A 57,671-nucleotide genomic window follows, 5' to 3' on the forward strand; every position below is an offset into this window, starting at 1 on the left:
CGTGTCAATCAAGCCATTACAGATGGAGACAAAGCAACTTTGGCTTCTGCAAATAAAACTACAGCAGATACAGCAGCGGTATTACGTCAAGAAGCCTCAGCAGAAACAGCACGTGTCAATCAAGCCATTACAGATGGAGACAAAGCAACTTTAGCCTCTGCAAATAAAACTACAGCAGATACGGCTACAGCCTTGCGTCAAGAAGCTTCTGTGGAAACAGCTCGCGTTAATCAAGCAATTTCTGATGGTGATAAGGCAACTTTGGCTTCTGCAAATAAAACCACAGCGGATACGGCAACTGCTTTACGTCAAGAGGTATCAGCTCAAGTTATTCAGGTAAATAAAACCATCACCGATGGAGACAAGGCAACTTTAGCTTCTGCCAATAAAACGACTGCGGATACAGCTATAGTATTGCGTCAAGAAGCTTCAATAGAATCAGCACGTGTAAATCAAGTAATCACCGATGGTGATAAAGCAACTTTGGCCTCAGCAAACAAAAATACAGCAGATACGGTAGCAATTTTACGTAAAGAGACATTAGCTGAAACTGGTAGGTTGAATACGGTAATTTCAGAAGCAGATGCTAATACCCTTGCGCAAGCGAAAGCATATACTGATGCAAATTTGAATGGTTCCCCAAATGTTGCGGTGAGCTCATCACAAGGTTTACAGCAAGCTACTGCATCTGGACAAGATTCAATAGCAATTGGGCAGAATGCAAGTACGGGTACTGGTGGTGCTTCTGCTTTGGCTATGGGACATAGTGCAACAGCTAACGGAGCTTCATCAATAGCGTTAGGATCTGGTGCACAGGCTTTGGGTGTACAAACTGTTAGTATTGGTACAGGAAATATTGTTAGCGGAGATCGTTCTGGCGCGTTGGGTGATCCAAATATAGTTTCAGGTAGTGCCAGTTATGCTTTTGGTAATGATAACACCATTTCAGGTGATAACACTTTTGTATTGGGTAACAACGTAAACACCTCAGCACAAAATACAGTTGTTCTTGGAAATAACTCAAGCTCAACAAGGAATAATACTGTATCCGTTGGTTCAACAGGGAGTGAGCGTCAAATAACTAATGTTAAGGCAGGGACTATAGATACTGATGCAGTAAATTTAAAGCAAATGAAAGATGCTGATCAAACAATTTTAGCATCAGCCAATGCATTTACAAATGAGACTGCAAAAACGATTAGAAGTGAGGCAACAGCAGAATCTGCACGAATTAATTCTGTAATTGCTAAAACAGGTGTTGATACATTAGCGTCAGCAAAGTCTTATACAGATACGCAAGTAAGCGTATTGGATTCACGTGTTAGTCAATTAAATAGTCGAGTGGGTGATGTAGAGCAAACATCGTATCGGGGGGTTGCAATTGCACTTGCTGCTCAACAGCAAATTCCAAACATTGGTGCAGGTCAAGTTGCAGTATTTGGTGGTGTTGGTCACTATGAAGGCGAATCTGCTGCTGCTTTAGGTCTTGCAAGCGTGCTAAATGATGGCCGTACTGCATTCAGTGCTGCACTAGGTTTTGCTGGTGGTAATGAAGTGGGTGGTCGTGTAGGCGTATCTTATGTGTTTGGCGGTAAATAATTACCCGTAAATACATTTGGATTTAACAAAGAATCCCCGAAAATGCGGGGATTTTTTATATCTCGATTTAAAGCTTAATTAATTGATAAATATGATATTTTTGACAGAATACTAAAAAAATGAATATTTAGGAAAAGTAAACAATAAAAAGGCAACCTTATGGATATTGAAATTGAAAATCATATCATTGGGGAAATATACGATGCCGCGGTCAATCTTTCTTTATGGCCTGAAATACTCAAAAAAATTGTGGATTATACAGCCAGTAAAACCGCAATATTGACAGTATTAGATTTATTAAACCCTAAATATAATATTGTTTTTACATATAATATTCCTCAAGCAAGCATAGACGCTTACCAAGATGAAAATGTGAAAGCAATCGATATGAAGCTTCATGTTCCACTATGGGATAGCATTGGTGTTGGTGGTGTCATGCATTTTGATTTAAGTCACTATGCAAGCAGTACAAATGCAGACAAACAAGAATTTTATGAGAAATGCTTAAAAATTACTGGCATTAGTTATATTGCTGCCGTATTACTCGATAAAGGGGAATATCGCTGGTCAGTTTTAGGTATTCACCGTGAAGCAGTCAATCAAGAGTTTAGTCACGACGAAATGATGTTCTTTCAGCGACTGGGTGTGCATATCCGTCGTAGTTTACAAATCTATAAGCAATTAAGCTTTGCGCAGACAATGGGGCAAAATTTATTTCAAATATTAGACTTAATCAAAATTGGCATTATTTTAATTGATGAAGATAAAGTTTTAAAATACAGCAATAAAGCCGCACAGGCCTTATTAGAGCAATCTAAATTATTCGAATTTGATCAAAAAAATCGTTTGCTGGTCAGGCGGGATCAACAAGCTAAATTTGAAAAAACTGTACAGAGTGCGCTCTATAAGCGCCAAGACACACATCATGATATAGGTGGTGTACTTGAGTTGAAAGCCAAAAATGGACAAGACTATATGCTAAGTATTACACCTTTAAGTAGTATTCAGCATTTAATCCAGATTGAGCAAGGTGCATTTGCTGTGTTGTTCTTATCTGAAAAGCAACAACAATATTCACTTTCGAATGATTACTTAAAGGAAACTTTTGCATTAACTACACGTGAATGTGAAATGTGTGTGCGCTTCGTCAATGGCGCGAATATGGAAGATATTGCGACGCAATGTAGCTTAACAATTAGTTCGGTACGAACGTATTTTAAAAATATTTTTGCCAAAACCCAAAGTACCACTCAGGTTGAATTGATGCGTAAGCTGATGAGTTTGTCGATGGGTTTTGAGCATATTGTGTAATGGAACATGAGCTTCATTCATTAGATCATGTTCCATTCAGTTTATAAGCGACTCAGTGTGCTTACAGGTTCATCTTCATATTGGATATTGATGGTTTTATCGTTGAGGCTATATTTAAAGGTATCTAAGTCATATTTATGCTGACTTAAATCTCCCCATGTGTCGACTAGACCTAGGCAACCTGTGGTGTCGTATTGAACAGATTCGGCTTTTAAAATGCCATTGCTTGCAGAATAAGTTCCATACTCAATACCTGGGCCACCACAGTCTTCATTACTTAGTCCTACGTACAAATATGTTTTGTCGTTATACATGGCGACGAGTGCATCAGCATTTTTCCAAGCACCGACGATGCTGTTGCTTTCACTCGGGAGTTTGGTTAATACAACAGGTGTAGGGTCTTCAGTGAGTAACTGTAACGTTCCTTCTGTTTTGCCATACAGTAAGCTAAATGGTTGACTCGAATCAGAAAGTCCCCAGCCACCATTGGTGTCTTGAGTTAATGGGCTAACCACTGTTAATTTGCCTGTGAGTGGATCCCATTTAAATTTGCCTTGTTCAAATCCAGATTGTCCATCATTGTCGGCAGGTCCTACTTGTGCAAAGATAAAGTGTAGGTATTTATCTTTGTTAACAGTTTCAACTGCACCTTTAATATAGAGCAAAACTCTGGTGCCGTTATTGCTATAACTCCAAACACCTTCATTGTCTTTGGCAAAGCTATCAATGAAGTTTGCTAAGGCCGTTTCTGAAGGGACCACAGCAGTTCCAGATGCTTTTACAGCTTGAAGGAAAGTGGCATCGGCTATAAATGACGCGGTAGGTGTATTCAATACAATTGTTTTGTCTTTTAAAGCCTCTACGGTCTTGGTGGAAATTTCAATACCATTGCTATGATTTTGGTCGGCATCTAAAGATTGAAGCAAAATGATTAAATTGTTGCGGATAACTGGATCTGTAGCGAGTTCAAGTGGAGAGATTTTTGCTTGCGCTGTGACCGAGCCAAGCACTATATCACCGATAGAAAAGGTCACTTTGTCGCCTTCATTATACTTAAATGAACCTTTACCATTTGTTGATGATGCATCACCGGTTGTACCCTCATAGCTGACAACACCTTGGCTATTTTTAGATACATAGTGCACACCACTGATTACAGCATCAGTCAAAATACCAATTTTATTCGTCGTGCTTGGTGTTGTGGGGGTATTTGGATTGCCATTATTATTTGTGGATTGACCATCAGATGAACTGCCACCACCACAGGCTGTGAGGAGTGTAACTATAGCAAGGCTAAGTAGGGTATGTTTCATGGATTGATCCTTTTTGATGCTTCTTGTTATGTTTCGATCTTAAAAATCTTTATTACAATCGACTATCTTCAAATAGGGATGATTTGAAGCTTTTTTTAAGATAAATTTAAGTTTTTGATTTGTTGCATCCACTAAATAAAAATAAAAAATGGCTGTTTGAGTTTTTTGTAGGTTATTATTTTATAAGGTTAATTTTGTTATAATCTAAAAATCCTGCATTGGGGTGTAAATGGATTGATTTATACAATGCACATATTTTTATAAATTTTATTTCATATTCAAATGTTTATTTTTTTCTAAAAATAATGCTGAATTAATAGCCATATTTTATAAGTTTAAATGATTATAATTCGCATTAATTTTTTTGGATTGGTTTTTCGAAGTGCAATATCCACGTTCGACCTTGTCATTTTCAATTCTGGTGGCTTTAAGTTCTATAACTCATGCAGAAGTCTCTCCAGAACCACTCAATACAGAGGCACAACAGCTACAAACAATTACCGTGAAGGCACCCAAGCAAGAAGCCAAATATGTGGCAACTAAAGCACAAGCTGTGCTTCGAACGGATGCTCCATTGTTTGAAACTGCACAAGCCATAAGTGTGTTAACTCAGCAACAACTAGAACAAAAGCAAGTGCAAACAGTTGCGGAAGCATTGGATGGTGTAGCTGGCGTGACTTCCGGCCAATATGGTCGTAGAGGGTGGGATGACTTTGTTATCCGTGGGCAAATTTCAAGCTCGCAAACATATATAGATGGCTTGCGTATTCAAACCTCAGACAATGTTTTACGTTCGGAGGATATTTCTGGGCTTGAATCGATTGAGGTTGTGAAAGGGCCGACTTCAGTTGGATTTGGTTTAAGCTTACCTGGTGGTATGGTCAATCTTACCACCAAACGCCCACATGCAAGCACAGAGGCTAAAGGAACGCTCAGTGTGGGGAGCTATGGATTAAAAGAGGGGACATTCGATCTCAATTATGCACCGAATGACACAGAAAAAGGTGCATTTCGACTGGTTGGTCGGGTATCAGATCAAGATGATCCAACCGATCAAGTTTTTTTCAAAAATTATTATATTGCACCATCTTATAATTTTGATTTAGGTGAAAAAGATGAGCTTTCGGTTATCGCCAGTTATCAGCATAGAAATTATTTACGCCAGCAAGGTATACCTTTTAGTAATGGAGAATATATAAATTATTCGCATAACTTATTTTTTGGTGATCCAGATTATGGTTATGACGTGGATGTGTACCGCTTAGGGGCGAACTATGCACATTATTTTGATAATGATTGGATTTTTAAACAAAATTTTGCTGTGACACAAACCAATACTGTTGGTAATTCTATCTTAGCGTCAGGGCGTAGTAGCTTGCCCATTATTAAGCGTGCAATTAATAATCAAGATAAACAAGATGTCAATTATGCATTGGACACCAATGTGCAGCGTAAGTTTGACTTTGGCGCAGTGCAATATGATTTGATGGCGGGTTTAGATTTAATGCACGAGCGCAGTGATTATTATCGCCGTACAGATACCATTAATGACTTTAATTTGAATGCACCCAATTATGGTGATGTTGTCATTAAAAAGCCGGGTACACCTAGCCATGAAATGACGTATAGCCAGTATGCTGGAGCATATATACGTAATACGCTAAGCATTGATGATACCTGGATCATTGGTTTATCTGGGCGTCATGATTGGACACAGGTAGAAATTAATAATTTACTCAATGGCTCAAATCAGAAAAACTCCGATAATGCATTTACGGGTAGTGCTTCTGTCATGTATCGCATTAATGACATGTTTGCGCCCTATATGAGTTATTCGACCTCCTTTATGCCTGTAACAGATTCAGGCGAAGATGGTCGCTTATTAAATCCAGAAAAAGGTCAGCAGACTGAAATTGGGGTCAAGCTCCAAGCCTTGGATCAACGCTTACAAGGCTACGTGGCTTATTATGATTTGACCCGTAAAAATGTAACAGAAACAGATAGCTCTGGAAATTTTTCAATCCAAACAGGTGAGCAAAAAACCAAAGGTTATGAAGCAGAGCTGGCGGCAACGTTGAATCCACAGTGGAAAGTATTGGCTAGCTATAGTTATATTCCGACAGCAGAAGTCACTGAGAGCTTGACTGCAAGCGAGATTGGCAAGCGTACGAATCATGTGGCGAAAAACGCAGCATCATTGTCAACGCAGTATTATTTTAGTCCAGATCAATTGGGTTGGCGTGTAGGGGCTGGTATGCGTTATCAAGGAGCACGTACTGCACAGCGTGGCACAGATTATGTAGACCTTCCAACTTATGTGCTTTTTGATGTAAATGCAGGTTATGAAGCCAAAGACTGGAGTGTAGGGTTAAGCCTGAAAAATCTATTTGACCGTGAGTATTTGGCAGGCACAACGCCGAATGCACAGTTGGTGAATTGGGGAGACCCGCGTATGCTACGTTTTAACCTAAGTTTTAAATATTAATTCATTATTTAATGATTGTAGAACTGATAAAAAATCCCTGCTCAAGAGCAGGGATTTTTGTTTGCGAATACCAAATGGGAGAAACTAAGCGCTGAGCAAAAACTTAGGATTTAGTGCTGTTCTTTAATTAGTTTGTAATTCAATTTTGTATCAAGTGCTTGACCTGTTTCCTTATCGCGAGCTTCAGCAAAATTTTCACCAATAAAGAATTTACGTTGATCGGCATTCTGATCGAGGGTAATCACTGAAGGTTGATTGGCATCAAAACTAAATGTTCCTTTGACTTTAGACTCGTGTTCTTTGCCTTTACCTTGATATTCCTCTGTCAATTCATAGGTTTTATCTGATTTTAACTCAAGCTCAGTTTTAATGCCTTCGCAGTCTGCGCAAGGGAATACCCCTTTATATTCGCCTGCCCAATCTAAGGCATTTTCAGCGCTATCACTGGTAGATACAGAGGGAGTTGTGGTGTTAGTAGATGTTGCTTGTTCAGTTTTTTCAGGTGTTTGTGGTGCTGTCGTTGTATCATTTTTACTACAAGCACTTAATGCAACTAGAGATAGTAAGCTAATGAAGATAATCTTTTTCACGTGATTTGACTACCGTATGAGGATGAATAAAAAATAATCTATTTTAAAATAAGCTTGTACAGTGATCTTGTAAACGTATAAAAGTCTAGATGAAATTTTGACGCTAGCGCCTGAACAGATGTATTTTATTTGGTTGTTTATTAAGCGAATCTGTGTGTTAATTTGCAATAACATCAGTACAATCAGGGCACTTTAAATGGGGTGTGAGTGGTTGCTGTGTTAGAAAAATTGGCAGAAAAAAGTCTCAATGCAATGGGTTGGGAAATTGATAATCATTGGCCACTTGATTTGGATCAATGCGTAATGATTGCTGCACCACATACCAGCAATTGGGATGCACTTTATGCACGCTTAGCATTAAAGGCAATGGGTGTAAATGTCCGCATTACGATTAAAGACAGCTATATGAAATTTCCATTTGGACCTTTTGTTCGCGCAATGGGTGGCATAGGAATTGACCGTCGACCAAAAGTTGAGGGTGAGCAACGTTTAAGTATGGTTGAAGTCATGAGCAACTTATTTAAAGATCATCCCAAGTTGGTCATGTTAGTTACACCTGAAGGTACTCGCGCGAAACAAGAACAGTGGAAAACTGGCTTTTACCATGTTGCAACCAATGCAGGTGTGCCAATTGCATTGGCTTATATGGACTATGCCAAGAAAAAAACGGGTGTAGGCAAGATTGTTTATCCGACTGGGGATTATGAAAAAGATATGGCGGAAATTATGGATTTTTATGCACAAATCCATGCCAAATTCCCAGAAAGCTTTAGTGTAGATCAGCGCTATTATGTTGAATAAAAAATAGGGCATAAGCCCTATTTTTTATGGTGGTTGCAGGTTTATGGCAACGCTTTACAAGGTATATTTTATTTAAGGCTGTATGCCACCTAAATTTTGACAGGCTGCTTTATAAATAAAGAATTGTTGCTCAATCACTTGATCTAAAGGTAAATCAAACAAGTGTTCTCCTTGTTTGTAGCTTTGAATATAGTATTGCGCTTTTTGTTTGCTCGATGCCAATTTGTGCTCATGAAAACTGGTAATCGAGCTGCTCCCCATTTGGGATGTTTCAATGTTATTGCAATGAAACTGAGCATATAATTTTTCGGCTTTACGGATTTCGCTAGATGTGCCAAACATACAACCTGTAAGCAACAGCAGTAGTACAGGCATGAAAATATATTTCATGAGAGATCAATAGGAGGTGTGGGCGTATAAATGACTATTGTATAAATATCTAAAATTAAAACTGTATAGATTTTTTGAACAATTGATCAAAAAATAAAAAAATAGATCTGACATATACATGGGTAAATTGATTTTAGCTGAAAATAACTAAATTCAACCGAGATTAAAATATTCGTCAGAGGAAAAAGTTTTGAATTTAACCCAGCAAAAAATGCATTTTGATGACTTAAATATACGGACGTTTACATCTTCTTCAAGGTCTCTTCAGAATATATCTGAATAATCAGCTTCATGTATGGTGGGATGTCAAAGGTTGCACTGATGTTATTAACACGTTGTAAAAAGTCTTTCGCAATTTTATGTTTAGTTTTGGCCAGTTCAAGTTATGCTGCTGATGTTCCAACAGATATACATGCGATGACAACACCACAAACCATAGCTGTGACACATCTCATTCCAATGACCAGTGCAGTATTGAGCTCAGTTGGTCATTCTGATGATCCAGATATTAAAGAGGCAAGGGAAGAAGAGTCTCCCGTACGTGATTCGAGACCTTTACGTACAACACGGCCCAAGTAGCGAAGTCTTTTGCTTTAAGTCGCTTGTACGATACTACTGAAAACAAGAAAGCAACCTGAAGAGAATAACAAGGTCAAAACACTGTGTTTAAATTGACGCTCTGAAATTTTATAAAATAGTTTTGCACCCAGCATTGCGGGAACACTTACTGCAATGAGTAATAGCAAGGCATAGGGTAATAGTTTGGTCTGTAACGTACCTTGGGCTAAATAAGCTACGAGGGTAAACAGTTGAATGGCAAAATTAAAATGGCGCAATATATAGCGCTGTTCTTGCTTTGGGCGTTGTTTGAGCATGAGCCATGCGGAAGGCAGTGAGCCACAGAACCCGCCCAAGCCACCTAAAATACCGCCCAAAAAACCTATACTGGCATCTGCATAATGACCAGACTGTTGAATCTTTTTAATTTGTGGATTAAACAGCATGATGGGGCACCACAGAATTAAAAATACACCAAGCAATAGCTTGAAAGTATCTGCCTGAATTAAATCTAAAAAATAGCTACCCAAGGGCACGCCAATTAAGCCTGCAATAATATAGGGAAGAACTAATTGTCGCGACGAAGTATGTTGTCCGCGTTCTTGTCTGAGGGAAATCACATGACTCCACACGGAAGCAAGTACCACTAAAGGTGCGGCTAATTGTGGTGGAAGTACCCAAACCCAAAAAGACATGGCCACGAGTGCAAAGGCAAAACCTGTTAAGCCTTGTACAAAGCCTGCAAGCATTGCACCAATGATAAAAATCAGCCAAGTCATGACAATCATATACGTTAATTGAGGCGCTTATCTTAGCGAATTAAAAGTACTTTATTTAAATGCAATTGGCCTAAGCTTAGCTGAAATTACGATATGTCTTGGATATATAAATACAAAAAGGATCTTTTGTGATTACGACTAAAAAAGACGCATATTGCGTCTTTTTGGGGAGAAAGCTATTGAACGGGCAAATGCACAAAGTTCTAAAGTAGCGCTAAAGCTAAAATTTAAGCGGGTACAGTTTTTTGAAATAAGCCTGCACGTACGGTTCCTGCTTTGGTTTCTTTAACTTTATGCCACGTATGAGGGAGTGTCAGTTGGCTTAAATCACGATCGGCTTCAACATAAATAAAGCCTTGGTCTTTAATGAGTGGGTCCGCTAAAGTAGCTAATTCTTGCCATAAATCTAAGCCATACGGCGGATCTAAAAACACCAAATCAAATTGTTGTTTTAAGCTGGGTAAGGCTTGTTGTGCAGTGCTCACTTTGAGTTGAGCTTGTGCCTTGGTCACACGTAGTAACTCAAGGTTTTGGGTTAAAAATTGAGCCTGATTGCGGTCAGGTTCAATCATCACAACTTGGCTTGCACCCCGAGACAGCGCTTCAAAAGCCAAAGCCCCTGAGCCTGCGCAAATATCTAAAACTTGTGCATTTTGCACATCCCACATCAGCCAGTTAAATAGTGTTTCACGTACTCGGTCAGGCGTTGGTCGAAGACCATCAATCGATGCGAATGGGAGTTGGCGACGTTTCCACTCTCCGCCAATAATACGTAATTGATTTTTCATAATTCAACTCATTCTACATCGTTTGATGGTGTAACTGGTGCAGTAATAGGTGCAGATGCTACTGGGCTTGATGCAGGTGCTGCATTGTGGCTATTTGCGTTACTATTGCTTTGAGTCGTTGCATTCGGGTCCGCAGATAATATAGTGCTACCACTAGGCAGTTCACCTGGTTTAATACCAGCAGTCATTAGGCCACCGCTAATTTGATGGTTAGCAGGACGAATAGGGTTTTTCTTACGTTGCAATAACCAATAATCAAAAATTGGACGCGCTAACTGGGCCGCCGAGCCACCATGACGACCATTTTCCCATACTACGGCAATCGCAATTTCAGGATTTTCTGCAGGTGCAAAGCCCACAAACAAACCGTGGTCCAGCTGACGTTCTGTTAATAGTGCTTCGTTGTAACGTTTACCCTGCGCAATACTTTTAACCTGAGCTGTCCCTGTTTTACCTGCAATATGATACATCGGTGTACGAATACCACGGCCTGTACCGCTTTCCACTACATCAACCATCGCATCACGCATTTTGATCCAATCTTCAGGCTTACCATTAAATTCGATATGGCCATCAGGTGCATTGTGTGCTTTATAGGCTTTAAAGCCTTTACTGTCACGGAGTACATGGGGAGTCACATGCGCGCCCTGATTGGCTGTGATTGCGGTTGCCATGGCTAGTTGTAGTGGTGTAGCTGTAAAAGCACCTTGGCCAATACTGACTGAAATGGTTTCACCTTTGAGCCATTTTGACTTACGGGTACGCATTTTCCATTCAGGGCTTGGGTATAGACCTTCACTTTCACTTGGTAAATCTACGCCAGTTTTCGAACCAAAACCAAATTGGCGCATCCAAGTGTTCATTTTTTCAATACCCATACGATACGACAGGATATAGAAATAAGTATCACAGGAAACGTTTTGAGCTTTATGCATATTCACAGAACCGTGACCTGTTTTTTTATGGTCACGGAAGCGGTGGCTATCACCTGGTAAAGTGAAATAACCCGGATCGGCAATCGCCGTATTCCAATCCACTAAATTATAGTGCAACCCACCCATACCAAACATTGGTTTAATGGTCGAACCTGGTGGGTACGCGCCTTGTACAGCACGGTTATATAGTGGCTGATCTAAATTATCACGTAGTGCGCTATAGTCCTTGCTGCTAATCCCTGTCACAAAAAGGTTGGGGTTAAAGCTTGGGCTAGACACGAGCGCTAAAATTTCACCTGTACGTGGGTCCATGGCAATAATTGCACCACGGCGCCCCGCCAGTTGTTCTGAGGCAATGGTTTGCAAGCCATAATCTAAAGATAAAAACAGATCATTACCGCGAACAGGATCTTTACGGCCTAAATGACGTAACACATTTCCGTGCGCATCTGCTTCAACAGATTCATTGCCAGGTAAACCATGTAATAACTCTTCATAAGACTTTTCTACCCCAATTTTACCAATCAGGTTTGTCCCCGCGTAGAGGTCTTTATCAATACTTTTTAGTTCTTTGTCATTAATACGCCCGACATAACCAATCACATGGGCAAACAGTTCGCCATGTGGATAATAGCGCGTCATTTGGGTCTCTATATTGACCCCAGGGAACTGATATTTAACTTCACTAAATTTGGCAATCTCAATTTCATTTAAATTGAGTTTAAGTGCAACACGTTCGGTTTTTTTAGAGGTTTTAATACGACTTTTGAAGCGATCAATATCCTCTTCAGTCAAATTTAAAATTGGAATTAAACGTGCAACAGTGTCATCAATATCAGGAATATCTGCACGGCTCATTGTGGCAGAAAATACTGGATAATTATCTGCCAGCAATACGCCATTGCGGTCATAAATATAACCACGAGCAGGCGCTAAAGGCTGTAGGCGAATACGGTTTTGATCTGATGCCGTTGAAAACTCTTGATAACTGCTGATTTGGAGATAGGCATAACGCACGACCAACAACAGCATAAAGAAAATAACAATACCCGCTGAAATCAGTACCCGATTGCGATAAATGCGCTTTTCTTGCTGTACATTTTTTAAAGGAAAGTGCTGCTTCATACGCGATCGGCTTGACTCAGAAACTAGAGGGAAATTTGAAGATCATTATTCTAACGCAAATGCAGTTTTTTTGATAAATAAAAAAAGTCCGTTTCGTATGTTCTGTTTAAACTTTGACTTTGTAGACATGAAAAAGGTAAATTCCAGTATATAAGGATGCGAATAATTCTGATAAAGTCAAATCGCATAAAAATAGGAAATCTATTACAAATATAATTAAGGAAGATGGTGGAAATAATGAACAAAGTTTATTCTTTGTTAGCTTTCATATTGGTGACCAATGCTGCCTATGCCCAAGACAATAGCTTTCTGCCAGAAGCAAAGCTAAAGCAAGGTGATGCGCAGACATTAAACCTCGGGGTCGGTTTTACGCAAAAAATGATCCATTTAAATACCGAATGGGTGAATCCATACGGCATTGCTTATGTGAAAGGCGGTGTATATTTAAATGATGATCATACCGCAGGTGGGCAAGTTGGCTTTCGCTACCCAGTGCAATTTACAGGTAAAGATAAAAACGGTTATTACCTAGGTGTATACGCAGGCCATATTGACAGTAAAAAAGTCGATAATAGCTATGAAAGTCGCTTAGGCGGTGGTGTGGATTTAGCCTATGTCATGATGAGCCGTGAACGAATCAGCACATTTAGTGTGGGTATTGGTGCGGGTGAAAAACTCACGAATCAGGATGGCACTGTTGCTGCAGAAACAAAACCACAGCTACAATTCTCCTATACTATAAGTATCGGATTATAGTAACAATATTGCCTGTGAACTCTTTAGAATTGACTTAATAAAATTAAATATGGAAATGATACATGCTTGAGTACGTCAGTGAATTATGGCAAACCTTTACGCAACGTCCAGATTTTTGGGCCGTGCTCAGCATTATCCCTGTTACTGCATTTGTTACATGGGCACATGTATGGATGGCGCTAAAAATGGTGTTTTACCCAATTAATTTTTGGGGTTTCCATATAGGTCCATTGCCTGTGGGTTGGCAGGGGATTGTGCCACGTAAAGCGGGTCGTATCTCTGGGATTATTACCGATAATACGCTATCAAAATTAGGCTCTTTACAAGAGTTTTTAAATGCGATGGACCCTGAAGACATGGCGCGTATTATTGGTGAGCAAGTGGGCTTTGAGCTCGAACATCTCATTGATGAAGTCATGATCGATCGTAATGCCGTGCTTTGGGAAAACCTTCCATATTCGATCAAACGTCGAATTTATGCGCAAGCGCAAAAACAATTGCCAGGTACCTTAAAAGAACTTGTGACCGAACTGACCATGAACGTCGAGTCATTGGTCAACATGCGTGACATGGTAGTTAGTCAAATGGAAGGCGACCGTAAGCTTATGGTACGCATGTTCTTAAAAGTGGGTCAAAAAGAGATCAACTTTATTTGGCATATTAGTGCACTTATTGGGATGTTCTTTGGTATTTTCCAAATGATCGTTTGGTTTGTGGTGCCTTGGCATTGGACAGTTCCATTTTGGGCAGCTATCTGGGGCTTCTTGACCAACTGGATTGCCATTTGGATGGTGTTTAACCCTGTAGAGCCACACTATGTACGCTATCCACAGTTTTTTGAGTTGACCAAGGGACGCAAATTTCCATGGATTAAACCTGTAATTCCACGTATGGGAACTTACAATATTCAAGGTGCGTTTATGAAGCGCCAGGAAGAAGTGTCCGATGTCTTTGCCAGTGTAGTCACTGAAGAATTAATCACCTTAAAGTCAATTATGACGGAAATGATGTATGGTTCTAAAAAAGACAAAACACGCCGTATTGTGAAGCGCCATATTAATGAAATTATGGAAACACCATTGGTGAGAACGTCTTTACAGCTGTCTTTAGGACCAAAAGAATACGCAAAACTCAAGACAGACTTGATTGACCGCTCAATAGAAATTACGATGGTGCCTGTATGCGACCCTGCGTTTAATGCGAGCCGTGCACAGAAAATCTTTCAAATGTTTAAAGACCGTATCCGCGAGTTAACGCCAAAAGAATTTCAAAACCTATTACGACCTGCTTTTCAGGAAGATGAATGGATTTTGATTGTACTTGGGGGTGTAACTGGTTTTATCGCTGGTACAATACATTTGTTCGTGGCTTTCTTATAATTAGATGCTGGCCAGCAAGATCGAATTTGATTGATCATCGCTGAGCAGTGTCATACATATTGTTTTAAATGAGGATGTTTATTTATGCGCATTATTTTACTCGGACCACCTGGAGCAGGTAAAGGTACACAAGCTCAGCTGATCTGTAAGCGCTACAATGTCCCACAAATTTCAACCGGTGATATGCTCCGTGCTGCAATTCGTGAAGGAACTGAACTAGGCCTTAAAGCTAAAAGCGTGATGGACAACGGTGGCTTGGTTTCAGATGAGCTGATTATTGGTCTTGTAAAAGAACGTATTGCTCAACCTGACTGTGTAAACGGCTGCATCTTCGACGGTTTCCCTCGTACAATTCCACAAGCGGAAGCGTTGGAAAATGAAGGCATCAATATCGATCACGTGATTGAAATTGATGTACCAGACGAAGAAATCGTTCAACGTCTTTCTGGTCGTCGTCAGCACCCTGCATCTGGTCGTGTTTACCATATCGTCTACAACCCACCAAAAGTGGAAGGTAAAGATGACGAAACTGGTGAAGATCTTGTACAACGTCCAGATGACCAAGAAGAAACGATCCGTAAGCGTTTAGCTTCATATCACACTGAAACAGAACAATTGGTTGGTTTCTACCAAGGCCGTGCGGCTTCTGGTGAAAATGCACCTACGTATGACAAATTGAATGGTCTTCGTCCAATCGAGAACGTTCAAACTGATTTGTTTGCGATTTTAGATCAGTCAAAATAATTCGATTTTTCGAATTTTGACTTTCAAAGAGCCCTAAGTCATATTAGGGCTCTTTTTGTTGGTTTTGATAAATAGGTTAAATCATGGAAATAGGTGTTGTTTTAATGATGCTGGTGACGGTTGCTGTCGTCATTGGTGTTTCTGTGATGAGTTATAAAATGCTGGTAAATGTACGTAAGCAAGAAGCTTTAGAACGAAAACAAGCAGGTGCTCCTGAGCGCCAATTGCATCCTAAAATTAAACAACAACAAGATCAAAATAATAAATAAGCTATTGATTTTGGATCATTCATAAAAAAGCTGAACTTAAAGTTCAGCTTTGCTGTTTTTGATTTGTATGGGGCGGGTTGCGCCAAATTCAAAGCGGTCTGGCCAGTTGCAAACATCGGACACAATGCATTCATTACATTTGGGTTTACGTGCAATACAGCAATAACGACCATGTAAAATGAGCCAATGATGAGAGTCTACAATAAATTCTTTGGGGATGACTTTTACTAAGCGGTGTTCGACTTCGAGCACATTTTTGCCTACCGCTAATCCAGTACGATTACCTAAACGAAAAATATGTGTATCTACCGCCATTGTAGGTTGGCCAAATGCAGTATTCAGCACCACATTGGCCGTTTTACGTCCTACACCGGGTAAGGCTTCAAGGTCGGCACGGTTATTTGGCACAATACTGTTATGCTTTTCAATGAGCATTTTGCAGGCTTTAATCACATTTTCGGCTTTTGAATTATATAAACCAATGGTCTTGATATATTCTTTGAGTCCTTCTACACCTAGGGCATAAATGGCTTCAGGCGTATTGGCAACGGGGAATAATTTATCTGTGGCTTTATTTACGCTTACATCGGTCGCTTGTGCGGACAGCGTAACGGCAACCAATAATTCAAAAGGATTAGAATAATTGAGTTCTGTTTCTGGGTGCGGACGCTGCGCTCTTAAGCGTTCAAAAAAAGTCTGAATTTGCTTTTTAGTCATGTTTTTTACAGTCATGCAGATGCTCCTTGCAATGCATTGAGTTGTGCAGTCAGTTGCTCAAGCATTTGGCGTTTATTGGCATCCTCACGCACACTAAGCTGTTTTTCTAACTTCTTAATTTGTGTGCGAATTTTAGCTAATTCAATTGTGGTTTTTGCATCCAGTTTAACCGCAACTGGTTCAGGTTTTTCAGCCACTTGTATGTCAGGCATAGCGGTAGATTGCGCAGAAAATTGAGCAAAAAGAGCAGTATCAATTTCAGCACGAACAACAGGCCCTTTACGATCTACACGACGCTTTTCTTCACGTTGAATGTGTGAGTAATAACGATCACGTAAATCATTTTGCTCAGCAATACGAATAATGTCTGTCGGAACACTTTGTAAATCTTCGACCAAATCAATGCAGTCTACAGGGCAGGGTGGAATACATAGTTCACAACCTGTGCATAAATCGGTCAAAATGGTATGCATCAGTTTGCCAGAGCCAATGATGGCATCTACTGGGCAGGCACTAATACATTTGGTGCAACCAATACATTCATCTTCACGAATAACGGCTTTCATTCGTTGTGGGCGACCATCGCTCTGTGTTGGCCAAACACTTTCTTCAGCGGTCAGTTTGTCACGACCTAACAAACTGGCGAGTGCATCAGCAACAGGCTGACCACCTGGAACACATTTGTTGGCATCTTCACCTTCCGCAATCGATTTGGCATAAGGTAAGCAACCATCGCGGTGACCACATAAGCCACACTGGGTTTGCGGTAACAAGGCATCGATACTTTGGATAAGGGAAAATTGAGTGTTCATGTGAAACCAAAACTGCGGGGCAGACAAAATGTTAAAAAATGGCTGAAAAGCAATACTAGCATGTTTTTGAACATAATTCTTCTGCACGAAAATAGCACTATAAATGCATTAAAATCGCGCAAAAAAGTAATCTAATATATGCATAAAAGTTATTAAATGTATAACTAAAAGTGTTGTTAGTTTTAATTAAATTGCTGTTGTTAAACAAAAAATAAAGTTTTTTTAAAAAACTGTTGCTGAATGTAAACAAAAGATATTTAATGTTTTGCGCCAAAATAAATCATTGATTGAAATTTTGACCAATTTTGATCCATTTCTGCTGAGGATTAAGCGTTGAAATACAACAGCCTTAACGACTTCCTAGATTACGTAAAATCACGTGATGCTCATCAACCAGAATTTCTTCAAGCTGTTGAAGAAGTAATGACCAGTCTTTGGCCATTCATTGAAAAGAATCCACAATATGCTGATTATGGTCTACTTGAACGCCTAGTAGAACCTGAACGTGCGATTCAATTCCGTGTATCTTGGGTTGATGACAAAGGTCAAACGCATGTAAACCGTGCTTTCCGTGTTCAATATAACTCGGCAATTGGTCCATTCAAGGGTGGTATGCGTTTCCACCCATCTGTAAACCTTTCAATTCTTAAATTCTTAGGTTTCGAACAAACATTTAAAAACGCATTGACTACTTTGCCTATGGGCGGTGGTAAAGGTGGTTCAGATTTTGACCCTAAAGGTAAATCTGAAGGCGAAATTATGCGTTTCTGCCAAGCGCTTATGATCGAACTTTACCGTCACCTTGGTTCTAACACGGACATCCCTGCGGGCGATATCGGTGTTGGTGGCCGTGAAGTTGGCTACATGGCGGGTATGATGAAGAAGCTCAGCAATGACACTTCAAGCGTATTCACTGGTAAAGGTTTGACTTTCGGTGGCTCATTGGCTCGTCCAGAAGCAACAGGTTACGGTACTGTGTATTTCGCTGAGGAAATGCTCAAGACTCGTGGCGATAGCTTTAAAGACAAAGTGGTAACGATTTCAGGTTCTGGTAACGTTGCTCAATTCGCTGCTGATAAAGCAATGTACCTAGGTGCGAAAGTGGTTTCACTTTCTGACTCTGCTGGTACTGTATACGTAAAAGACGGTTTCACAACTGAACTTCTTGCTGAAGTGATGGAACTTAAAAACGTTAAACGTGGCCGTATTTCTGAGTTTGCGTCTAAACACGGTTTTGAATACCTTGAAGGCAAACGTCCTTGGGGTATTAAGTGCGACATCGCGCTTCCATGTGCAACTCAAAATGAATTAGATGAAGCTGATGCTGAAGCTCTTCTTGCAAATGGCGCAATCTGTGTTGCTGAAGGCGCGAACATGCCTTCAACTTTGGCTGCAGTAGAGAAATTTGTAGAAGCGAAAATTCTTTATGCACCAGGTAAAGCATCAAATGCGGGCGGTGTTGCAACTTCTGGTCTTGAAATGTCACAAAACGCAATCCGTTTGGGTTGGACATTTGAAGAAGTTGATGAGCGTCTACACGCGATCATGAAAGAAATTCACCGTAACTGCGTGAAATTCGGTACTGAAGAAGACGGTACTGTGAACTATGTAAATGGCGCGAACATCGCTGGCTTCGTAAAAGTTGCTGATGCAATGCTTGCTCAAGGCGTTTACTAAGTTCTACGCAAGTTCGAATTAAAAAAACCGAGGCTAATGCCTCGGTTTTTTTATGCGCTTTAAAAGCCAAAGCTTGATATGCGCGAAGTAGGGTGAATCCTATATTCGTTACTGCTTCAGCGATGCTTAAAGCTTATAGCGTGCCTTTTACCGCTTCACGCTCTACAGCCATATCATAGATATAGGCATATTTAGATTGATCCGCAGCTGGGTTTTTCAGCTCATAACGTTTAATACGGATGATCTGACGCTCATTTGGGCTGTGTTGAAAGCCTTCAATTTGGTCGTAGAACAATGTCCAGTCTTTATCAACTTGGGTTTTTATCCCATTTTCTGCATATTTAATTTCACGCACTTGTAAACAAGTTTGTCGTGCAACGCCTGTGCATTGTTTGGTTTCAGGGCTGATTTCTAAAAAGATGGTTTCAGCTTGAGTTTGGTATTTCGTTTCAGGTGTCATTTTTCCAGTAAAAACATACTGCTTACCATTTTTTGCTGTCAGCGTTAGGGTCGGCGCATTGATGTCATTTAAATTGAATAAAAATGCGGTTTTACCGCCATCAAAAATTTGACTTGCAATGCCTTCTTGTTGCATACGGTCTTGTGGGCAAGCCATCATTGTAGCGGCCATATTCCCTGTAACAATCGTATTATTTTCAGCTTTCCAGCTTGTACTTAAGTTATTACAGCTGGTTGAAATACCAAGCGTACCATTATTCAGGAAATTTAAAACCAAAGGCTTTTCTGAACCTGTATTGGTGCTCCATTGGTATGAACTTAAAGTCTTACTTGCATTTTGCTGTTGTAATACAGACACGGCTAGATCTCCTGCTTTTTGTAGATCAGCGGTTTGGCAGGCAGCCAGTGTGAGTGGAAAAAGAGCAATGGCTAAAAATTTTAATTTCATATTTTAGTCTACAAATAATTGATTTAAATAACAGAATTTAGAATACATAAATTAAATCATAAACTAATGGATACATTTTGGGCATTTAAGTATCAAAATGTATCCATAAATAAATATTTGTTAATATATAAAAATAAATTATTAAATGCTTTTAAATTAGTCAAAGCGATAAATGTCACGTCCTAAAGCGCCCATAGAATAGCTATGATGCACAATGTTAAAACGGTTGCCAGTGCCCATGGCAAAGAACAGTGGTGCAAAGAGTTCTAGGGTTGGATGATTACGCATGACATAGGGGATCTCTTGCCAATCAAGCACTGCATCAAAATCATGGTGTTGTAATTTAGCCACGACATAATTACGAAATACTGAGCACCATTCAGGAGTGGTTGGCTTAGGATTTTGCCATTCGATTTCACGTAAATTGTGGGTAATACTGCCAGAACCAATCAGTAAAATTTGCTGTTCACGCAGCACCGCTAAAGCGCGTCCAATCTTATAAATTCGTTCAGCGGATAAGTTCATTGGCAATGAAATAGAAATGAGTGGAATATCTGCTTCTGGGTACATGTGTAGCAAAGGCATCCACACGCCGTGATCACGTGGACGTGTGTTATTGGCATGCGCTTCAAATCCTGCTTGAGCCAGTAGTTCTAAAATATGCTCAGCAAGCTCAGGCTGACCGGGCGCTGGATAGCGTATCTCATAGAGTTCGCTCGGAAAGCCACGGAAGTCATGCCATGTTTCAGGACGTGAAGCTGTACTGACTTCTATATCTTTACTCTCCCAATGGGCCGACATCACAATAATGGCTTTGGGCTTTGGTAGGTTAAGACTCAGGCGTTCGAGTGCAGGCCCAATTTGCTCGGGATTGATGGCTAACATTGGAGAGCCATGAGAAATGAATAAGCCAGGCAAAGTCTGTAGCTTCATAGGAGAGATATGCCCTAAATAAATTTAGGCATGTACATTTACATGCCCAAAATGAAAAAGTGAATCTTTATAACATGATTCTACACAGGAATAAGTGTGTAAAAATGACAGTTGAATTTAAGTGAAATTAACCTGCACGATGGTAAGGGTGGTTATTATTAATACTCATGGCTCTGTAAAGTTGTTCAATCAGCATCACGCGTACCATTGGGTGAGGCAGGGTGAGCTTTGAAAGCGACCAATGCCATGCAGCAGCCTTACGCACGGCCTCAGAGTGTCCATCTGGCCCACCAATCGCCAACACAATATCATTGCCTTCAAGCATCCATCCTTTCATGGTTTCTGCCAGCTTTTCTGTACTGAACTCACGGCCACCGACTTCTAAAGCAATGAGTACTTCATTGTACTTCATTGCATTTAAAATACTGTCACCTTCAATTTGGCGGTATTTTAAAATGTCAGCTTCAGAATCGTTTTTGCCTCGTTTTGCCATAGGCAATTCAATAATCTGCGTTTGTACAAAAGGCTGAATACGTTTGAAATAATCTTCAAATCCAGTAAGTACCCAAGCAGGCATTTTTTGGCCAATGGTCAAAATACGAATTTTCATAGTGAGCAGGGTAACAACAAGAAACGCCTATTATAACGATGTAATACGCTATTGCGAATTTCAGACACAAAATGCAATTGAATTAGGTCGAATATTGTTGCTTTAATATCCGAATAGCGTCTGTGGTCTACGCCATAACTGGTCAAAATAATGATATAAAACCATCAGTAGTGAGAATAATAATAATGCCTCAACCCTGCAAAAACTCTATTCAATCCCTTGGTTTAATCCTTAGCCTTTTATCGTTATTCAGTTTGAGTTCTATAAGCTTTGCTGCTGTACCTGCAGATGCTAAAAATTTGCGTGTATATATGGAGCAAGTGATTGGTGCTCAAGCAGGTCGTCATGCCAAAAACATTCAAGAGTTAAATCGAGTATCGGCATGGATACGCGAGCAAATGCGCTTGTTTGGTGTGCCGTGTCAGTATCAAAACTATACGGCAAATAGTTTGCCTTATCGTAATGTGGTGTGCTCTTTAAATGCGGGTAAAAAACAAAAGGTGATTGTGGGAGCACATTATGATGTGTTGGAAGACACCACGGGTGCTGATGATAATGCCTCTGGTGTGGCAGGCGTGATAGAGGTTGCACGTATTTTGGCCACAGAAAAAACCAGTTTAAAACATAATGTCGATTTTGTTTTTTATACTTTGGCTGAGCCACCATATTTTGGAACAGAAAATATGGGAAGTTTTATTCATGCTAAGTCTGTAGCCAAGCAAAAACAAAATATTGCTGGGGTATATATTTTAGAGATGATTGGCTATTTTGATGAAAATGAGGTGCAACAATATCCAGCAGGATTAAAGTGGATTTACCCAGCACATGGTAATTTTATTGCTGCAGTGGGTAATTTAATGTCACGTGATTTGACTTATGACTATTGCGCAGCCATGAGAAAACTCAATCAACTGCAATGTGAGCGTTTGATTGCACCAAGTTTTATGCAAGATTTAGATTTTTCAGATCATTTGAATTATTGGAAATTTGATTTCCCTGCGATAACCATTACAGATACCGCGATGTACCGTAATAAATACTATCACACTCGTCAAGATACTTTGGATCGTTTAGATACCGAAAAAATGGGGCAAGTGGTGAATGGCGTTGTCAAAATGCTACTTAACTGAGAAGCATAAAAAACGCAGTCCAGAAAGCCATCGGACTGCGAAAGGTGGTTACCAACCTGGAGATGTTGGTAGCCATTCTAGATGTAATCATCTAAGAGCAAAAAAGAAACATACAGCGCGTATGATCTTATTAAAAATATGGGGGAGTGTGGTTTATATTTCAAGCGAAAAAATTAAATCAGTATAAAAATATAAAGTTTTAGTTTTGAATTTTATTGTTAATTTAAACTTTATCAGTAATTTAGCTTATTTAAATAAAATTCATTTTTTTATGTTTTTTAATCAAGTGTTGCTTGCTAGGAAGCAATGAACAGAGTCGTCATATTCAATGTGAAGTGCTTGACGTATGTGCTAATACCTTTAACTGAGTCTAAGTTGAGGACATTAAAAAGCCCTGTCGAAACAGGGCTTTTACATTGTTATAATTTAATTAATGACGGGCAGCTTTCGCTTCATCATTGGCTTTTACAATCGGTGCTTTTACCAAAGGTTTTGGCATGTCTACTAAAGCTAAAGGTAAAATCTCATCAATTGATTTCACGGCTTTAATTTCTAAACCAGCTTTAACGTTCTCTGGAATTTCAGCCAAATCACGAACGTTTTCCTGAGGAATAAACACTAATTTAATTCCACCACGGTGTGCAGCTAAAAGTTTCTCTTTTAGACCACCAATTCGCATTGCACGGCCACCTAGGCTTGTTTCACCCGTCATTGCAATATCTGGGCGAATCGCAATACCTGTGAATGCCGAAACTAAAGCAGTCGTGAGTGCTAAACCAGCAGATGGGCCATCTTTTGGTGTTGCACCTTCAGGTAAGTGTACGTGTACATCTGTTTCTTCAAAACGTGAAGATTCAATACCTAACTCATCTGCACGTGTACGTACAACGGTCATGGCTGCGGTAATGGATTCTTTCATTACATCGCCAAGTGAACCTGTGGTAATAAACTTACCTTTACCTTTCACTGCCGCAACTTCAATGGTAAGTAATTCACCACCAACAGAAGTCCACGCTAAACCATTCACACGACCCACTTGAGCTTCATCTTCAGCCATACCGAAGTCGAATTTGTGTGGACCTAAGTAGTCTGGTAAGTTGCCTGAATTCACTTCAATTTGAAGATTTTTGGCTTTTTTGCTGACCGCTTCTTTCACCACTTTACGCGCAATTTTAGACACTTCACGCTCAAGGCTACGCACACCAGCTTCACGTGTATAACGCTGTACGATGTCGCGAATGGCTTCTTCGTGAACTGTTAATTCTTTTGCACGTAGACCATTATTTTTAATGGCTTTAGGCACAAGGTAACGCTCAGCAATATTCACTTTTTCATCTTCGGTATAACCCGGTAGACGAATCACTTCCATACGGTCAAGCAATGCTTCAGGAATATTCATGCTGTTTGCAGTACAGATGAACATCACTTCAGATAAGTCCAAATCAAGATCTAGGTAATGATCGTTGAACTTATTGTTCTGTGACGGATCAAGTACTTCAAGTAGCGCAGAAGCAGGATCACCACGGTAGTCTTGTGCCATCTTGTCGATTTCGTCGAGTAAGAACAGTGGGTTCTTTACGCCAACTTTTGTTAAAGACTGCACAATTTTACCCGGCATCGCACCGATATAAGTACGACGGTGACCACGAATTTCTGCTTCATCACGTACGCCACCAAGAGCCATACGCACGAACTCACGGCCTGTTGCTTTTGCTACAGACTCACCTAATGAAGTTTTACCTACACCAGGAGGACCCACTAAGCATAGAATCGGCCCGCGTAATTTTTTCACGCGTGACTGTACTGCAAGATATTCCACAATGCGGTCTTTAACGTCATCTAAGCCGTAATGGTCTGCATCTAAAATTTCTTGCGCTTTAGCCAAGTTAATGCTGACTTTGCTGGCTTTATTCCAAGGTGTATCTAAAATCACCTCTAAATAGTTGCGAACAACAGCAGCTTCGCTTGACGCAGGTTGCATCGCTTTTAATTTACGGAATTCATTTTCTGCTTTCTTACGCACATGCTCAGGCAAATCTGCTTCAGCAAGACGTTTTTCAATTTCTGCAACGTCATCTTCTGCACCGCCATTCATGTCAGAAAGTTCACGCTGAATCACCTTCATCTTTTCATTGAGGAAGTATTCGCGCTGATTTTTCTCCATTTGACGTTTTACAGAATCATGCAGTGTTTGTTCAATCTGCTGTTCTTCAGACTGTTGCAACAAATAAGTCATTAATTCTTGCAAATGCGCTTCAAAAGCATCGTGCTCTAAGAATTTTTGTTTCACATCAATGTTTAGCGGTACACGTGTTGCAACAAAGAACAATAATTGCAGTAAGTCATCAATTTTATTGGCAGCCGCAATCAGTTCACGTGCATTACGTAGCTTAGCCTCAGCGTACTGAGCAAACAGCGTGCGTAGTTCTTCAACACGATTTTGCTGTGCATCAGCATCAGTATCAATGGTCATTGGACTTAAGCTATGCTCAGCAGTCAAATAATCATTGTCATCAATGATTTTTTCGAGTTTAGAGCGATGCAAGCCTTCAATTAAGACCTTAATGCAGTTCTCGTCATTTTCGTGATTTACAACCTGCACAATCTTCGCGACAGTACCGTATTGATATAAGTTTTCGTGATCAATTTCTTCTGTAAGCGAATCTTTTTGTGCAACTACAAATACTAGATTGTCACTGTTACGAGCCACATTCACTGCGTTAATCGATTTTTCACGACCAACAAACAGTGCAATTTGCATATGCGGGTAAACCACCACGTCACGCAGCGCTAAAAGCGGTAAAACGCTAGGAACTTCGAGTTCTAAGCTTTCTTCATTCATAATAAGTTCAGACATGGGCACTCCTAATGAGTGACAACGGTGTTGCCATATTTTTTATAGTGATGGGTATTTTAAAAATTACAAGGGCGACGTGATATAAATTGTGCAAAAAATAAGTAAATATATGTTTTTTAAACATTGTTAATGGTCAAAATGATCAATTTAACGTTTGAAGCGTAGAATGCGTTGCGACGTTAACAGTGCATCGAGGGGTTGATCCCATTTTTCACGCTTTAAACATGATTTATAAAGTTGAAACTCATGTGCAAGCCCTAAGCGAAAAGGTCGCTGAATAGCGCTGGCAAGGGTTTTATCATAAAAGCCACCGCCCATGCCAATTCGAGTACCTGTTGTGTCACAGGCCAATAACGGCATAAGCACTAAATCTAAATGGCTAATATGTAATCCTCTTGCACGCATAGGCTCTCGCATTCCTAGACGATGGGGTGCAAAGCGCTGTGTACGGAATTGATGCTGTGAAATTCGCACCCATTGTAAGCGTTGGTTCATATTACAAATGAGAGGTAAATACACTGCTTTACCGTGTGCAAAGCAATATTCAATGATTTTTTGGGTATGGATCTCACCAAAGGCATGTAAATAGATACCAATGTGCTGGGCATGTTGAAATTCTGCGAGGCGAATTAAACGGTTGAGAGAGGCTTGTTCAGCTTGTTTTTGTTGGAATTTATTGAGGCCACGGCGTTGCTGTCTTAATTGTTTGCGGAGCTGTTTTAAATCGACAAAAAATTCAGGCATACGAGAAGCAGAAGTAACAGAGCGTATGGATAGTCTAATCCTTTTATAGAACAACTGCATAGCGTTTGTATTGCGAAATGGGCGCTTGTGTGTAGTGACCATGAGTTTACGGTTCATCGGATTGGGTTATTTTGGTCGGATAAGCTTATTTATTGTTGAACTACATTTGTATATTAATTTGTCTTGATCTGGCCTTAGAAAGGAAAAGCCAGCAAGTTTAATCCGCAAGAAAATAAAAATATGGAAATACAGGAAGGACAAAAATGACAAAGCGTACACCATTATTTAAATACGGTTTAGGGACAGTTTTGGCACTTGCAAGCTGTTGTGGCCTGAGTCATGCAGCCCCATTAAATAGCCAGCAAGTTTTTTTTGTGGGCAATAACTGGGATGGCACGGTAACAGTGATTCGGCCTTCGGGTGACTTTGCTAAAATTGGCGTGATTAATATGGTGCCAGATCGTAAAGAGCGCCTGAAAGAAATCTATTTAAACCCCATCAAGCTGGTGGCGTATAGCTATATTCGAAATACCGCTGGCGAGGGCAATGACCAATTGGTGGACGACATGTATTCCACGCCAGATGGTAAGTCTGTGGTGGCATCGCGTCCAAGCTATGCAGATGTGGTGTCTATTGATATTGCAAGTGGAAAAATTAATTGGCGAACTTCTGTAGAAGGCTTCCGTGCAGATCACATGGCAGTTTCACCTGATGGTTTACGTGTGGCGGTATCGGCTTCTTCTGGTAACGTGGTGCAGGTATTAGATATTCAAACGGGTAAAGAATTAGGTCGCTTTGATACTGGTGATAAACCTCATGAAAATATCTATTTTGCGGGTGGCACTAAAATTATCAACTCAGCCATTGGTAATGTTGAAACGCCAATGGATGCAAGCTGGCAAGATTTTACCAAAGGAAAGCGTTATCTCACGATTGCAGATGCCAATAACTATAAGATATTGAAAAAAATTGACTTCAGGCCAGCGCTGGATGCCTTTGGACGTAAAGATTTATCCAATGCTGTTCGACCGATGGTGTTAAGTAAAGATGAGTCAAAAATTTATGCCCAAGTATCATTTTTTAATGGCTTGATTGAATACGATTTGAATCAAGACAAAATCACACGCATTGGTCAACTACCAGGTAGCTCAACGATTCCTGCTGACCGTACCAAGTGGGTGAATGACTCACGCCATCATGGTTTATCGATGAGTGCAGATGGTGAGAAACTGTGTGTCGCAGGCACGATGGATGATTATGCAACTATCGTTGACCGTAAAACTTTAACCGCAGCCAAGTTAATTCCAGCAGGTAAACCGTATTGGGCAACCCGTAGCCCGAATGGCAAAAGTTGCGTGATTTCTGAAAGTGCCAATGATGTAGTGACCGTAATTGATTTTGAGACAGGCGAGAAAGTGCTGAGTGTACCCGTTGGCAATCATCCTCAGCGTGTGCGTATAGGATATGCACCTGCAGGATGGAGCAATTAAGGTGATGGACTGCATAAAGCGAGTACATTCCACTCGCTTTATGCATGAAGTTTTAAGCAATTTCGCGTAGATACAAGGATGAGCAAAAGGAGTGCTTATGCGTCATTCATTACAATATGCAAGTTTGGCCCTCGTGGTTGTGTTGGGTGGATTTGGGCTGAGTAAAATATTACAGCCAGCAGAAGCTATGCAAACGCAACAACAGAAGAGCGGCGAGGTAGAGCGACCATTACAAAACACTGTGTCACAGCCTCAGTCTAAAGAGACACAGCAGACGACGACGCTTATTTCGCAAGTACCACAGCAGGTGAGTCCTGAACTTATTCAGCAACGCGACGAGCTATATCAAGCTTTTGAGCAACTAAGTTATCGTTTAAGTCATGGGCAACAGGTTGATCCTCGTGAAGTCGATCGATTGCTCAAAACGCAAGTGAATTTGGTTCGTGTAGGTGCATTAACAGCGGATGATGCGATTCACTATAGTCAGTTTTTAAAAAAGATCATGCCTGATATGGAACGCAGTTTGGATGGATATATTCAACAGCTTGAGCAATTGAAATCTTAATTGAAAAGTATTGGGTATAGCCGATTCGATTGAGTCTTAAGATAAAAAATTGGCGATAAAAAAACTTCCCGAAGGAAGTTTTTTTTATGTTTTTACAGCATACTCAGTTTGATACACACCGTGTCATGCTTAAGCTTGAGCATTAAAGCCCTGCAATTTTAGCGCGAGCAGCATGTAATTTTTTATAGCTTTCAATCAGACGTAAATGACGGTCTAGACCTTCAAGTTGCATATTAGTTTCAGTTAAACCATAGAAACGAACATCGCCTTCAACTGTGCCCATTACTGCATCCATACGTTCATCACCAAACATGCGACGGAAATTGTAGGCATAGTCTTCGAGTTCCATTTCATCATCCAGCATGACTTCAAGAACTACATTCATACACTGATAGAATAAACCACGTTCAACAGTATTGGTGTTGAACTGAAGGAATTGGCCTACCAAATCATGTGCTTCTTCAAATTGCTCTAGTGCAAGATAGATGAGAATTTTCAGCTCTAAAATGGTTAATTGCCCCCAAACGGTATTGTCATCAAACTCAATACCAATCAAGGTTTTAATTTCAGTGTAGTCATCTTCATCCGCTTCTTCTAAGCGTTCAACTAAAGCCTCAAGTTGTTCGTCATCTAAACGGTGCAGATTTAAAATGTCTTCACGGTAAAGCAGTGCTTTATTGGTATTGTCCCATACAAGGTCTTCAACCAAATAAATTTCAGAATAATCAGGGACTAAAATACGGCAGGCTGTTGCACCAAGGTGTTCATAGACCGCCATATAAACTTCTTTGCCCATCTCTTCCAAAATAGCAAACAAAGCGTCCGCAGATTCTTGGTTGGCATTTTCACCTTCACAAGCAAAATCCCATTCTACAAATTCGTAGTCAGACTTTGCGCTAAAGAAGCGCCAAGACACCACACCGCTTGAGTCAATAAAGTGCTCTACAAAGTTGTTAGGTTCTGTGAGTGCATTTGAACTAAAGGTTGGTTTTGGTAGGTCATTTAAACCTTCAAAACTACGGCCTTGTAATAGCTCAGTTAAGCTACGTTCAATCGCGACTTCCATATTTGGATGTGCACCAAAGGATGCAAACACACCGCCAGTACGTGGATTCATTAAAGTCACACACATGACAGGGAATTCACCGCCCAATGACGCATCTTTAACCAATACAGGGAAGCCTTGTTCTTCAAGGCCTTGGATGCCTGCAACAATACTTGGGTACTGAGCCAAAAACTCAGCAGGTACGTCAGGCAAAGTTAATTCACCTTCTAAAATTTCACGCTTAACTGCACGTTCAAAAATTTCAGATAGGCATTGTACTTGTGCTTCCGCTAAGGTGTTACCCGCGCTCATACCATTTGAAAGATATAAATTTTCAATCAAATTTGATGGGAAATATACAGTTTCTTTATCAGATTGGCGTACAAAAGGGAGTGAGCAAATGCCACGTTTTGTATTGCCTGAGTTGGTGTCGTAAAGATGCGTACCCAATAACTCTTCATCAGGATTGTAAATTTCCAGCGTATATTCATCTAAAATTTCGCTTGGTAATTCACCATTTGGACCCGGTTGGAACCATTGTTCTTCTGGATAATGCACAAAAGGCGCATTGGCGATTTCTTCACCCCAGAATTGGTCGTTATAGAAGAAGTTACAGTTTAGACGTTCAATAAACTCACCGAGTGCAGATGCTAAAGCACTTTCTTTCGTTGCACCTTTACCATTGGTAAAGCACATTGGCGATTGAGCATCACGAATATGTAAAGACCAAACATTTGGCACAATATTACGCCAAGATGCGATCTCAATTTTCATGCCTAAGTCCGCCAAAATACCCGACATTTTGGCAATAGTTTCTTCTAAAGGACGGTCTTTACCTAAAATATAAGTATTATTTTCAGCAGTCAGGCTTGGAATCAGCAAGGCTTGAGCATCAGCATCAATGCTTTCAACTTCTTCAATAATAAATTCTGGACCCGTTTGAATAACTTTTTTAACAGTGCAACGGTCAATTGAACGCAAAATCCCTTGGCGGTCTTTTTCAGAAATATCTGCAGGCAACTCCACCTGAATTTTGAAAATTTGCTTGTAGCGGTTTTCAGGGTCAACAATATTGTTTTGAGAAAGACGGATATTGTCTGTCGGAATGTCACGGGCTAAGCAATAAACTTTGACAAAATAAGCCGCACAAAGTGCAGAAGACGCTAAAAAATAATCAAAAGGGCCTGGTGCCGAACCATCACCTTTATAACGGATTGGCTGATCGGCAATCACCGTGAAGTCATCGAACTTAGCTTCTTGTCGAAGATTGTCGAGATAATTAACTTTGATTTCCATGTAGGCACCTAAATTCTTAGTTGTCATCACGGACAAATAAGCAGTAAAAATGAATCAAGCCGAACGCTAGGATAAACATTGACTTAAAAAATATGAGTGGACACTGACATACAAAACTTTGGTGTTATGTAAGGCATAGTCCTGAATGCAGCATATTATAGAGGGAATTTGCAGTGATGATAACTTTAAGTCGCTTATTCATACGCTTTATGTTTGCTTTGACGATTTATGTCCCTTCAGCACAATAAAAGTAGGACATTTGCTTGTGCTTTAAAAGGTTGATACTAGGCAGTATTGTGGACAACTGATCCCTCTAAATTCTTAAAATATTTCTGTTCAAAAGCTTCTGGGCTTAACCAACCATTTGCAGAATGCCTTCTGACCCGATTGTAATAAATCTCAATATAGTCAAACAAGACAGCATTCGCCTCTTTTCGAGTGGCAAACACACTGTCATGTACCACATGACCTTTCAATGTATGAAAAAAGCTTTCGGTCACTGTATTATCCCAACAGTTCCCTCTGCGTGACATGCTTTGAATACAGTTATTCGTTAATAATAGCGTTCTAAAATCACAACTACAGTACTGTGAGCCTGAGAAGCATTGCTTCGCAAGTGAATGTACCATGACACCCGTTGGATACCCTTGACGAGCCATTGCATAATGAAACGCATCACACACCAATTGACGGTCTATTCGATGGCTGGTTTGCCACCCCACAATACGACGACTAAATAGATCCAGCATCACACATAAATACAGCCAACCTTGCTTGGTACAGATATAGGTAATATCCGTTGTCCAAACCTTGTTAGGCTGAATGACTGTAAATTGACGCTCTAACAGATTGGGTGCTGCAGGAAAACGATGGTTTGAATCAGTCGTATGCTTGTATTTACGCGAAATCCTGCTGCGTAAACCCAGCTTTTTCAGCATTTAACCATTTCTTGTATCTCCAAAGTTAACGTTACGTTATCTTTAGAGGGAAGTGCTGTCCATTATTTTGGCTAGGACAGAAAAGCGGCTACTAATTTAATAGTAGTCATTTTGTTCTTTCTGTAGGTTTCGACTTTAGTTAAACGTCTTTGAAAGTCTTTTAATACCTTCGCCATTTATGGCTTAAAGTTGTGCTAAATACGAGTGAGGGAAATGACAAAGAATTTATTGTATATTTGGCAGGATATTAGAAAAATAAATAAAAACAGAATTTTATAATAATTATAAGAGAGAAAATAAATAGCTCCGAAGATGCCGCTGCATGTCGTTACCCTGAACCCGAAGAAGTTCAAGGTGGACGCGACGCATACTTGCTGGGTTTCCTACACGAAGGTAGGCATACACTCTAAATATGCAGAACACAATCCGGAGATTTAAGTATCGGCAGGGATATAGACGCGCTGGCGAACACCTCAGAGTTATGCCAAGTATAGCGAATAACGAGGCTTTGGCAAATCTTTTGGCATGTATAACTGTAAAGCGATGTTTAATTGGCTAGGCTTTAGGCAAAAAAAATCTTGCTTATTCAGCAAGATCTTCTACTTCTTCAAGAATAGCTTGGAGCAAGCGCTCACAATGTTCGTACTCTTGTAAACTTTTATTCATACTGAGCACTTCTTGCATCAACTCTAGCGCTACCATAATGATCAGTTTGCTAGGTTCCATACGCGGTGCTTTACGACGGAACTCATCATATTTGTCATTGAGGAGTTGAGCTGCGCGTTCGAGTTCTGGCTGTTTTTCTTGCGTTGTGGCTAAACGAAAGTTATGCCCTAAAACTTTTAAATCTACTGGAATTGCTTCGCTCATGCTTAAACTTCCTCATTAACATCGGCAGGGTGGGCCAATTGTTGAATTTCTTGCGCATGATGATCTTGTGCGGTACCCAAGACAGATAAACGCTGAATAATCGCTTCAACTTTTGCTTTGGCATGCTCATTTTTTTGTAATAAGCGTTCGCGTTCTTTTTCTAAGTTTTGAATTTCTTGCTGCGCATGGCGCTGCTCATTCTGAATTTTCTCTTTGACAATGCGTAACTCATTACGCTCAGACAAAATTTCTTGAAAGCGATTTTTTAAATCGGTGCAACTTTTTTCTAAACGACTATAGCGATCCGCTAAGGCCGAGGCATCTGTATTGAGCTTTTGAAATTGACTTCGAGATTCAGCGAGTTGCTCAGTCAGGTTATCAATTTCTTCTTGTTTCTTGGTGATGATGCCATTTTTTTGCACAATTTGACTATGGTGCTGTTCATTCGCTGAGTTCTTATCTTCAGCTAAAGCATCATTTTCCGATTCATAATGCGCGAGGCGTGTTTTTAAAACACCTATATGCGCTTGCAGACGCTGTAATTCTTCTAACATATCGTGGTCGCACAGTATTGCAAACAAAGGTAATATATAAGAAGTATAGAGATTGGATAAACGAATGCAAGACGATATTTCAGGTTGGTCGGAATGGGACCAAAATTTTAAGGCAATTGAAGAGATTTCAAGCCCAAGTGAGTTACACGGCCTGCTTACAGGTATAGTTTGTGTGTCTCAAGCACCTACGCGTGATGAGTGGGAACAAATTTTATCTACACTTGAAGTGCTCGAAATTCATCCTGAAGCTTTAGCAATACTGACTGACGAATCAGAAGATATTGCAAATGCATTGTCTGATGACGAATTAGACTATTTACCCCTACTTCCAGATGACACACATTCATTGGCTGAGCGTGTACAAGCCTTGGCAGATTGGTGTGCAGGTGTGGTGCTTGGTTTTGGTTTGGCAGCAGGTCACTTACGTGCTGAAGAACATGAACTGATTGAGCATTTACAAGATGTCGCTGCTGTAGAGTTTGATGAATCTGACGATGATGAAGAAGGCGAAGAAAGCTACCAAGAATTATACGAATTTGTGCGTTTAATTCCTGTAAGTTTGTCGATGGGGCGTAAGAAAGTCGAAGTGTCTGAGACGCCTTTATTGCAACTACACCTCGGTAAATCAAATACCCAAGCAAATGCTGACAGTACTAATGTTGTAGAAATGTTTACACCGCACCGTCCGAGTTAATCGGGCGTTGTGTTTCCAAATTTCATTTTCAATTCGAGCTTTTAAAAACCAATGAAAAAACTGACTCAAGAAGACTTTCAAGAACGTCGTGATCATCTCGCAGCTGAAATGGGTTTACGCAGTATTGCTATTATTTCGACGCGTGCAGAAATGTTACGTAACCGAGATGTTGATTATAAGTATCGTAGCGATAGCAGTTTTTTCTATTTGACGGGTTTTGCAGAGCCTGAAGCGGTTGCGGTGATTGAAACCTTTGATTCGGAAGAAGACGGCTATAGTTATAGCTTATTTTGCCGTGAACGTGACCGTGAAATGGAAATTTGGAACGGTTACCGCGCTGGTGTAGATGGCGCGGTAGACGATTATGAAGCAGATGAAGCTTATGCGATTGATTTGCTTGATGAGGAAATTTTAAGCAAGCTTCAAAATAAAGATAAGTTATTTTACCGTATTGGACAAAATGCCGAATTTGATGCACGAGTTACAAAATGGTTAGCAACAGCGGGGGGCGAAAGCCGTCGCGGTCATGCGATACCGGGTCAAGTGATTCAGCTTGACCGTATTGTAGATGAAATGCGTTTGCAGAAATCTGCAGATGAAATTGAACTGATGCAAATTGCTTCTAATATTTCAGCACAAGCACATACACGCGCTATGCAAATGGTTAAACCGGGCATGATGGAATATGCGCTAGAAGCTGAACTGAATTATGTTTTTGGTAAAAATGGCTGTGTGCCGTCATATAACAGTATTGTTGGTGGTGGTGAAAATGGCTGTATTTTGCACTATGTAGAAAATGATAAAGAATTAAGAGATGGTGATTTGGTACTAATTGACGCAGCTTGCGAATATCAACTGTATGCTTCGGATATTACCCGTACCTTCCCAGTCAACGGCAAATTTAGCCCAGAACAAAAGGCGCTTTATAATGTAGTGTTAGATGCGCAAATTGCTGCAATTGATGCGGTACGCATTGGCAACTCTTATAAAGAACCGCATAACGTCGCAGTACGTATTTTAGTTCAAGGCTTGCTGGATCTTGGCATCATGCAGGGTGATCTTGAGGAAATTATTCAGAAAGAAGCCTATCGTCAGTTTTATATGCATGGCACAGGTCATTGGTTAGGTATGGATGTGCATGATGTGGGTTCATATAAACAAGATGGTGAATGGCGTGCTTATGAAGCAGGGATGGTCGTGACTGTAGAGCCGGGTTTATATATCGCACCAGATGATGAAACAGTGGATGCAAAATGGCGTGGTATTGGTATCCGTATTGAAGATGATGTGGTGGCAATGCCAAATGGCCCACATGTTTTAACAGCAGCAGTTGTGAAATCTGTAGAAGATATTGAAGCGCTGATGGCGAAAGCGAAAGTTGCTTAAGTTAAGACAGTATTTAAAAAAAGCCGATCAGATGATCGGCTTTTTTACTTCATTTAAAGATTAAGATTTTTGCAAAAATTCAGTCGCTAATTTTAAAAATTCTTCCGGTTTTTCATATACAGCCATATGTCCAGCTGCCAGTTCAGCATATTCAGCGTGTGAAATCAGCGCTACAGCGTCTTTGGCCAGTACACTTGGCACCATGTAGTCATAAGTACAGCCAATCACCAAGGTCGGTTTGTTGATTTTCTTCGCTTGAGCAGTCACATCGGTATGAATCAGCAACTCAGCTTGGCGGATAAATCCTTCCCAATTATTGGTTTGCAGCGTGTTTTCTAAGGTTTGCGCCATGGTATTTTCATCCCATGCCGAGGTGAAGTTTGCGCTAAAACCTGTTTGAATAATAATACTCGACATCGCTTTACGGTTGTTTTGACCTAAATCTTTCCATAGCTCAAATTGGAGCTTAGTGCGTGCATTGCCTTTAAGATAAGGGGCCAATAACACCACAGATTTTACATATTCTGGGTATTCTGCTGCGATATAAGTCGAAACACTGGTGCCTAATGAAAAGCCAATTAAATCAAATGGCACAGCATCGGCAGCTTTTGCCGCTGCAATCACTTGTTCTGCCAATTGAGCAGTGCTTAAAGGCTGGCCCTCATCGGTTGTTTCACCTGAACCCGAATAGTTTGGACGAACCACTTTATAGTGCGGGGCAAGAAATTCAACAAAATGCCCCCAGTTCGACTCGGAGTTTGCGCCTGCGCCATGCACCAGCACGATGTTTAATGGGCCGTCGCCATCAACGCTATAGGAGATTTTTGCATTTTCGATTGTTGTAAATAAGTTCATTCGTTGTACATTCTCATGTGTTTGGAATGAAATCACTATAAACTCTGACAGCACTGTGAGAGTCAAGGGGGTAAAAATGCAAATTGGTCAATTAGCTAAAAAATCAGGCATCAGTATCCGCATGCTTCGTTATTATGAACATCAAGGATTAATCGTTCCGATGCGCAGTGAGTCAGGCTATCGCATTTATAATGCCAAGGATGAAGAGCGACTTCGCCGTATCCGCATCTTGACCAAGGCAGGGCTGACTTTACAAGCCATCAGCCTGTTACTGCCGTGTATTTCGGTTGAACAACTAGATGTCGATCCTTGTGAACAAGTCATCGATTCGCTGAAAAATGAATTAGACAATATCAATAAAAAAATTGAAAATCTTCAAATCAGTCAGCAGTATTTGTCTGATTATTTAAACATTTTACAGCAAAAAAAGAGCATGTTGACTTAAGTGCATAACGCGTCATGTTTTGGATAAAACACGATTTTCTCAATCATTCTAAAAGCTTGAGCAACTTACTGATGCCATACTCAATATCGGTTTTTTTGACATGATCGCGGGCCAAACTTGAAATGCCAATCAGGAAACTATCAAAGATAGTGGCTAATCCAATGCTGTCTATATCCGTTGATATCTCACCAGATTCGATGCCACGCTGTAGGGTTTGAATAAAGCCTTGGCGGGTTTTATGCCGAGATTGTTGCAATATTTCCGTTACATGCTGGTTCTCTGCAGAAGGCGCCAACACGGTGCTTAAAGCCACCATACAACCCAAAGGATGACTTGGATCATATTGCATATCTAAAGATTGCTGTAAGGCTAAGGCGATCGCGTCTTTCGCAGATAGCGTGTTATCCCACAGCGCCTCAGTTACCGTTGCATAGGTATCGATGTAGTATTGGCTTACTTCTTGAAACAAATTTTCTTTAGAGCCAAAGGCTGCATAAAAACTCGGGGAAGAAATATTGCCCATAGCCACTTTTAGTTGGCTTAAAGACGTTGATTCATAACCATAATTCCAAAATAAAAACATAGCCTGCTTCAATGCCTCATTGCGATCAAACTCTCTAGGACGTCCAGTCTTCGCCATCTCAATTCTCCTGTCACAGAATATTAATATACTAATCGATATAGAAGTCGTTGACAAAAGTCTATTCATTGTTTTTAATTATGTACTGATCGATATATAAGTGTAAGCGCAATTGAAATGGCGCAAAACAATCAGTCAATTAAAAGTGAATAACATGATGAAACAGTTAGAAAATGTATCGCTGGATTCTAAAAATAATGCGCCGATGCCAGTTTTTGCTTTATTGGCACTGGCCATGACTGGCTTTATTTGTATTTTTACCGAAACCATTCCAGCAGGTTTATTACCGCAAATCTCAGCAGGGCTGAATGTTTCTGAAGCCCTAGTGGGACAGTTGATTACGATTTATGCCCTTGGTTCTTTACTGATGGTAATTCCACTCACCATTTGGACACGTGCATGGCCAAGACGCCGTACTTTACTCCTGACGGTATTTGGTTTTTTGCTTTTTAATTCAATTACAGCGCTGTCTGATCATTATATTTTGACTTGTATTTCTCGCTTTGGCGCAGGTGCCGCAGCAGGCTTGGCATGGAGCCTATTGGCAGGTTATGCAAGACGCATGGTCAGTCCAGCTCAGCAAGGCAAAGCTTTAGCGATTGCCATGGTCGGGACACCCATTGCGTTGTCACTGGGCATACCTTTAGGCACTTGGCTGGGGCAGATGATTGGTTGGCAAATGACATTTTTCTTGATGTCTGCTTTGGCGATTGCCTTGGTGATTTGGATCTTTATTGCAGTTCCAGACTTCCCCGGTGAAACAACCCGATCAGAAAATTTAATTTTCAGCGTATTAAAAATACCCGGTGTATTTTCAGTACTGTCAGTGATTGTGACTTGGATGCTGGCACATAACATTTTATATACCTACATTACGCCATTTTTGTCTTTGTCCCATTTGGACACACATGTAGACCAGATTTTATTTTTATTCGGTGCGATGGCTTTACTCAGCATTTGGTTTACAGGTCATTTAATTGATCAGCATCTAACACATTTGGTCATTGCCAGTTTATCGATCTTTTCAGTGATTTCATTGCTCTTAGGACTGTTTTTATTTTCAGCGCCAGTGGTGATTTTTAGTATTGCCATTTGGGGACTGACCTTTGGTGGCGCTGCAACACTTTTACAAACGGCATTAGCACAAGTAGCAGGACAGCATGCCGATGTTGCCTTGTCCATTAATGTGGTGGTTTGGAATGGCGCAATTGCACTGGGCGGTATTTTGGGTGGCTTATTGCTCAATCAATTTGGCGCACAAGTTTTGCCTTGGGTCATGCTGTTGATTTTAGTCGTGGCGTTCATCATTGCGCTTTGTGCCAAGTCGAATGGCTTTAAAACTCAGTATCTCTAAACCCATATTTCTAAAGATGAAACAAACAAAAAACGATTCTAAGTAAACACGAAATGAAGATTTAAACGTTGTTCAGTTTGAGTCAAACGCAACAATCAACAAAGCAGTAAATACACAATCAAAGAGGTTTAATTTTATGAAAAAACTACTACTCGCAACATTTACGTCACTGACTTTAGCTCAATCCGTGATGGCTACACCGCAACTGAATACCACACATGAATTTCCTGTGATGAAGGGATATAGCAGTTATTATGATGATATTGATGGCGTGAAACTGCACTATGTGAAAGGCGGAAAAGGGCCTTTGGTATTTTTAGTTCATGGTTTTGGGCAGTCTTGGTATGAATGGCACCAGCTTATGCCGACTTTAGAAAAAAATTACACAGTTGTTGCGGTCGACTTGCCGGGTCTTGGGCTTTCTCAGCCGCCAAAATCTTTTAAAGGTTCAGATGTATCTGAAATCTTATATAAGTTGGCAACAAAATTAAGCAATGATCAGCCGTTTTATTTGGTTGCACATGATATTGGCATTTGGAATAGCTATCCAATGGCAGTGAAGCATCAAGATAAAATTAAAAAATTGGTGTTTATGGAAGCGCCGATTCCAGACAAAAGCATGTATGAATTCCCTGCATTCTCAGAACAAGGCGAATCATTGGTTTGGCATTTCAGTTTCTTCGCAGCCAAACAAAACCTAGCTGAAACCTTAATTAAAGGACATGAAAAATTCTTTTTAACCCACTTTATTCATGAGCATGCCACCAATAAAACAGTATTTACACCACAAGTGTTAGACATGTATGCCAAGTCGTATTCGAAACCGCATACGCTCAATGCATCATTTGAATATTACCGTTCTCTGAATGATTCAATTAAAGAGAATGAAAGCATTTCCAAAACCAAATTGAATATGCCAGTGCTTGCGATTGGCGGAGGCGGTCATGGTGGTATGGGGCAATTCCAAGTAGATCAAATGAAGCAATATGCGACCAATGTGACGGGTAAAGTGATTCCAAATTGTGGTCATTGGTTACCTGAAGAGTGTGCGCCTGAACTGAATAAAACTGTGGGTGACTTTTTAAATGCCAAGTAAACACTAAGGATAAAACAACAAGGCTTAACATCAAGGCATCAGGTTTTTAGCTTGATGTGTCCATTTGAATGCATCAAAACATGACCAGTTCAAATGAAGTCGATTTAAATAAGCTGTGGCTGAGTCTGATGAACTCAGCCATTGTTATGATGATCTTGATTGATTTGCTATTTTTTAAGTGGAATATTTACGGCAAGATAGACTTTATTTTGTATTTATTCAGTGCAAATACGCGCAACAAATTTGTATTTCATTATAAAAAATCATGCCCTTGATGTAAGATAAAATCCATTACAGAGTATATGTATTTCGAGTGAATTTCCTAAATTCGAATACTTGATAAAAAAGGAAGTAAGCATGCAGCAAGAAGTCATCATTGTCGGTGGTGGTATGGTCGGTTTAAGTCTGGCACTCATGTTGGCAAAGGCAAACATTGGGGTAAAACTTTTAGAAGCCATTAAATACCCAAATTATGATGATGCAAACCTTGCGCCTTATCACTCGAGTTTTGATGCACGAAACAGCGCTTTATCACGCCGCAGCGTACAAATTTATCAAGAATTGGGCTTGTGGGATGCATTACAAGAACATGCAGTTCCGATCTTAGAAGTGAACATTACAGAACAAGGTAGTTTTGGTAAGGCACGTTTACTCGCAGATCAAGAGAAAGTCGAAAGCTTTGGACAAGTGATTGAAAATGCATGGTTAGGCCGTGTACTCCTTACGGAAGTTAAACAAGAACCATTGATTGAACTGATTGATGGTGTGCAAGTGACTTCACTCACGCAAGATGCAGACTTTGCTTATATTGAAGCTAAGCGTGGCGATTATACCCATAAATTACAAGCAAAAATCGTGATTGCAGCAGATGGTCGTGACTCATTTTGCCGTAAAGCCCTAGGCGTTGGCGCATCAGAACATGACTATGACCAAGTTGCGATTGTAACGACGGTACAAACTTCTAAACCGCATGGTCATGTAGGCTTTGAGCGCTTTAGTCCATTGGGGCCATTGGCATTATTGCCATTGCCAGGTGAATACCGCCGTTCAGTGGTATGGCCTGTTCCGAAAGGCACAGAACATGAATGGATTGGCGAAGACAAAGACCAACATTTCCTAGATGCTTTACAAGAAACCTACGGCGATCGTGCAGGAAAATTCCAAAAAACCGGTAAACGCTTTAGCTTTCCTTTGTCACAAGTGCTTGCAGAAAAACAAGCAGTGGGCCGTGTGGTATTAATGGGCAATGCTGCACATACCATTCACCCAGTTGCAGGTCAGGGCTTTAACCTGTGCATGCGAGATGCGCATGTCTTGGTGCGTTATTTAACTGAGCAAGTGGAAAAAAATGCCGATTTAGGCGAAGCAAATATGCTACAAGACTACGAAAAATCACGTCTCAAAGATCAGCAACGTGTCATTAAGTTCTGTGATTCTGTGGTACGTGGCTTTAGTAATCAAAATCCTATGCTGAAATTGATTCGCAACACAGGTTTAATGTGCTTTGAAAATATTCCGGGCATGAAGCAACTCGTAGCCAATTATGCGATGGGATTAAAATCATGAGTACATCAACACATGTTCTTGATGCTGTAATTGTCGGTGGCGGTTTAGTCGGCGGCTTAACGGCATTACTGTTGGCGCAAGGTGGTGTACAAGCAACTGTGCTCGATGCTGCACCTATTTTAGATGCAGAAAAAACTTTAGCTGTAACCAATCCACGTGTATTGGCACTGAGCCAAGCGACTATTCATTTGCTTAAAACTGTAGGGGTATGGGACATATTGGCCCGTCAGCAACCTTATACAGGCATGCAAGTGTGGAATAAAAACGGCTATGGTGAAATTAACTTTGGTACATCGTCAGAGCAAACACCAAAAGTTGAACATGCCCTCGGTTCAATGGTGGAGCCGAGTATTTTGAATCTGGCTATTCAGCAAAAAATGTTAGCTACGCTTCACGATTACCGAACTCAAGTGAAAGTAAAACGCATTGAGCGCGGTGTAGGTGTTTGGTTAGTACACTTGGCAGATGGCACAACGCTACAGACCAAACTGCTGATTGGTGCAGATGGTGCAAACTCATTTGTTCGTGAGCAAGCTTTTATTGAGCTGGATGTACATGACTATAAACAAGCAGGTTTAAGCTGTGGTATTCGTACGGCACAAAAAAATGCGCATGTTGCCCGTCAAATTTTCTTAGAAACTGGGCCTTTGGCGTTTTTACCCATGACCAGTTTAAAAGCTGAAGAAAATGGCCATTGGCAATCTATTGTGTGGACCTTGCCAGATGATTATGCAGAAGAATATGCCAAGCTATCCGATGCTGAATTTACAGCATTGCTCACTCGTGAAAGCCATCACATGCTGGGTGAAGTTTTAGAGGCAACAGCGCGGGCAACTTTTCCATTGAAAGCTCGTGCTGCACAGCAATATGTGCAAGATGGCTTGGCCCTCATTGGTGATGCTGCCCATGTGATACATCCATTGGCAGGTCAGGGTGTGAATATTGGTTGCTTAGATGCGGCCGTGTTATGTGATGTACTATTACATGACAAAGCGCGTGGCGTGTGGGCACATGAGCAAAGCCTCAAGCGTTATGAGCACCGCCGTAAAGGACAAAACGATGCCATGATGCATAGTATGTCTGCGATTGGTTGGATGGAAACCACACAACTTTTCCCTGTGGTCTGGGCGCGCAATTTTGGATTAAAGCAGGTTGAAAAATTACCAATGCTCAAAGATGCTTTTATGTCTCAAGCCAATGGCTTAGGGCTTTTAAAAGATACGCGTTATTCGGCTTAGCCTAAATTTGATATTTTTTAATCAATTGTTCATACAAGATTACGATTTTGGTTAAAAAAAATACAATTTTTTGATATTAGCCTCTAGGCGAAAAGCTCAGAGATTGCTAAATTCCTTCTAAATTGAGATTTAAATTTTACTTAAACATACAAGTCATTGGTGGGGAGATTTAAGATGACGGATATGAATGATTATGATGATGCAGAAGATTCTGCAGTTGATGATGATGAAGCGAAAGCCGCTGAAAAAGGTGCGTCAGATAGCGAAGATAGTGCATCAGACACAGATGTTGCCGAAGCGGAAACACTCACTGTAACGGCGAAGCAAAAGCAACGCGATGCTTTAGAAGATGAAGTCGCTGCGTTCTTAGCGCGTGGTGGTCGTATTACTGAAGTGCCACCAGACGAATCTGCGTCACGCGATTAAGTGCCAAAAAAGCCAAAAAACACCGCATTATGCGGTGTTTTTTTTCCTCATATTTTATCTGTTGTAGTGTTACGGTCGGACGAGTATGAGTGTTTTTTTGAATATTTGCGCCAAAGTGCAAATAAGGGATACAAGACCAAATGTGCGAATAAAAGAAACATACAATTGATAATAAAAGCTGCCCAATAGGGCGGTGCATGCATTGCACCCATACATGCAATAAAGCTTTGAAAGATAAGTACAGTACTTAAAAAAAGATAAGCATTATAGCGATGATGTGCCCAAAAAGGAGTGAATTTGAGCACATTGCCGATCAGAAAATAAATGGAATACAGTATACAAACCATAAAAACGGCATCAGGTGACGGGTCGACCAAATCCTCAAAGCGGTAATGTCGATACGGTCGTGTGCTATAAAAACCGATATGTAATAAACCTAAAATCCAAAATAGATTGAATGTGCAAATCGGGAGTACGCTTTTTATCATGATTTTCATGCGTAAAATAATTCTCAGTTTTTGTTTTTAGATAGCGTAAAACAAAATGCAGTAAGGTGACAGTGTAGCAGAATGAAATATTTAGCTTGCACTAGATCAAAACAAGAGAATATCTAAAATTAAAAAAAGCGTATGACTTTATAGGAAATACGCTTTTCATTTCGTTTGGATGTGCTGATGGCATCAGCTCTGCGCATGAAGAATGTTAATCTTCTTGCTGAGTGAGTTCTAAAGCACGTTGATAGGCCACTTTTTTCTTGATACCAGTTAAGTCTGCAGCCAATTGAGAAGCCGCTTTAACTGAAAGGTCTTGGAGCAAGCGTGTTAAAAGCTGATCTAGCTTTTCTTGTTCCAAGTCTTTTTCTTCAGTTGCACCGCCAATCACAAGTACAATTTCACCTTTTTGTTGGTGATGATCAGATTCAACAAAACCAACCAACTCACCCAAAGTCATTTTTTTAATGGTTTCAAATGTTTTGGTAATTTCGCGTGCAAAACCGACTGGACGATCAGCACCAAAGACTTCGGCCATATCTTTTACACAATCTAAAATACGGTGTGGTGCTTCATAAATAATCATGGTTTGTGTTTCGTCTTTCAGCTTATTTAAGGCATTTAGACGTTGTGACTGTTTAGAAGGTAAAAATCCTTCAAAACTAAAGCGGTCACTAGGTAGGCCTACAGCACTGAGGGCTGCAATGGCTGCACAGGCACCCGGTACAGGAATGACTTGGATGCCTTGTTCCTGAGCTGCACGAACTAGCTTAAAGCCAGGGTCACTAATCAGCGGTGTACCTGCATCACTAATCAGCGCCATGTTTTCACCATTCAACAAACGCTGAATAAGCTGTTCAATTTTATTGCTTTCATTGTGCTCATGACATGCAGTCAAAGGTGTTGGAATATTAAAGTGTTTGAGCAATTGTGCAGAAGTTCGTGTATCCTCAGCGGCAATAATATGAACAGACTTCAAAACGTTAATTGCACGATAACTAATATCATCTAAGTGCCCGATTGGAGTCGCAACAACAAATAACTGAGCACTCATAGGTTTCTCCATGTGGAATATAAGACCAAATAATAAAAATAAAATACTTGTGACCACCATTTTGGTGGGGGCAGTATCTTATGCCCAAGCAGAGGTATTGGTTATTTTACCTGAATCTGGCCCTATGGCGCGAGCTGCAAACAGTATTAAGCAAGGTTTCATGAGTGCTTATCAGGCATCAGGCTCAAAAGTGCCTGTAAAATTCGTAAATACTGATCAGACAAGTATGCCTGCACTATTGAAAAAAAATGTGAACGCCAAAACGCAAATGATTGTTGGGCCGTTGGCGAGATCAGAAGTGGATGCGCTTATTAAAGCAAAGCCGAAATTAAAAGTCTTGGCCTTAAATGAAGGGACATTGCAGGCAAGCAATGTGCTACAATTTAGCCTTGCAAAAAAAGATGATGCCAGCGCATTAGCCCGCGTGATGAAACAAGATCAGATCGAAGATATTTTAGTGCTGCGTCAGTCTGGAACAGAGTCTGAAAATGAACTATTTTTAATGGCCTTAATGACGAAAACTGAATTACCCATCCATGTGCTCGAACAGCAGCCGAAAACATTAAAAAAAGGCCAAGCCCTCGTATTACTTGGTAATAATGAATGGTTACTTAGTTTGAAGTCATTGCCGAAAAAAAATATTTACACTTTATCGAATGCCTTAGAGCAGCATAAACCTTTACCACTCGGGATAAAGTTTTGCGATGCACCAGCCTTGTTTGAACCCGATTGGGAAGATATGAAGCACGCATACGCACAACAAGCTGTAGGCTTGCCATACCAGCGCTTATTGGCCTTTGGCGGCGATGCATGGCAAATCAGTGCACTGTATTTAAAAACACCCAAAATGAAAACGGCCAATTTTGAAGGACGAACTGGGCAACTTAGTCTGAATGGGAACCAAATTCAGCGGATACCACATTGTTATGCCTATCAGGCCAAAGGGTTAAAGCAGGTTTAATGACTTTTTGATAACTGAAAAAACAAGATTTAATACATCGAGACTAAGTAGAAAAATGTGAGCTGAGCACCTTAAATGACACAGGCAAAGAAGTTAGGCCAATGGGCTGAAACTGAAGCAGTTAAAATTGCACACGAAGCGGGTTATACCTTAGTCCAAGCAAATTATCATAGTCGTTATGGTGAAATAGATTTAATTGTGCAAAAGGACCAAGACTTGGTATTTATTGAAGTCAAAGCACGATCACAAACCCATTATGCACAGGCAAGTGAAACCGTATCACTTAGCAAACAGCGCAAACTCATGCAAACGGCCTTAATATTTTTACAGCAATCACCACAATACAACGCATGTTATTGCCGTTTTGACGTGATTTGTTTTGATTTTTATCAACACTTTGCAAAATCCATACAGTATGACTTTTCAAAATGCCCTTATGATCAGCAGTGGATAGAAAATGCTTTTACTTTTGAGCAAGAGTTTATTACTCTTTGAACAAAATATACTGTGTAAATGCATAGATAGAATACGATCAAAAAATAGTGAAGGAGTCTTGCTGAGTGCTTAAACGTATTGCAATGACAATGTTTTGTGTAGCAAGTTTATCTGGCTGTGCAAGTTTTATTTCTGGTGGTACAGGGAGTGCACCTGTAGGTACGGAAAATGGCGCACGTTCTTTGGGTCAGGTCTTTATAGACTCATCTATTGTGCGCACTGCAAAAATTAACTTATATAAGCTCGACACACGCTTTAAGCAGTCACGTGTCAATATTGAAAGTTTTCATGGCAATGTTTTGCTCACTGGCCAAGTACCAGACCAAGCTTTAAAGCAACTGGCTGAAGACAATGTCAGAGCCATGAGCGATGTAAAAACCATTCATAATTATATTACTGTAGGCAATCAAATTAGCTACGGCACTATTATGCAAGATACAGCAGTGACTGCGAATACACGTGCATTATTGATGAAAGCGCCAGTGGTTGCTGAAAGCAAAGTGCATGTGCATACCGAAGATGCAGTATTGTACGTAATGGGACGTTTAAACACGGCTGAGCTGAATGATTTGAATCAAGTGCTCCAGCAAGTGGGGAATGTCACTAAAATTGTGACCCTAATTGATAATGTTGACCAAGTTTCTTCGAGCTCACCTGCGGTTGCATCAAGTTTTGCACCGATGGTGAATGCCGTACCTGATACGCAAACACCTGTTGCAATAGACCCTGATGCAGTAGAACCCAATGCCCCTTAAACAATTTTCGTCACATTTACAGCGTCTTAAAAGCCAACTTGATCAAAAAACAGCGTTGGCTAAAGCTATATATCGAGATTTTCGTATTTATGACTTGGGGAGTTTTGCGCTCAACCGAATGACACCTAAATCGGGCTATACGGTACAACGCAACATTCCCTATGGTTTAAAAGCTCGTCACCGTTTAGATTTGTACAAAGCCAAGCAATTGCGTGATACACAGCCACTATTGGTTTTTGTACATGGTGGGGCTTGGATGCATGGTGATAAAAAAGAATATCACTTTGTGGGTGAGGCCTTTGCTAAAGAAGGCTTTAATGTGGCGGTAATAAATTACCATTTGGCACCTGAGCATATATTTCCAAGTTCAATTGATGATTTAACATTGGCATTGAATTTTTTAAATCAATCGAATCTGAAATTGAATATTGCAGTGGAAAATGTAGTGCTTATGGGGCATTCAGCAGGGGCATTTAATGTGATGTCCGCGCTGTACCATCCTACGCCGTATCGTTTGCAAAATTTGCAGGCTATTCGAGCGATTATTGGCTTGGCTGGGCCTTATCACTTTGATTATAAAGGCGACCCCCTATGTGCGGATGCTTTTGATCAGAACATCCCGTATCAACAAGTGATGCCTTATTACTTTATTGAACAAAACCACGTGAAGCATTATCTGTTTACTGCGGAAAAAGACAATGTAGTCGGCCTAAGTAATAGTACAGATTTAAATGAAAAGCTTTTGGCTTTAGGTAATCACAGCCAATTGATACCTGTGCCTCGTGTAGGGCATATCACGATGATTGGCTCGGTTTCGAGTTTGTTTAGCCGATTCTTTAGTACTAAGCGTCAAATTTTGCAGGCTTTGGACGATGTTTTTAAATAGAGCATCCTAAACTCAGTTTTATTGTGATTAAAAAAACCGCTTCTGATGAGCGGTTTTTTTTCGATACCAGATCAATGATCTACAGGCTTTATAGCCATTCTTTGGTATCGTCAGCCGTGGTTGTACCATGAATGACATGCATAATCATGGCATGTGCGATACTGCCTTTAAATGGAATTTCGGGTAATTGATCAAATTTAAAGAAGGCTGCATCGCTAATTTCTTCTTCTTGTAAGCATAGCTCACCAGATTCATATTCAGCTTTAAATGCAATCATCAGGTTACTAGGGAAGGGCCACGGTTGGCTGGCCAAGTATTGAATATTTTTGATTTTTAAACCGACTTCTTCTTCGGTTTCACGGCGTACTGCATCTTCGAGTGTTTCACCCACTTCTACAAAACCTGCAATTAAGCCGTACATTGGGCGGTATGCTCGTGCATTTTGAGCCAGTAGAATTTCATCTTTACCACGGGTAATAACCGTAATGACACATGGATTAACACGAGGATATTGATGATATTGGCATGCAGGGCAGACCATGGCATATTCAGTGGCATGAACTTCTGTTTTATGGCCACAATGGCTACAAAACTTATGATTACGACGCCATTCTAAAAGTTGAATTGCACGGCTGGCTTGTTCAAACTCTTTGACATTCCACAGCTGTAATAATTGGCGAATGGGAACGAGTTGATAGCCTGCGGGAATTTCATCTTGCTCTGTAAGATCACGGGCAATCACTTGATCACCCGTTTGAAGCCTCAGATCACTTGCTATACTTTCGACACGAGGAAGTTGAAATTGGTCATCAACCAATAATTGCTGTTGTTTAAAAATATAGGCAAGCGATAGATTTGACATTAGGCCACGGCTTTAAGTTTCTCACTACTGTCCAATGCTACCTGAAACATACTATGTAGAACAGGCTGTTTGTTTTTTAAATTTTCAATCAGCATGTCCGCACTTGCAAGGCCATCAAGTAGATGGTTAATTTCAGCTGCTTCAATTGCAGTAGAAGCCTCAACACGCGAAGAAACGAACTGTGCATTGGTATTTAGCGCAGCTTGTCCTGTTTCGGCATTCAGGAACAGCATTGAACCACCAATTTCACGTAATTGAACTGCGACAGGCGCGAGACTCTGTAGGTCATTATTCTGTAAATATTGAACCAGTGTTTCGCTTGCTTGATCAATCAGTGCTTTGGTTTCGTTCAAGAGTACTTCATGTGCTTCATCTAAACGGTCGAGTGAAATATTCATGTTATTTACACGAAGTTGTAGACGGCTAGATGTGTGATGACGCTCTAAAACGCCAATTGAGTTCATGGCAGAAAGAATGCAATTCATTAATTGCTGTGCAAAAGTCTCTTCTTTTAAGATTTCACTTTGGCTTAATGAATTGGCCTGACGTTCTAAATCTTTATATGCTTCATTTAAATTCAGCACTTTAAAGATATTTGCCAGTTCTAACAGCTTCGCTTGAAGTTCCTGAGTTTTTTCAGGCGACATATTTTGGTAATTGAACTCGATATCGTTACGAATTTGCGCCATTTCAGTGGTCACAAGTTCGCTAATCGTGTGCATCGTACCAAAGTCAGGACCATATAAATGACGGCTAAACACTTGTAATTGCATGTCAGTTAATAGGTCTTCACCAATATTTAACTTGCCACGAATGTGCTGAGAAACTTCATCTTCTTGGCTAATACATAGACTTAAGATGTTAGATAAATCAACTAGGCTTGCTTTAAAGCGCTCTGGCGAACTGAAATACTGTGCAATATTGCGCTCAATAGACACCAGTGTGCGTAAACGTGGCTCATTAATCAGCAATTGATCAATTTGATTTAATGCCACAAACACCAAATTCCAATACTGTTTACTTGGGTGCTTTTCTGAAAGGCTGGCTAAATATGTACCTACAATTTTTAATGCTTGTAAGTCGAGCTCGCTTTCTTCTTGCTTAATTAACTTGTTGAGTGACAATTTGTATAAGCGGTGCACATATTTAGATTTTTCTAAAGTCGGTGCTTGAGGAAGATCAAAATCTGGTGTGATGCAATCGAGTAGTGACTCAATGTGTTGACCTTCAGTGGTCATTGGTTTACCCAAGCATGCTTCTAAGCGGTTGAGTGTATCCAACAAAAACTGCGGAATTTTTACTTCGCGTAAGCAAATAAACTCGATGTAACGTTTTAACATGGTGGTGCCTTCGCTGAGTGCGATGACATCTTTGGTTTGAATTGTGGCAGGATTCCCCATGATCTTGCGCATCAATTCTGCTGAGTATTGAGCGATCTTCGCTAAACTTGCCATATCAATTAGTGCAAGTACTTGCGCACATTGTTCAAATTGATTAAGAGCGTCGTCAATACCGAAAGGAAGGGTTTGATCTTCGACTAAAGTGCTGACTGCTGATTCGACCAATTTGATCGAGTTATCAACCTCATTTTTTATTATCAGCAATGCTGTTGGATCAAAATGTATAGAGGTTTGGTAAGACATGGATCTGCACCTTTCCTAGTGTTTTCTCTTGTTTGTGAACCGCCATAAAAGGCGGACCATCTTTTATCTTTAACTATAACGTAAGTGTTAATGTTTTAAATACAAAAATATACTAGGAAATTTAGTTTTTATTTTGCAAAAAGGCAAGGCGTTCCATGTTTTTCTTCAAATTGTTTGATCCAATTCTCATGCGCTTCGAGTTCTTCAGCACTTGGTCGGATCACGGGTAAATCAATTTGAATCGATTGGCGGCTGTTTTCACTCTGCGCATTTTCTGTGTGGGTGAGGGCATCAATATCAAAAGAGACCTGACCACCCGTCATGGCTAAGTATACGTCTGCTAGAATTTCAGCATCGAGCAAGGCGCCGTGGAAAGTACGGTCACGTTGTACAATTTCGTAGCGTCGGCTCAGTGCATCCAACGAGTTTTTTTGCCCTGGGTGTTTGGCTTTGGCCATTGCCAAGGTATCGGTTACGGCACAGACTTCTGAAAGCGCAGGGAAGCCCGCACGTTTAAACTCCATGTCTAAGAAGTTCATATCGAAGCTGGCGTTATGCGCAATAATTTCTGCACCTTTGAGATATTCAAACAGTGCAGGGGCAATTTCTTCGTATAGTGGTTTGTCTTTTAAGAAATCATCACTAATACCGTGGACATTTTCTGAGTCGCCCACGGGTTTAAGTGGCTTGATATAAATATGAATAGAACTACCGGTCAGTTTACGGTTGATCATTTCAATCGCGCCGACTTCAATAATACGGTCGCCATCTTGATAGTAAAAACCTGTGGTTTCGGTATCGAGAATCAGTTGGCGTGGGCCATGCGCTTCAATGCTAGGTGGGGTAACCATAATCATTGGATGCAGACCTTCAGCAGGTAAAATCACTGAACTTGAGTTTGCACTGAATGTGGTTGCAAGTGTGTTATTAGGCTGTGTGTTTTGAATGGACACAGGTGCTTCAGTTGTGTTTAAAGCAGGATCATTTTGCACGGCTTCAGGTGCAGTTTCTGTAACAGCTACAACTTCTGATGGTGGCTCAATTTCCGCTTCCCATTCTGACTCGTCTTCAGGTTCTTCTTCATCACTGCCAAGATCTAAACCAAAGGGATCATTTAAGAGCCAGTCGGGTTCAATTTTTTTTTTCGTTTCAGTTGCAGGAGCTTGTTTGAGCGCTAAAGCAGTGTTTTCTGCACCTAGATTCGCCAGTTGATCCGCCATTTCATTGCCTGGATGTCCTGCATGACCTTTGATCCAGTTCCATTCAATATCACGCCCTTGGCAGGTTGCGTCTAATTTTTTCCAAAGATCTGGGTTTTTGACATCTTTCCAGTTTTTCTTTTTCCAGCCATGAATCCACTCTGTAATGCCTTGTTTGACATAGTTAGAGTCGGTCCAAATCACTAATTTAGCATCTGTTGGGCAGTGCAAAATACCTTCAATGGCTGCCGTAAGTTCCATGCGGTTATTGGTGGTTTCTGCTTCACCACCACAGATTTTTTCCTCAGCATTTTCGCCAATAATATATGCGCCCCAGCCACCCAATCCTGGGTTACCTTTGCAAGCGCCATCGACATAAAGCGTAATTGTCTGAGCCATAAAAACTGAATCCGAATAAAAACATCAAAACTGAATGGCATATTGTATAACGCAAATCCATTCGATAGGTCTATATCAGGCTTATTTTTTAATTTCTTGTAACATTTATACTGAAATAGCGTTAAATTAACGCCTTGTGTCTGCGCCATGCTTCACTACAATGGCATATCAAAAAAAAATTTATACGAGATGTTCGGATTCTTTTATGTATAAACCAAGCAAGAACTGGTACGAGTCGACTTTGCCTGCATTATTCAAAATAACCGTTTTAGGATCGGCACTAGCAACCCTGGGTTTAGTGGGCTGTGCATCCTCGACCACAGCGACAAGTGCGCATAAGTCAAAAGTGGCAGGTTCGTCAGGTTTCTTAGATGCCAATAGCTTGGATGGCTTAGAAGATTTGTTATCTGCAACGGATATGCGTGCAGTGGAAGGTGATCGCCTATTGGTGCTCAAACATGGTGATGTTTGGAAGCGAATGACGGTCGGTTTCAAAATGGATTTAAACCATTGGGATTCGCGTATTGAAGCGCAGCGTGGTTGGTTCGCATCGCGTCAGCCCTATATTGACCGTTTAAGTGCGCGTGCGTCGCGTTATTTGTACCACACTGTAAAAGAAGCTGAACGCCGTGGTATGCCAACCGAGTTGGCGTTATTGCCAGTGATTGAAAGCTCGTATGACCCAGCAGCTACATCGAGTGCAGCAGCTGCGGGCTTATGGCAGTTTATTCCAAGTACAGGCCGTATTTATGGCTTAAAACAAACTACACAGTATGATGGCCGTCGTGATGTGGTGGAATCAACACGTGCAGCCTATGAGTTTTTAGGTAGCTTATATAATCAGTTTGGTTCTTGGGAATTGGCTTTGGCTGCTTACAACGCAGGCCCAGGTCGTATTCAGCAGGCGATTAACCGTAACCAAGCAGCAGGCTTACCAACGGATTATTGGTCATTAAAATTACCACAAGAAACCATGAACTATGTGCCACGCTTTTTGGCTGTTGCACAAATTATTAAAAATCCAAATGCGTATGGTGTGAGTCTTCCGCCGATTGCAAACCGTCCACACTTTAGAGAAGTGAGTGTTGGCGCGGCTAATTTAAATGAAATTTCTTCTGTAACAGGACTCAGCCGTGCGGAACTCTATGCATTGAACCCAGGTCATCGTGGGGATCAAATTGATGCAGCAAGTCCAATGAAGATTTTAATTCCTGCAGATATTAGCCCGTCAGTGGATGCAAAACTGAAAAAGTTATCTTCAGCATCGACAGGTTATTGGGCAGGTGGTGCAGCTTCAAGCCTGCCAAAGAACAACGTGACCATCACACCGTCTAAAGTGACACCGCCTGAGATGAACACGACAGTCATCACACCGTCTAAAGTAGCACCACCGGTGATTACGTCAACTCAAGCAAGCAAAACTACGCCACCAGCGCTAACTGCAAGTACAGTAGCTAAGGGCAAACCGTTGTCGGTAACGCCACAAGGTTCTTCTGCTTTGGCAGCCTTTGCAGCAAATACAGATATTCCAAGTGCACCGCGGATTCCTGTTGCGGTTAGCCCAAGTAAAGCCACGACAGTTAAAGTGACTGCTGAGCCTCCTGTAAGCACCAAAGAGCGTGAACAGATTATGGCGGCCATTAAGGCCGAAGGTGAAAATAAAACGGTTGATGAAGTTTTAAAACCTGTTGCGACTCAAGCAGAGCAAGCTGAGGTGGTTAAAGAGTTAAAAGCTTTGGCGCCACAAGGAACAGAAATTGTTGATCCCTATGATGGCAAAATTAAGCTGACAGCGATTCAAACCAGCCAATCGATTGCAGATCAACAAGGCAAAGAGCTGACCAAAGGCTTCGCTTATCCGAAGAGTGTTGCAGAGCAAACTGGCACTGACTCGGATGAAGCAAAACGCAACCAAGGCAAAAATGTCATTAAAACTGATTCTGAAATTGTTGTCGTAGCACCTAAGGGCAAACGCAGTACATATACCGTGCAGGCGGGTGATACCTTAGCGGTCATTGCCATGAAAAATGGTGTGAACTGGCGTGATGTCGCGAAGTGGAACCAAATGGATGCTGATGCCAAATTGTATGTTGGTACAAGTATTTATTTATATGACGCAAAACCGATTGTTGCTGAAGAGCCGAAAGCAAAAGTACAACCTGAGCATTATGTGGTGAAAGCCAATGATACGTTGACAGGTGTTGCAAGCCAATTTGGCTTGTCGGTAAAACAGCTGGCAGATTTCAATGGTTTAAATACGACTAGCGGTCTATTTGTAGGTCAAAAGTTGGCACTGAAAGAAACACCAGCATCAAAAGCAAAATTAGCTGCTGAAGCTAAAAAAGCTGAAACCGAAAGCAAAGTACAAAAAGTACAAACCAAAGTCTATACGGTGAAGCGTGGTGAATATTTAAAACTAATTGCTGACCGCTATGCTTTATCAAATCAGGAATTAGCAGACCTAACCTCGGGCCTCACAGCAGGCAGTAGTTTAATGGTTGGACAGAAAATTAATGTTCCATTAAACGAAGTTGAAAGTGCTTCAAGCAATTCAAATAAAGTTGAGTCGAAGCCAGAAACAAAGTCTGAACCAAGCTTTAAAACTGAAAGTTATAACGTCCAACGTGGCGATACCCTGTATAGCTTAGCCAACCAAAGCAAGATGACTGTTTCAGATTTTGCCAATTTAAATAATATTGCTGCAACAACCTCTTTACGTATTGGTCAGACGCTTAAAATCCCTGCATTAAATAAAGCACCAGAGCAATATACGGTGCAATCAGGTGATACGCTCAGCGCGATTGCAAATCGCTTTGAACTCAACATGGATGATATTGCGAGTTTAAATGGCTTTAGCCGTAATGCATCTTTGCGAGTAGGTCAGCGTTTAAAACTCACTGGTGAAGTGCCAGTGGCAGTAGTGAAAGCAGATCCACGTAAAGACAGCAAATCGGATACACGTGTAAGTAGTGGCGAAGCCAAAGATACGCATGTAGTGAAAGCGGGTGAAACATTGTCTGCGATTGCGCAAAAGTACCAGCTACAGTTGAGCTATTTAGCGGATTTAAACGGATTGTCACGTAATAGCACAGTACGTGTTGGGCAACGCTTGAAGATTGATGGTGATGTGCCTAAAGTAGAAGTCGATACACCCAAAACGAGTAAAGTAACGACACAGGCGAGCTCATCGTATAGCGGAAGCACTGAAAGCTATACAGTGAAGTCAGGCGAATCACTGAATGCGATTGCAAATCGTACGGGTGTGAGTGTTGCAGACTTGGCTGCGTTGAATAACCTAAATGCGCGTGCAGGTTTACGTGTCGGACAAAAAATTAATGTACCAAAGTTAGTCACGGAATACCGTATTAAACGCGGTGATACCTTGATTGGCTTGGCGAATCGCTATGGTTTGGATACTGCTGCTTTGGCTGATATGAATAATATGCAACCGAGCGCATCATTACGCATTGGTGATGTGATTAAAGTACCTAACTAAGCCAATACCGTGCAGGAAGCAACGTGAATAATTTATTTGCCAAGGGGCATCCTTATGTAATGGCACTTGGATGTGTCATGGCAATACAAGGGGCATGGGCTGCAACGCAGACCACGCCCTATATTGCAATTCATAGTCAGCCTTTATATGCCAACTTAGCGGCCATGCCGTATGCAAATGCTAAAGCGCCTAAAGGCGGTTATTTAAGTACAGCCAGCAATGGCACATTTGATAATCTTAATAGCATGAATGGTAAAGGGAGCTCTGCAGATGGCGTGAATTATCTATTTGATTCACTCATGAGCAGCTCTTTAGATGAGCCAGGGGTGATGTATCCCTTGCTTGCCACTAGTGCAACCTTTGACCCAAAAAAGACTTCGTATGTCATTTTTAATCTGAATCCTAAGGCTAGGTTTAGTGACGGTTCGACCGTTACTGCTGAGGACGTTAAATTCAGTTTTGATGCTTATCAAACCAAGTCAAATCCAGGTTTACAAATGTACTTGGCAGATTTAGCAAAAACAGAAGTGTTGTCTAAGCATCAAGTCAAAATGAGTTTTAAGTCGGACAACAATGCAGAAATGCCACTGATTTTGTCGCAGTTGCCGATTTACTCCAAAAAAGACTGGGCCAAAAAAGATTTTACCCGCATCAGCATGCAGCCGATTTTAGGCTCAGGGCCTTATGTGTTGGATAAAATTGATGCAGGACGTAGCTTGAGCTATAAGCGCAATCCAAACTATTGGGCTAAAGATTTGCCAGTCAACAAAGGCCGTTATAATTTTGATCGTTTAAAGTATGTGTATTACCGTAATTTAGACATTGCCTTTGAAGGGTTTAAGTCGGGTCAATACACCTTGCATGAAGAGTTCACCGCACGAAAATGGGTGACGGCTTATAATTTTCCAGCAGTTAAAGATGGCATGGTGGTGAAATACCGCTTTAAGCACAATAACCCGATTGCGACACAAAGTTTTGTATTTAATACCCGCCGTAGCCCTTTTCAGGATATTCGCCTGCGGCAGGCTTTAACGTATGCCTATGATTTTGAATGGCAAAATAAGGCGCTGTTTTATGGACAATATACACGTCTGCAAAGTTATTTTAGCAATAGTGAATTAGAAGCCAAAGGTGTGCCGTCAGCAGCTGAAATGGCGGTGCTCAAACCCTTGCTGGCAAAACTTGATCCGATTCAACGTACTGGCGTATTAAAAAATTGGAAGTATCCAGTTTCGGATGCCAGTGGCTTTAACCGCAATAATTTATTGATTGCGCGTCAGTTGTTACTCAATGCAGGCTATAAATATAAAAATGGCTATCTGCTGGATAAAAAAGGCCAGACCATTCAGATTGAGTTTTTAATTCATCAAGATGGCTTGCAGCGTACGCTGATGCCATTTGTACGCAATATGAAGCGTTTGGGTATACAGGTGAATATCCGTCAAGTAGATGTACCTCAATATATCGAACGTATGCGTAGCAAAGATTTTGATATGACTACGACGGTAATGCCTCAATCTTTAAGCCCAGGCAATGAACAGGCGCAGTTCTGGGGAAGTGCATCGGCGGATCAGCCTGGGAACTACAATTATGCCGGGATTAAAAATCCAGTCATTGATGCTATGGTCGAACAGGTGATTCGAGCGCCAGATCGGTCAGCCTTGGTGACGCGTACGCGGGTTTTAGATCGTTTGCTACGAGCAGGTTATTATCAAATTCCAACTTATGGCAAAGGAGAAAACTGGCTCGCGTATTGGAATATGTATCAGCAGCCTACAGTCAAGCCAAAGTTATCGACAGGTATAGATTACTGGTGGAGTGACGCAGTGCAAGCGCAAAAGGTTGCTAGCTATTTGCGTAAGCAATAAGCCCAAAGTAAAAGGAATAACATCATGGGCACTTATATTTTAAAACGGCTGTTGCTGATTATCCCAACGCTGTTGGCGATTTTACTGATTAACTTTGTGGTGATTCAGATTGCACCCGGTGGACCAGTAGAACAAGCGATTCAACAGGCTGAGTCTTTTCAGGGGATGGGCACGGGCGGTGGTGGAGAAACTGCACAAGACACCAGCAAATACCAAGGTGCTAAAGGCTTAAGTGAAGAGATGGTGCAAAAGATCGAAGCGCAATATGGTTTCGATCAGCCTGCACATATTCGTTTTTGGAATATGCTCAAAGGTTATGCCACTTTAGATTTTGGCACCAGCTTTTTTAAAGATAAGCCTGTGACCCAATTGTTGTGGGAAAAGCTTCCAGTGTCTTTATCTTTGGGGCTGTGGAGCACGTTGTTGATTTATTTGGTGTCTATTCCATTAGGTATTAAAAAAGCGCGTCAGCATGGCTTAGTTTTTGATAAAGCAACATCGCTTTTGTTAGCTGTGGGCTATGCAATTCCTGCTTTTGCTTTCGCAATTCTGCTGATTGTGTTTTTTGCAGGTGGCTCTTATTTTCAATGGTTCCCATTACAGGGCTTGGTTTCGGAAAACTTTGCTGAATTGAGTCTGTTTGGAAAAATTGCAGACTATTTCTGGCACATGACCTTGCCTTTGCTGGCGATGGTGATTGGCGGTTTTGCAGGGCTGACCTATTTGACCAAATATTCATTTATGGAAGAGCTGAATAAACAATATGTGCTGGCAGCGCGCTCTAAAGGCTTAACTGAGTCTCGTGTGCTGTATGGGCATGTGTTCCGTAATGCCATGTTAATTGTGATTGCGGGCTTACCAGAAGCACTCATTGGCATCTTCTTTGTGGGTAATT

General features: G+C 40.8%; 51 protein-coding genes, 1 other RNA gene and 1 pseudogene (1 of these 53 running past the window's edge). 28 read left to right on the forward strand and 25 right to left on the reverse strand.

What is annotated here, in order from left to right; all coding sequences use genetic code 11:
* Window positions 1-1,599, forward strand: a 1,599-nt coding sequence (locus EXE29_RS11900; RefSeq protein WP_120364761.1) for a YadA family autotransporter adhesin, incomplete at its 5' end; no start/stop codon positions are given.
* A 159-nt stretch (window positions 1,600-1,758) separates the two neighbouring features.
* Window positions 1,759-2,910, forward strand: a complete 1,152-nt coding sequence (locus EXE29_RS11905) for a LuxR C-terminal-related transcriptional regulator (RefSeq protein WP_106986151.1) — start codon at window positions 1,759-1,761, stop codon at window positions 2,908-2,910.
* Between the two features lie 41 nt (window positions 2,911-2,951).
* Here EXE29_RS11905 and EXE29_RS11910 read toward each other — a convergent pair whose 3' ends face one another.
* Window positions 2,952-4,223, reverse strand: coding sequence for a hypothetical protein (locus tag EXE29_RS11910; protein ID WP_120364760.1), 1,272 nt, complete (start codon window positions 4,221-4,223; stop codon window positions 2,952-2,954).
* A gap of 382 nt (window positions 4,224-4,605) precedes the next feature.
* Here EXE29_RS11910 and EXE29_RS11915 point away from each other — a divergent pair, with 382 nt between their 5' ends.
* On the forward strand, window positions 4,606-6,708 hold the full coding sequence (locus tag EXE29_RS11915) for a TonB-dependent siderophore receptor (RefSeq protein WP_120364759.1): 2,103 nt from the start codon (window positions 4,606-4,608) through the stop codon (window positions 6,706-6,708).
* Between the two features lie 110 nt (window positions 6,709-6,818).
* On the opposite strand, the gene EXE29_RS11920 is transcribed toward EXE29_RS11915, so the two are convergent.
* Window positions 6,819-7,298 (reverse strand): copper resistance protein NlpE, encoded by a 480-nt coding sequence (locus tag EXE29_RS11920; protein WP_117007935.1) that lies wholly within the window; start codon window positions 7,296-7,298, stop codon window positions 6,819-6,821.
* Window positions 7,299-7,514: 216 nt separating this feature from the next.
* Between EXE29_RS11920 and EXE29_RS11925 the strand changes: the two genes are divergently transcribed.
* Window positions 7,515-8,099 (forward strand): 1-acyl-sn-glycerol-3-phosphate acyltransferase, encoded by a 585-nt coding sequence (locus EXE29_RS11925; RefSeq protein ID WP_117007954.1) that lies wholly within the window; start codon window positions 7,515-7,517, stop codon window positions 8,097-8,099.
* A 72-nt stretch (window positions 8,100-8,171) separates the two neighbouring features.
* Here EXE29_RS11925 and EXE29_RS11930 read toward each other — a convergent pair whose 3' ends face one another.
* Entirely contained in the window at window positions 8,172-8,489 is a 318-nt protein-coding gene (locus tag EXE29_RS11930; protein WP_120364758.1) for a hypothetical protein, read from the reverse strand.
* 321 nt (window positions 8,490-8,810) lie between these two features.
* On the opposite strand from EXE29_RS11930, the gene EXE29_RS11935 reads away from it, so the two are divergent.
* On the forward strand, window positions 8,811-9,068 hold the full coding sequence (locus EXE29_RS11935; RefSeq protein ID WP_120366151.1) for a hypothetical protein: 258 nt from the start codon (window positions 8,811-8,813) through the stop codon (window positions 9,066-9,068).
* Window positions 9,069-9,082: 14 nt separating this feature from the next.
* Here EXE29_RS11935 and EXE29_RS11940 read toward each other — a convergent pair whose 3' ends face one another.
* From EXE29_RS11940 to mrdA, 3 genes are all read right to left on the reverse strand, one after another.
* Window positions 9,083-9,826, reverse strand: a complete 744-nt coding sequence (locus EXE29_RS11940; protein WP_106986159.1) for a sulfite exporter TauE/SafE family protein — start codon at window positions 9,824-9,826, stop codon at window positions 9,083-9,085.
* A gap of 227 nt (window positions 9,827-10,053) precedes the next feature.
* Window positions 10,054-10,614: a 16S rRNA (guanine(966)-N(2))-methyltransferase RsmD gene (gene rsmD / locus EXE29_RS11945; protein WP_106986145.1), complete on the reverse strand. Its 561-nt coding sequence runs from the start codon at window positions 10,612-10,614 to the stop codon at window positions 10,054-10,056.
* 8 nt (window positions 10,615-10,622) lie between these two features.
* Window positions 10,623-12,674: a penicillin-binding protein 2 gene (gene mrdA, locus EXE29_RS11950; protein ID WP_106986144.1), complete on the reverse strand. Its 2,052-nt coding sequence runs from the start codon at window positions 12,672-12,674 to the stop codon at window positions 10,623-10,625.
* Between the two features lie 237 nt (window positions 12,675-12,911).
* Here mrdA and EXE29_RS11955 point away from each other — a divergent pair, with 237 nt between their 5' ends.
* From EXE29_RS11955 to EXE29_RS11970, 4 genes are all read left to right on the forward strand, one after another.
* Complete coding sequence (locus EXE29_RS11955; RefSeq protein ID WP_106986143.1) at window positions 12,912-13,430, forward strand: hypothetical protein; 519 nt, start codon at window positions 12,912-12,914, stop codon at window positions 13,428-13,430.
* 62 nt (window positions 13,431-13,492) lie between these two features.
* Window positions 13,493-14,809, forward strand: coding sequence for a DUF445 domain-containing protein (locus EXE29_RS11960; protein WP_120364757.1), 1,317 nt, complete (start codon window positions 13,493-13,495; stop codon window positions 14,807-14,809).
* 84 nt (window positions 14,810-14,893) lie between these two features.
* Window positions 14,894-15,553 carry an adenylate kinase gene (adk, locus tag EXE29_RS11965; protein ID WP_106986141.1) on the forward strand — a complete coding sequence of 220 codons (660 nt, stop codon included), beginning with the start codon at window positions 14,894-14,896 and terminating at the stop codon, window positions 15,551-15,553.
* 83 nt (window positions 15,554-15,636) lie between these two features.
* Complete coding sequence (locus EXE29_RS11970) at window positions 15,637-15,822, forward strand: hypothetical protein (protein WP_106986140.1); 186 nt, start codon at window positions 15,637-15,639, stop codon at window positions 15,820-15,822.
* A gap of 36 nt (window positions 15,823-15,858) precedes the next feature.
* Here the strand turns inward: EXE29_RS11970 and nth are convergent, their stop codons facing one another.
* Both nth and EXE29_RS11980 read right to left on the reverse strand, forming a co-directional pair.
* The gene (nth, locus tag EXE29_RS11975; protein WP_106986139.1) at window positions 15,859-16,554 is read right to left on the reverse strand and encodes an endonuclease III; all 696 of its coding nucleotides are present in this window, start codon (window positions 16,552-16,554) and stop codon (window positions 15,859-15,861) included.
* Window positions 16,551-17,378: an RnfABCDGE type electron transport complex subunit B gene (locus EXE29_RS11980; protein ID WP_265936312.1), complete on the reverse strand. Its 828-nt coding sequence runs from the start codon at window positions 17,376-17,378 to the stop codon at window positions 16,551-16,553. Before EXE29_RS11980 ends, nth begins: the two co-directional genes overlap by 4 nt.
* Window positions 17,379-17,684: 306 nt before the next feature.
* On the opposite strand from EXE29_RS11980, the gene gdhA reads away from it, so the two are divergent.
* A complete protein-coding gene (gdhA, locus tag EXE29_RS11985; protein WP_106986138.1) occupies window positions 17,685-19,028 on the forward strand; it encodes an NADP-specific glutamate dehydrogenase in 1,344 nt (447 codons plus the stop codon).
* A gap of 133 nt (window positions 19,029-19,161) precedes the next feature.
* On the opposite strand, the gene EXE29_RS11990 is transcribed toward gdhA, so the two are convergent.
* The 3 genes from EXE29_RS11990 to rlmH all read right to left on the reverse strand — a co-directional run bounded on the left by EXE29_RS11990 (window position 19,162) and on the right by rlmH (window position 21,478).
* Complete coding sequence (locus EXE29_RS11990) at window positions 19,162-19,935, reverse strand: DUF4377 domain-containing protein (RefSeq protein ID WP_106986137.1); 774 nt, start codon at window positions 19,933-19,935, stop codon at window positions 19,162-19,164.
* Between the two features lie 156 nt (window positions 19,936-20,091).
* Window positions 20,092-20,868, reverse strand: a complete 777-nt coding sequence (locus EXE29_RS11995; protein WP_120364756.1) for a dioxygenase family protein — start codon at window positions 20,866-20,868, stop codon at window positions 20,092-20,094.
* Between the two features lie 127 nt (window positions 20,869-20,995).
* The gene (gene rlmH, locus EXE29_RS12000; protein ID WP_120364755.1) at window positions 20,996-21,478 is read right to left on the reverse strand and encodes a 23S rRNA (pseudouridine(1915)-N(3))-methyltransferase RlmH; all 483 of its coding nucleotides are present in this window, start codon (window positions 21,476-21,478) and stop codon (window positions 20,996-20,998) included.
* Window positions 21,479-21,663: 185 nt separating this feature from the next.
* Between rlmH and EXE29_RS12005 the strand changes: the two genes are divergently transcribed.
* Entirely contained in the window at window positions 21,664-22,608 is a 945-nt protein-coding gene (locus EXE29_RS12005) for a M28 family peptidase (protein WP_252383553.1), read from the forward strand.
* Window positions 22,609-23,038: 430 nt separating this feature from the next.
* Here EXE29_RS12005 and lon read toward each other — a convergent pair whose 3' ends face one another.
* Both lon and EXE29_RS12015 read right to left on the reverse strand, forming a co-directional pair.
* Window positions 23,039-25,465, reverse strand: a complete 2,427-nt coding sequence (lon, locus tag EXE29_RS12010; RefSeq protein WP_117007932.1) for an endopeptidase La — start codon at window positions 25,463-25,465, stop codon at window positions 23,039-23,041.
* A 147-nt stretch (window positions 25,466-25,612) separates the two neighbouring features.
* Window positions 25,613-26,209: a 5-formyltetrahydrofolate cyclo-ligase gene (locus EXE29_RS12015; RefSeq protein WP_120364754.1), complete on the reverse strand. Its 597-nt coding sequence runs from the start codon at window positions 26,207-26,209 to the stop codon at window positions 25,613-25,615.
* A gap of 263 nt (window positions 26,210-26,472) precedes the next feature.
* Between EXE29_RS12015 and EXE29_RS12020 the strand changes: the two genes are divergently transcribed.
* Both EXE29_RS12020 and EXE29_RS12025 read left to right on the forward strand, forming a co-directional pair.
* Window positions 26,473-27,699: a YncE family protein gene (locus EXE29_RS12020; RefSeq protein ID WP_117007929.1), complete on the forward strand. Its 1,227-nt coding sequence runs from the start codon at window positions 26,473-26,475 to the stop codon at window positions 27,697-27,699.
* A gap of 97 nt (window positions 27,700-27,796) precedes the next feature.
* Window positions 27,797-28,264 (forward strand): hypothetical protein, encoded by a 468-nt coding sequence (locus EXE29_RS12025; RefSeq protein ID WP_117007927.1) that lies wholly within the window; start codon window positions 27,797-27,799, stop codon window positions 28,262-28,264.
* 142 nt (window positions 28,265-28,406) lie between these two features.
* On the opposite strand, the gene EXE29_RS12030 is transcribed toward EXE29_RS12025, so the two are convergent.
* The 5 genes and pseudogenes from EXE29_RS12030 to EXE29_RS12050 form a co-directional block, all read right to left on the reverse strand.
* Complete coding sequence (locus EXE29_RS12030; RefSeq protein ID WP_120364753.1) at window positions 28,407-30,605, reverse strand: OsmC domain/YcaO domain-containing protein; 2,199 nt, start codon at window positions 30,603-30,605, stop codon at window positions 28,407-28,409.
* A gap of 284 nt (window positions 30,606-30,889) precedes the next feature.
* Window positions 30,890-31,543 (reverse strand): annotated as a pseudogene (locus EXE29_RS12035) (IS3 family transposase); the annotation flags it as partial.
* 299 nt (window positions 31,544-31,842) lie between these two features.
* Window positions 31,843-32,026, reverse strand: a non-coding RNA gene (ssrS, locus tag EXE29_RS12040) — 6S RNA.
* 99 nt (window positions 32,027-32,125) lie between these two features.
* Window positions 32,126-32,413, reverse strand: coding sequence for a cell division protein ZapA (locus EXE29_RS12045; protein ID WP_106986130.1), 288 nt, complete (start codon window positions 32,411-32,413; stop codon window positions 32,126-32,128).
* Window positions 32,414-32,415: 2 nt separating this feature from the next.
* Window positions 32,416-32,967 (reverse strand): hypothetical protein, encoded by a 552-nt coding sequence (locus EXE29_RS12050; RefSeq protein ID WP_106986129.1) that lies wholly within the window; start codon window positions 32,965-32,967, stop codon window positions 32,416-32,418.
* A gap of 64 nt (window positions 32,968-33,031) precedes the next feature.
* Between EXE29_RS12050 and EXE29_RS12055 the strand changes: the two genes are divergently transcribed.
* Together EXE29_RS12055 and pepP are read left to right on the forward strand one after the other, a co-directional pair.
* Complete coding sequence (locus EXE29_RS12055; protein WP_117007923.1) at window positions 33,032-33,661, forward strand: UPF0149 family protein; 630 nt, start codon at window positions 33,032-33,034, stop codon at window positions 33,659-33,661.
* A gap of 51 nt (window positions 33,662-33,712) precedes the next feature.
* Window positions 33,713-35,047 carry a Xaa-Pro aminopeptidase gene (gene pepP, locus EXE29_RS12060; protein WP_120364752.1) on the forward strand — a complete coding sequence of 445 codons (1,335 nt, stop codon included), beginning with the start codon at window positions 33,713-33,715 and terminating at the stop codon, window positions 35,045-35,047.
* A 60-nt stretch (window positions 35,048-35,107) separates the two neighbouring features.
* Here the strand turns inward: pepP and EXE29_RS12065 are convergent, their stop codons facing one another.
* The gene (locus tag EXE29_RS12065) at window positions 35,108-35,902 is read right to left on the reverse strand and encodes an alpha/beta fold hydrolase (RefSeq protein ID WP_106986126.1); all 795 of its coding nucleotides are present in this window, start codon (window positions 35,900-35,902) and stop codon (window positions 35,108-35,110) included.
* A 76-nt stretch (window positions 35,903-35,978) separates the two neighbouring features.
* Between EXE29_RS12065 and EXE29_RS12070 the strand changes: the two genes are divergently transcribed.
* Window positions 35,979-36,347, forward strand: a complete 369-nt coding sequence (locus tag EXE29_RS12070) for a MerR family transcriptional regulator (RefSeq protein WP_106986125.1) — start codon at window positions 35,979-35,981, stop codon at window positions 36,345-36,347.
* Between the two features lie 43 nt (window positions 36,348-36,390).
* Here EXE29_RS12070 and EXE29_RS12075 read toward each other — a convergent pair whose 3' ends face one another.
* Window positions 36,391-36,987 (reverse strand): TetR/AcrR family transcriptional regulator, encoded by a 597-nt coding sequence (locus tag EXE29_RS12075; RefSeq protein ID WP_120364751.1) that lies wholly within the window; start codon window positions 36,985-36,987, stop codon window positions 36,391-36,393.
* A 154-nt stretch (window positions 36,988-37,141) separates the two neighbouring features.
* On the opposite strand from EXE29_RS12075, the gene EXE29_RS12080 reads away from it, so the two are divergent.
* The 5 genes from EXE29_RS12080 to EXE29_RS12100 all read left to right on the forward strand — a co-directional run bounded on the left by EXE29_RS12080 (window position 37,142) and on the right by EXE29_RS12100 (window position 42,667).
* On the forward strand, window positions 37,142-38,341 hold the full coding sequence (locus EXE29_RS12080; RefSeq protein WP_228198796.1) for an MFS transporter: 1,200 nt from the start codon (window positions 37,142-37,144) through the stop codon (window positions 38,339-38,341).
* Between the two features lie 136 nt (window positions 38,342-38,477).
* Window positions 38,478-39,437 (forward strand): alpha/beta fold hydrolase, encoded by a 960-nt coding sequence (locus EXE29_RS12085; RefSeq protein WP_279678461.1) that lies wholly within the window; start codon window positions 38,478-38,480, stop codon window positions 39,435-39,437.
* A 357-nt stretch (window positions 39,438-39,794) separates the two neighbouring features.
* On the forward strand, window positions 39,795-41,003 hold the full coding sequence (gene ubiH / locus EXE29_RS12090; RefSeq protein WP_120364749.1) for a 2-octaprenyl-6-methoxyphenyl hydroxylase: 1,209 nt from the start codon (window positions 39,795-39,797) through the stop codon (window positions 41,001-41,003).
* Complete coding sequence (locus EXE29_RS12095) at window positions 41,000-42,241, forward strand: FAD-dependent monooxygenase (RefSeq protein ID WP_120364748.1); 1,242 nt, start codon at window positions 41,000-41,002, stop codon at window positions 42,239-42,241. Before ubiH ends, EXE29_RS12095 begins: the two co-directional genes overlap by 4 nt.
* A gap of 174 nt (window positions 42,242-42,415) precedes the next feature.
* Window positions 42,416-42,667 (forward strand): hypothetical protein, encoded by a 252-nt coding sequence (locus EXE29_RS12100; RefSeq protein ID WP_117007963.1) that lies wholly within the window; start codon window positions 42,416-42,418, stop codon window positions 42,665-42,667.
* 47 nt (window positions 42,668-42,714) lie between these two features.
* Here EXE29_RS12100 and EXE29_RS12105 read toward each other — a convergent pair whose 3' ends face one another.
* Together EXE29_RS12105 and rsmI are read right to left on the reverse strand one after the other, a co-directional pair.
* Window positions 42,715-43,164: a hypothetical protein gene (locus EXE29_RS12105; RefSeq protein WP_252383554.1), complete on the reverse strand. Its 450-nt coding sequence runs from the start codon at window positions 43,162-43,164 to the stop codon at window positions 42,715-42,717.
* A 205-nt stretch (window positions 43,165-43,369) separates the two neighbouring features.
* Window positions 43,370-44,212: a 16S rRNA (cytidine(1402)-2'-O)-methyltransferase gene (rsmI, locus tag EXE29_RS12110; protein WP_106986153.1), complete on the reverse strand. Its 843-nt coding sequence runs from the start codon at window positions 44,210-44,212 to the stop codon at window positions 43,370-43,372.
* Window positions 44,213-44,222: 10 nt separating this feature from the next.
* On the opposite strand from rsmI, the gene EXE29_RS12115 reads away from it, so the two are divergent.
* The 4 genes from EXE29_RS12115 to EXE29_RS12130 all read left to right on the forward strand — a co-directional run bounded on the left by EXE29_RS12115 (window position 44,223) and on the right by EXE29_RS12130 (window position 47,309).
* Entirely contained in the window at window positions 44,223-45,173 is a 951-nt protein-coding gene (locus EXE29_RS12115) for a penicillin-binding protein activator (RefSeq protein WP_106986119.1), read from the forward strand.
* 75 nt (window positions 45,174-45,248) lie between these two features.
* Window positions 45,249-45,668 carry a YraN family protein gene (locus tag EXE29_RS12120; RefSeq protein WP_120364747.1) on the forward strand — a complete coding sequence of 140 codons (420 nt, stop codon included), beginning with the start codon at window positions 45,249-45,251 and terminating at the stop codon, window positions 45,666-45,668.
* Window positions 45,669-45,733: 65 nt separating this feature from the next.
* The gene (locus EXE29_RS12125; protein ID WP_106986117.1) at window positions 45,734-46,423 is read left to right on the forward strand and encodes a BON domain-containing protein; all 690 of its coding nucleotides are present in this window, start codon (window positions 45,734-45,736) and stop codon (window positions 46,421-46,423) included.
* Window positions 46,413-47,309: an alpha/beta hydrolase gene (locus EXE29_RS12130; RefSeq protein WP_120364746.1), complete on the forward strand. Its 897-nt coding sequence runs from the start codon at window positions 46,413-46,415 to the stop codon at window positions 47,307-47,309. The genes EXE29_RS12125 and EXE29_RS12130 overlap by 11 nt, the downstream gene beginning before the upstream one ends.
* An 88-nt stretch (window positions 47,310-47,397) precedes the next feature.
* Here EXE29_RS12130 and nudC read toward each other — a convergent pair whose 3' ends face one another.
* From nudC to dnaQ, 3 genes are all read right to left on the reverse strand, one after another.
* Window positions 47,398-48,171, reverse strand: a complete 774-nt coding sequence (gene nudC / locus EXE29_RS12135; RefSeq protein ID WP_106985839.1) for an NAD(+) diphosphatase — start codon at window positions 48,169-48,171, stop codon at window positions 47,398-47,400.
* Entirely contained in the window at window positions 48,171-49,814 is a 1,644-nt protein-coding gene (locus EXE29_RS12140) for a chemotaxis protein (RefSeq protein WP_117007966.1), read from the reverse strand. The genes nudC and EXE29_RS12140 overlap by 1 nt, the downstream gene beginning before the upstream one ends.
* A 128-nt stretch (window positions 49,815-49,942) precedes the next feature.
* Window positions 49,943-51,412, reverse strand: coding sequence for a DNA polymerase III subunit epsilon (gene dnaQ, locus EXE29_RS12145; RefSeq protein WP_120364745.1), 1,470 nt, complete (start codon window positions 51,410-51,412; stop codon window positions 49,943-49,945).
* Window positions 51,413-51,617: 205 nt separating this feature from the next.
* Here dnaQ and EXE29_RS12150 point away from each other — a divergent pair, with 205 nt between their 5' ends.
* The 3 genes in view from EXE29_RS12150 to EXE29_RS12160 are tightly spaced (at most 59 nt apart) and all read left to right on the forward strand, a layout consistent with a single transcriptional unit that may run on beyond the window.
* Complete coding sequence (locus EXE29_RS12150) at window positions 51,618-54,908, forward strand: lytic transglycosylase (protein WP_120364744.1); 3,291 nt, start codon at window positions 51,618-51,620, stop codon at window positions 54,906-54,908.
* A gap of 59 nt (window positions 54,909-54,967) precedes the next feature.
* Entirely contained in the window at window positions 54,968-56,776 is a 1,809-nt protein-coding gene (locus EXE29_RS12155; protein WP_120364763.1) for an extracellular solute-binding protein, read from the forward strand.
* Window positions 56,777-56,800: 24 nt separating this feature from the next.
* On the forward strand, window positions 56,801-57,671 hold the 5' portion of the coding sequence (locus tag EXE29_RS12160) for a microcin C ABC transporter permease YejB (RefSeq protein ID WP_106985843.1). Its footprint extends 197 nt past the window's final position; 871 of the gene's 1,068 nt are visible here — the first part of the coding sequence; its start codon is at window positions 56,801-56,803; its stop codon lies beyond the right edge, outside the window.

This window comes from Acinetobacter sp. WCHAc060006 (assembly GCF_004209135.1).
Taxonomy (GTDB): Bacteria; Pseudomonadota; Gammaproteobacteria; order Pseudomonadales; family Moraxellaceae; genus Acinetobacter; species Acinetobacter cumulans.

Coding starts and splice junctions, on each gene's coding strand:
- EXE29_RS11905 (WP_106986151.1), top strand. CDS start 1,759: ATGGATATTGAAATTGAAAATCATATCATTGGGGAAATATACGATGCC.
- EXE29_RS11910 (WP_120364760.1), bottom strand. CDS start 4,223: ATGAAACATACCCTACTTAGCCTTGCTATAGTTACACTCCTCACAGCC.
- EXE29_RS11930 (WP_120364758.1), bottom strand. CDS start 8,489: ATGAAATATATTTTCATGCCTGTACTACTGCTGTTGCTTACAGGTTGT.
- EXE29_RS11935 (WP_120366151.1), top strand. CDS start 8,811: ATGTTATTAACACGTTGTAAAAAGTCTTTCGCAATTTTATGTTTAGTT.
- EXE29_RS11940 (WP_106986159.1), bottom strand. CDS start 9,826: ATGACTTGGCTGATTTTTATCATTGGTGCAATGCTTGCAGGCTTTGTA.
- rsmD (WP_106986145.1), bottom strand. CDS start 10,614: ATGAAAAATCAATTACGTATTATTGGCGGAGAGTGGAAACGTCGCCAA.
- mrdA (WP_106986144.1), bottom strand. CDS start 12,674: ATGAAGCAGCACTTTCCTTTAAAAAATGTACAGCAAGAAAAGCGCATT.
- EXE29_RS11955 (WP_106986143.1), top strand. CDS start 12,912: ATGAACAAAGTTTATTCTTTGTTAGCTTTCATATTGGTGACCAATGCT.
- EXE29_RS11960 (WP_120364757.1), top strand. CDS start 13,493: ATGCTTGAGTACGTCAGTGAATTATGGCAAACCTTTACGCAACGTCCA.
- adk (WP_106986141.1), top strand. CDS start 14,894: ATGCGCATTATTTTACTCGGACCACCTGGAGCAGGTAAAGGTACACAA.
- EXE29_RS11970 (WP_106986140.1), top strand. CDS start 15,637: ATGGAAATAGGTGTTGTTTTAATGATGCTGGTGACGGTTGCTGTCGTC.
- nth (WP_106986139.1), bottom strand. CDS start 16,554: ATGACTGTAAAAAACATGACTAAAAAGCAAATTCAGACTTTTTTTGAA.
- EXE29_RS11990 (WP_106986137.1), bottom strand. CDS start 19,935: ATGAAATTAAAATTTTTAGCCATTGCTCTTTTTCCACTCACACTGGCT.
- EXE29_RS11995 (WP_120364756.1), bottom strand. CDS start 20,868: ATGAAGCTACAGACTTTGCCTGGCTTATTCATTTCTCATGGCTCTCCA.
- rlmH (WP_120364755.1), bottom strand. CDS start 21,478: ATGAAAATTCGTATTTTGACCATTGGCCAAAAAATGCCTGCTTGGGTA.
- EXE29_RS12005 (WP_252383553.1), top strand. CDS start 21,664: ATGCCTCAACCCTGCAAAAACTCTATTCAATCCCTTGGTTTAATCCTT.
- lon (WP_117007932.1), bottom strand. CDS start 25,465: ATGTCTGAACTTATTATGAATGAAGAAAGCTTAGAACTCGAAGTTCCT.
- EXE29_RS12015 (WP_120364754.1), bottom strand. CDS start 26,209: ATGCCTGAATTTTTTGTCGATTTAAAACAGCTCCGCAAACAATTAAGA.
- EXE29_RS12020 (WP_117007929.1), top strand. CDS start 26,473: ATGACAAAGCGTACACCATTATTTAAATACGGTTTAGGGACAGTTTTG.
- EXE29_RS12025 (WP_117007927.1), top strand. CDS start 27,797: ATGCGTCATTCATTACAATATGCAAGTTTGGCCCTCGTGGTTGTGTTG.
- EXE29_RS12030 (WP_120364753.1), bottom strand. CDS start 30,605: ATGGAAATCAAAGTTAATTATCTCGACAATCTTCGACAAGAAGCTAAG.
- EXE29_RS12045 (WP_106986130.1), bottom strand. CDS start 32,413: ATGAGCGAAGCAATTCCAGTAGATTTAAAAGTTTTAGGGCATAACTTT.
- EXE29_RS12050 (WP_106986129.1), bottom strand. CDS start 32,967: ATGTTAGAAGAATTACAGCGTCTGCAAGCGCATATAGGTGTTTTAAAA.
- EXE29_RS12055 (WP_117007923.1), top strand. CDS start 33,032: ATGCAAGACGATATTTCAGGTTGGTCGGAATGGGACCAAAATTTTAAG.
- pepP (WP_120364752.1), top strand. CDS start 33,713: ATGAAAAAACTGACTCAAGAAGACTTTCAAGAACGTCGTGATCATCTC.
- EXE29_RS12065 (WP_106986126.1), bottom strand. CDS start 35,902: ATGAACTTATTTACAACAATCGAAAATGCAAAAATCTCCTATAGCGTT.
- EXE29_RS12070 (WP_106986125.1), top strand. CDS start 35,979: ATGCAAATTGGTCAATTAGCTAAAAAATCAGGCATCAGTATCCGCATG.
- EXE29_RS12075 (WP_120364751.1), bottom strand. CDS start 36,987: ATGGCGAAGACTGGACGTCCTAGAGAGTTTGATCGCAATGAGGCATTG.
- EXE29_RS12080 (WP_228198796.1), top strand. CDS start 37,142: ATGATGAAACAGTTAGAAAATGTATCGCTGGATTCTAAAAATAATGCG.
- EXE29_RS12085 (WP_279678461.1), top strand. CDS start 38,478: ATGAAAAAACTACTACTCGCAACATTTACGTCACTGACTTTAGCTCAA.
- ubiH (WP_120364749.1), top strand. CDS start 39,795: ATGCAGCAAGAAGTCATCATTGTCGGTGGTGGTATGGTCGGTTTAAGT.
- EXE29_RS12095 (WP_120364748.1), top strand. CDS start 41,000: ATGAGTACATCAACACATGTTCTTGATGCTGTAATTGTCGGTGGCGGT.
- EXE29_RS12100 (WP_117007963.1), top strand. CDS start 42,416: ATGACGGATATGAATGATTATGATGATGCAGAAGATTCTGCAGTTGAT.
- EXE29_RS12105 (WP_252383554.1), bottom strand. CDS start 43,164: ATGAAAATCATGATAAAAAGCGTACTCCCGATTTGCACATTCAATCTA.
- rsmI (WP_106986153.1), bottom strand. CDS start 44,212: ATGAGTGCTCAGTTATTTGTTGTTGCGACTCCAATCGGGCACTTAGAT.
- EXE29_RS12115 (WP_106986119.1), top strand. CDS start 44,223: ATGTGGAATATAAGACCAAATAATAAAAATAAAATACTTGTGACCACC.
- EXE29_RS12120 (WP_120364747.1), top strand. CDS start 45,249: ATGACACAGGCAAAGAAGTTAGGCCAATGGGCTGAAACTGAAGCAGTT.
- EXE29_RS12130 (WP_120364746.1), top strand. CDS start 46,413: ATGCCCCTTAAACAATTTTCGTCACATTTACAGCGTCTTAAAAGCCAA.
- nudC (WP_106985839.1), bottom strand. CDS start 48,171: ATGTCAAATCTATCGCTTGCCTATATTTTTAAACAACAGCAATTATTG.
- EXE29_RS12140 (WP_117007966.1), bottom strand. CDS start 49,814: ATGTCTTACCAAACCTCTATACATTTTGATCCAACAGCATTGCTGATA.
- dnaQ (WP_120364745.1), bottom strand. CDS start 51,412: ATGGCTCAGACAATTACGCTTTATGTCGATGGCGCTTGCAAAGGTAAC.
- EXE29_RS12150 (WP_120364744.1), top strand. CDS start 51,618: ATGTATAAACCAAGCAAGAACTGGTACGAGTCGACTTTGCCTGCATTA.
- EXE29_RS12155 (WP_120364763.1), top strand. CDS start 54,968: ATGGCACTTGGATGTGTCATGGCAATACAAGGGGCATGGGCTGCAACG.